We start from the raw sequence: 56502 nt of genomic DNA on the forward strand, positions 1-56502 counted from the left end.
GCTGCTCGCCGACCCCAAGGAGCGCAGCGAGCACATCATGCTCGTCGACCTGGCGCGCAACGATCTGAGCCGCGTGTGCGAACCCGAATCGGTCGAGGTCGTCTCACTGATGGACGTGCTGCGCTACAGTCACATCATGCACATCTGCTCGACCGTCACCGGCCGCGTGAGGCCCGACATGAGCGTCATGGACGTGTTCACGGCGGCGTTCCCGGCCGGCACGCTCTCCGGGGCGCCCAAGCCGAAGGCGGTCGAGCTGATCGACCGGATGGAGCCGGCCGACCGCGGCATCTACGGCGGCACCGTCGGATACTTCGACTTCTCCGGCAACATGGACATGGCGATTGCGATCCGCACCGCGTTCATCCGCGACCATCAGGCCTCGGTCCAGGCGGGGGCCGGCCTCGTGCTCGACTCGGTGCCCGAGAACGAGTGGATGGAGACGCGCAACAAGGCCGGCGCGAGCGTCGAGGCGATCAAGATCGCCGCGCAGCTGCGCCGCGTGTGATCCGCACCGCGACGGCGAAGGCCCCGGGACGCCGATGATACGGCGTCCCGGGGCCCTTTTGCCCATGCAGGCGTGAGTCCGGCCGGCCCTCAGTCGTCGAGCAGTGCATGCACGTGCTCGCGCAGCGCCGGGACCACCGTCTCGTCGAACCACGGATGCTCGGTGCGCCAGATGTCGGTGCGGCCGGAGGGGTGGACGATCGGGAAGTACTCCGGCAGGTACCGCGCGAAGTCCCTGACCGTGTCCTCGAGGCGTGCCTTCGGATCCTGGCCCAGATAGTAGCGCACCGCGTATGAGCCGGCGAGGATCGTCAGCCGCACATGCGGCAGCAGCTTCATGATCTCGGGATGGAAGGTCGGTGCCACCCACGGACGCGGGCCTTCGTCGCCCTTGCCGCCCGCTTTGTCGCCGAGGTAGTAGAAGTCCATCGGCACGAGCGCGAACTTGCCCGATTCGTAGAAGGTCTCCCTGTCCACGCCGAGCCATGCTCACAGCGTGTCGCCGCTGCGGTCGTCCCAGCACAGCCCGCTGCGCTGCGCGTCGAGGCTCGGCGACTGGCCAACGATCGTGATGACCGCGTCCGACTGCGCCGAGAACACCGGCCTCTCGCCGCGCGCGGTGAATGCGGCGTCGCGCGGGTCGTCGATGATCTGCCTGGTGATGGATTCGATGGTTGCTGCCATGGGTGCGCTCCTTATGTTCGTCCTTCCCACCGGCTTACCATGCGCCGCAGCGCAAGGCATGGCACGGCGGCCGCTTTTGCGCCGAAGGCGTCATGCGGCAGTCGCGCCATGGGGCGCATGCCGCCTCACAGGCCGTGCGCGTCGCGCCAGTCGGCGAGCCGTGCACGCATGCGCTCCTTGTCGGCGTCGTCGGCGAAGGACGCCTCGATCGAATTGGCCGCGAGCGCGGCGAGCGTGTCAGGCGGCATGCCGGCCCCGGCGAGCGCGGCGTAGTTGGCGGCGGCGTAGCCGCCGAAGTAGGCGGGATCGTCGGAGTTGATCGTGCAGACGAGCCCATCGCGCACCATGCGCGGCAGCGGATGGTCGTCGATCGAGCCGACGACCTGCAGGCGCAGGTTGGACAGCGGGCAGCAGGTGAGCGGTATCCGGTCGCGGATCAGCCGGGCTTCGAGCTCGTCGTCGTCGAGCACGTGGATGCCGTGGTCGATGCGTTCGGCGTGCAGCAGGTCGAGCGCCTGGCGGATGTAGTCGGCGGGCCCCTCCTCGCCGGCGTGCGCGACGGCGTGCCATCCGAAGGAGCGTGCGCGGGCGAACTGGTCGACGAACATCGACGGCGGATAGCCGACCTCGGCGGAGTCGAGGCCGATTCCGACGATCTCGTCTTTGCGCGCCTGTGCCATGTCGAGGATCCGGTCGGCCGTGGCGACGTCCATGTCGCGTACGAGGCTCAGGATCAGCGCGCCGGTGACGCCGTAGCGTTTCTCGCCGATCCGCAGGCCTTCGCGCAGACCGTCGAGGACGTCGTCGTAGGCGACGTGGTCGGTGAACGCGTGCACCTGCGGGTCGAAGAAGATCTCGGCGTGCATGACGCCGTCCGCGGCCGCCCGCCTGAGGTAGGCGAGCATGAGGTCGCGGAAGTCGTCGGCCGTGCGCAGCGTCCTCATCAGCGCGTAGTAGAGGTCGAGGAAGGACTGCAGGTTCTCGAAGCGGTACTGCGCCCGCAGCTCGTCGAGTGTGCCCCAGGGCAACGGCACGTCGTTGCGGCGGGCGAGTTCGAACGCGAGTTCGGGTTCGAGCGTGCCCTCGATATGCAGATGGAGCTCCGCCTTCGGCATCGTCGCCAGCGCGTCGCGCGCCGTCTTCTCGTCATCGTTGGTCGTGTCGTTCGTGTCGTTCATCGTCGTCCTTCCGATCGGTGGGCCGTGTGCGGCCCTGTCTCCCAGTGTAGGACGAGCCGCACGGCGTCCGATGCGGCGGATACGAGAAGGCGGGGCGCGATCGATGCGATCGCGCCCCGCCTTCTCGTCGTGGACCGGATGTGTCCGATCAGTCGTCGAGGTTGAGCTGGCGGCCGAAGCGGTCGTTGAGTTCGACCTGCTCCTCGGTGGCCTTGGCCTCTTCGGCGGCCGCCTTGCCTTCGGCCTTGTCCTTCTTGTCGTCGGCCTTGTCGGTGACCTTCTCGAGCTTGGCCTGCGGGTCGTCGGCGGCCTTGACGATCTTCTCGTCCTCCTTGGCGATCACCTTGGCGGCGTGCTCCTCGGCGCGCTCGGCGCGCTTCTCGTCGCGGTTCGCCTCATGCTCCTCGTGACGCTCCTCCATGCGGTCCTTGAAATCCTCGAAGTGTTCCTTGATGTCTGCCATGATCGGCTCCTTTCGCCATGTGGTATGGGCTACGTTCCATTAGACCACCGCCGGAGCCGCCGGCGGCCGCTTTTCCACTCTCAAGTGAAACTTTTTCGGTGCCGGCGATGTCGTGTTAGGCGTGTCGCGGCGGACGCGACCACCATTCAGACGCCGACATGCGCTCGTCATCCGCCATCCGTTAGAGTGGCCCATGGCGGGAAGGCCCCGTCTTCGCCATCGCATTCCCAAGGAGGAGCATGTCGGTTTTGGATGAACTGGTAGCGGGCGCGCTCGAGGATCAGCGCGACCGCGCACGTGTCACGTCGCTGGACGAGCTCAAGGCCATGGCGGCCTCGGCTCCGGCCCCGATGGACGCGAAGCGATGGCTCAGGCGCGACGACGGCGTACCGGTGATCGCCGAGATCAAACGCGCGTCCCCGTCCAAGGGCCATCTGACCGACATCGACGACCCCGGCTCGCTCGCCTGCGAATACGCGCGCGGCGGCGCCAGCGCAATCTCGGTGCTCACCGAAGGCCGGCGCTTCCTCGGTTCGCTCGACGATCTGGACGCCGTGCGCGCCGCCGTGGACATCCCCGTGCTGCGCAAGGACTTCATCGCGACCGACTACCAGATCTGGGAGGCGCGCGCGCACGGCGCGGACATCATCCTGCTCATCGTCGCCGCGCTCGACGACGACACGCTCGGCCGTCTGCTCGCCCTCACCCATGAGCTCGGCATGACGGCGCTCGTCGAGACGCACACCCGTCAGGAGATCGAACGGGCGATTGCCTCCGGCGCGCAGGTCATCGGCATCAACGCGCGCAACCTCAAGGATCTGCGCGTCGACGTCGGCCGGTACGCGGAGCTCGCCGACGACCTGCCCGACGACGTCATCAAGGTGGCGGAATCGGGCGTCTTCGGCGAAACGGAGGTCGAGGACTACGCGCGCGCCGGCGCGGACGCCGTGCTCGTCGGCGAAGGCGTGGCCACGGCCGACGACCATGAACTCGCAGTAGAACGTCTAGTGAAAGCAGGAGCCAAGGTGAAGGCCTCGGAAGCACAGCCACTCAGCACCCATCACGGTCCGTATTACGGACGCTTCGGTGGACGGTACGTCCCCGAGGCGCTCGTCACAGCGCTCGACGAGCTCGAACGGGTGTACGAGGACGCCAAGCGCGACCCGGAGTTCCACAAGGAGCTCGCACGCCTCAACAAGCAGTACGTGGGACGCCCGTCGCCGCTCACCGAAGCGCCGCGCTTCGCCGAACGCCTGCGCGAACGCACCGGCCTCGACGCGCGCGTCTTCCTCAAGCGCGAGGACCTCAACCACACCGGCGCGCACAAGATCAACAACGCGATCGGCCAGGCGCTGCTCGTCAAGCGCATGGGCAAGACGCGCGTCATCGCCGAGACCGGCGCCGGCCAGCACGGCGTCGCGACGGCCACCGTGTGCGCGATGCTCGGCCTCAAATGCCGCATCTACATGGGCCAGATCGACGCGCGCCGCCAGGCGCTCAACGTCGCGCGCATGCGCATGCTCGGCGCCGAGGTCGTCGAGGTCACGCTCGGCGACCGCATTCTCAAGGACGCGATCAACGAGGCGCTGCGCGACTGGGTGACCAACGTCAGGGACACGCACTACCTGCTCGGCACCGTCGCCGGCCCGCATCCGTTCCCGGAGATGGTGCGCGACTTCCAGAAGGTCATCGGCGAGGAGGCGAAGGAGCAGCTGCGTGACTGGTACGGCATCGACCATCCGGACGCGATCTGCGCATGCGTCGGCGGCGGCTCGAACGCGATCGGCATCATGAACGCCTTCCTCGACGACCCGCGCGTCAACCTCTACGGCTACGAGGCGGGCGGCGACGGCCCCGAATCGGGACGCCACGCTATCCGCTTCGCCCCGGGCACCGGAGAGCTCGGCATGTTCCAGGGCGCGAAGAGCTATCTGCTCGAGAACGACGAGGGCCAGACGCTCGACACCTATTCGATCTCGGCGGGCCTCGACTACGCGTCGGTCGGCCCCGAGCACGCCTGGCTCAAGGAGATCGGCCGCGTCAACTACTCGTGGGCGACCGACGGTGAGGCGATGAGCGCGTTCAAGGACCTGTGCGAGACCGAGGGCATCATCCCGGCGATCGAGTCCTCCCATGCGGTCGCCGGCGCCTACAAGGCGGCGGCCGACCTCAAGACGAGGGGCTACGAGCACCCGGTCATGATCATCAACATCTCCGGCCGCGGCGACAAGGACATGAACACCGCGGGCAAATGGTTCGGCTATCTGACCGACGAGCAGAGCAAGGCACTCGAAGCGAATGGAGCACAGGGTAACAATGCGTGAGACGATCGAAATCATCGACAACGGCGACGGCGAGGTCATCGCCGACATGACCGAGACGACGGCGGCCACGCCGTCGGGCCAGCCTCTGGGCATCGCGCACCGGCCGAGCCCGTGCCGCCGGCTGTTCGCCGACTACAAGGCGCAGGACAAGCCGGCCTTCATCGGCTATCTGCCCTTCGGCTTCCCCGACCCGGACCTGTCGCTCGAGGCGTTCCGCACGATGGTCGACAACGGCACCGACATCGTCGAGATCGGCCTGCCGTACTCCGACCCGGTCATGGACGGACCGGTCATCCAGGCGGCCAGCCAGATCGCGCTGCGCAACGGCGAGCGCATCGCCGACGTGTTCAGGGCCGTCGAGACGGTCGCGAACGCCGGCGGCGTCCCGCTCGTCATGAGCTACTGGAACCTGATCTTCCACTACGGCGTCGAACGGTTCGCGACCGACTTCGCGAACGCCGGCGGCGCCGGCCTGATCACGCCCGACCTGATCCCCGACGAAGCGGGGGAGTGGATCGAGGCGTCCGACCGCCATGGTCTCGACCGCATCTTCCTCGTCTCCCCGGACTCGACCGACGAACGCCTGCGCGTCGTCGCCGAGAACGCGCGCGGCTTCGTCTACGCGGCCGCCCGCATGGGCGTGACCGGCGAACGTTCGACGCTCAACGACTCCTCGCGCGAGCTCGTCGCACGCACGCGCGCCGCCGGCGCCGAGAACGTCTGCGTCGGCATCGGCGTCTCGACGCCCGCGCAGGGCGCCGCCGTCGGCCAGTACGCGGACGGCGTCATCGTCGGCTCGGCGCTCGTGCACACGCTGCTCGACGAGCAGGGCGACGTGCGCGACCCCGTCCAGGGCCTGAGCGCCCTGGCGAACACGACCGCCGCCCTGGCCGACGCGATCCACGGCTGCCGCCGGTGAGCCGCTGACGCCGATACCGCCGATCCTCGACGCGCCGCGGCCCCATGCACGGGGCCGCGGCGCGTCATGCGTCATGCGTCATGCGTCATGCGTCATGCGTCATGCGTCATGCGTCATGCGTCATGCGTCATGCGGCGGCACGGACGGACCTGTTGCTACGATCGGGAACCATGAACCTTGCCTACATCCCCTCACCGACGGTCTCGCAGTTCCACATCGGCTCGCTGACGATCCACATCTACGCGCTGACGATGCTGCTCGGCATCGTCGCCGCCGTATGGATCACGAGCGTGCGCTGGAAACGCTACGGCGGCACCTTCGACCAGATCCTCGACACGACGCTCGTGGCGGTGCCGTGCGGCATCGTCGGCGCGCGTCTCTACCACGTCATCACGACGCCCGAACGCTTCTTCGGGCCGAACGGCGACTGGGTGGAGATCTTCCGCATCTGGAACGGCGGCCTCGGCATCTGGGGCGCGATCGTGCTCGGCGCGCTCGGAGCCTGGGCCTGGGTGCGCCACCGGCACTATCCGATGGCGCTGCTCGCCGACGCGATCGCGCCGGCGCTGCTCGTCGCGCAGGCCATCGGCCGCCTCGGCAACTGGTTCAACCAGGAGCTCTACGGCAAGCCGACGACGCTGCCGTGGGGCCTCAAGCTCAACACCGAGGGCTCCGCGATGGGCAACGCCGAACAGTGCTACGACGGCGCGACCTGCCCGACCGGCACCCTGTTCCACCCGACCTTCCTGTACGAGATGATCTGGAACCTCATCGGCGCCGCCCTCATCGTCTGGATCGGCCGCAGGACCGTGCGCACGCTCAAGGCCGGGTCGCTGTTCGCGCTCTACGTCATCTGGTACACGGCGGGACGCACCTGGATCGAGATGCTGCGCATCGACTTCTCCCACGAGTTCCTCGGCCTGCGCGTCAACGTCTGGGTCTCGATCGTCGTCTTCATCCTCGGCGTCGTCGCCTTCATCGTCATCCAACGGACAAGCAAGCCCACGCCGCTGCTCGCCGAGAAGCTGCGCACCGTCACCGAACTCGAGGAACGAGGCCGCGGGAACCGGCCCTCCGCCCACGGCCACGACGCCCGGGCGGCGGCCGACGGGGCGCAGGGCGCCTGAGCGGGCGGCCGGCGTTCGTCGCTTGCCTTATTTAGAATGGCAGACATGGATATCAAAATCGCACCCAGCATCCTTTCCGCGGACTTCTGCAATCTCGAGCGCGACCTCGATCGCATCGCGAACGCCGACCTCGTCCACGTCGACGTCATGGACCACCACTTCGTCCCGAACCTCACGATCGGCGAACCCGTCGTCGAACGCATCTGCCAGGTCGCGAAGCTGCCGGTCGACGTCCATCTGATGATCGACGACCCGGATCGTTGGGCTCCGGGCTACGCCGAGCGCGGTGCGCATTCCGTCACCTTCCACATGGGCGCGACCCACGCGCCGGTGCGTCTGGCGCGCCAGCTGCACGACATGGGCTGCGAGGCGTGGTTCGCGGTGCGTCCGGCCGAGCCGGTCGAGCCGATCTTCGACATCCTTGAGGAGTTCGACACGATCCTCATCATGACCGTCGAGCCCGGATTCGGCGGCCAGAAGTTCCTCGCCAACCAGATGGGCAAGGTGCGCCGTCTGCGCGACGAGATCACGCGCCGCGGCCTGAAGACGAACATCCAGGTCGACGGCGGCGTCGGCGTCAAGACCGCGCCGATCGTCGCCGAGGCCGGCGCGAACATCCTCGTCGCCGGCTCCGCCGTCTACGGCGCCGACGATCCGGCGAAGGCGATCGACGAGATCCGCGACGCCGCACGCGCCGCCTACCGCGACTGAACGCGTCCCGCACGCAAACCCCGCCATCTCCCGGCCGCGCCGTGCATGAAGGCGCGGCCGGATCCACGACCATGACCATGCGCGCCGTCGCAGGCGCGCGCAGACACTGACAGGAACCACCATCATGAAGACGTTCGAATCGCTATTCGAGGAACTGAGCGCGAAGGCCGCCGCGAAGACGCCGGGCTCGCTCACCGTGCAGGAGCTCGAGAAGGGCACGCATTTCATCGGCAAGAAGATCATCGAGGAGGCCGGCGAGACCTGGATCGCCGCCGAATACGAGGGCGCCGGGCGCACCGCCGAGGAGATGAGCCAGCTCATCTACCATCTGCAGGTCATGATGATCGACCGCGGCATCACGCTCGACGACATCTACAAGAACCTGTGACCGGCACCGCACACATGGCCGACGGCCTGTGCGCATTATCATTTTTGGAGGAGCCCATGCTACGCATCGCCGTCCCCAACAAGGGGATGCTGTCCGAACCGGCCTGGAACATGCTCGAGGAGGCCGGATACCGCCTGCGGAGCAATCCGCGCCAGCTCGTCGTCGAGGACCCGGACAACGACGTGGAACTGTTCTATCTTCGCCCGCTGGACATCGCCGTCTATGTCGGACGCGGCACGATCGACGTCGGCATCACCGGCCATGACCTGCTGCTCAACTCGGGCACCGACGCGCAGGAGGTCATGGACCTCGGCTTCGGCGCGTCCACGTTCCGCTTCGCGGCGCCGCAGGATTCGGACATCCGCGAGCTGGCCGACATCGACGGCAAGCGCGTCGCGACGTCCTTCGACAAGCTCGTGCACGACTATCTGACCGAGCACGGCATCCAGGCCGAGACGATCCACCTCGACGGCGCCGTCGAATCGTCGGTGCAGCTCGGCGTGGCCGACCTCATCGCCGACGTCGTGTCCACCGGCACGACGCTGCGCAACGCCGGCCTGCGCATCTTCGGCGACCCGATCGTGCATTCCGAGGCCGTGCTCATCCGCTCGCCGCGCCTCGAGCCGGACGACGAGCGCCTCGAGCGCCTCGAGCGCCGCCTGCAGGGCGTGCTGACCGCCAAGCGCTACGTGCTGATGGACTTCGACATCCCGGTCGACCGCATCTCGGCCGCCGTCGACATCACGCCCGGATTCGAAAGCCCGACGATCTCGCCGCTGCACGACAAGCAGTGGTCGGCCGTGCGCGTCATGGTCCCCAAGGCGAAGGTCAACCAGCTCATGGACGAGCTCTATGCGGTCGGCGCCCGCGGCATCATCGTCACGGCGATCCAGGCCACCCGCATGTGATGGTGGGTGGCCATGGCCGCTGACGGAAAGTACAGTCCCGAACCGCGCGACGTGATCCTGACGATCCCGAACCTGATCAGCGCGCTGCGCATCATCTCGATCCCGGTGATCGCCTGGCTCATCGCGAGGCATGACATGGTGTGGGCGCTCGTCGTCCTCGCCATCTCGTCGGCGTCGGACGGGCTGGACGGCATCATCGCGAGGAACTTCAACCAGGTGAGCAAGCTCGGCCAGATCCTCGACCCGATCGCCGACCGGCTGCTCATTATCTGCAGCATTCTGGCGTTGGCGATCTGCGGCGTCGTGCCGTGGTGGATGCTCGTGCTCGTCGCGGCGCGCGACGTCGTGCTGGGCATCCTCACGCTCGTCCTCGCCCAGCACGACTACGGGCCGCTGCCGGTGCACTTCGTCGGCAAGACCGGCACCGCCGTGCTGCTCATCTCGATCATCGGGCTGATGGTGGCCGACATCCGCCGCTCGTTCCTGCCGCTCGAGATCCTGCACTACGGCGCGATCGCCTGCGCGATCTGGGGCATCGGTCTGTACTGGGTCGCCGGCGTGATTTATCTGCGCCAGGGCGTTTCGCTCATCCGCGCCGACCACCGGTCCGGCAGAGCCGGCACTGCCGAGCGCCGCCGCGACGTCGGCAGGTAGGTGCGCGTTGTCCGCCCCGTCTCCGATGCCGCCCGTCCAGCCGATCGAGCCCGGGCACGAACCGGTGCGCCGACGCGCCGTCTTCTCCCGCGGATGGGCGTCGATCGAATCGCATCATGCGGCGTCGCCGGACAAGCTGCGCGCCCGTCCGCGCCGCCGGCGCGGCGGCGACGACTCGCTCCAGCTGATCGACGACCTCATCAACCGGCCGATGGACCAGCTGTACAGCGATTCGCGGCTCGTCGCGAAACCCGATTCGAAGATCGTCTACTGGGGCACGCGCATCATCGTGTTCCTCATCTGCATCGTTGTCGGCTTCTTCGGCTGCCAGTTCGTCCGTCTGCTCAACACCGACCCGAGGAAACAGGTCCGCGAATCACTCGCGAATCAGCTTGTGGCGAACAACGCGCACGTCGACGCGCTCGACAAGGATATCGCCGATCTGCGCAGACAGGTGGACGAGCAATCGAAATCGGCGACGAAATCCCCGATCGAACAGGTCGTCGAGGAGAACGAGGCCGCGGCCGGCGCCACGCCGGTCGAAGGCGAGGGCATCGTCATGACGATCGCCGACCCGGTCGCCGCCTCGTCGGACGCGGCGCAGGGCTCGCTGCCGCGTGACGGCGCGAGCGACCGGCTGCGCGTCGTCACCGACGCCGACCTGCAGCTGCTCGTGTGCCTGCTGTGGCGCGCCGGGGCCGAGGCAATCTCGATCAACGGCAACCGTCTGGGCGTCGAGACGTCGATCCGCACGGCCGGCAACTCGATCCTCGTCGGCACGACGCCGATCGAAAGCCCATACCGCATCCAGGCGATCGGGGATCGCAACGCTTTGGCCGAGGCGATGGGCGAGAGGACGCTGCCGACGCTGTACAGTGATTTCCATAAGGCCGGCATGTATCCGCAGATCGACAAGACGGGCACGATGCGGCTCGAGGCCGCGAGCGTCGGCAAACTGACCTATGCGAGGAGGAGCTGAAGATGGCAGCCGTGCTTGGACTCATCATCGGAGTGGTCGTGGGACTGTTCGTCCGACCCGACATACCGGTGTTCCTGCAACCGTACCTGCCGATCATGGTCATCGCCGCGCTCGACGCGCTGCTCGGCGCCGCGCGCGCGTACTTCGAACGCAGCTTCTCGGACCGCGTGTTCGTCATCTCCTTCCTCGCGAACGTCATCACGGCGACGCTGCTCGTGCTGCTGGGCAACCAGCTCGGCGTCGGCTCCCAGCTGACGACCGCCGTCATCGTCGTCCTCGGCATCCGCATCTTCTCGAACGTCTCGGCGATCCGCCGCTACATCTTCCAGGGGTGAGCGATGGACGACGAGCACAGGCGGGCGGACATGCCCGGGGATGAGCATGACGGAGGCGTCGACGGCCTCGATCTTCATGACGGCGACGCGCGACGCGATGGAACGGGGGAGCCCGAGCCGCTGACGGCCGAGCATCCGCGCGTGGGCCGCGACGACGGCTCGCAGCCGGGCCTGCCCGGACGCATCGTCTCGCAGCACAGCCGCGACAAGGCCAACGACCGCACGAAGACGGGCGCGTTCCCGGTCGTGCGCAAACGCAAGCCGAAGGCGCTGTCGTCGAACGCGAGATCGCTCAAGGCGCGCTTCGGCACCGGACTGCTCATCGCCGTGCTGTGCGCGCTGCTCGCCTACGCCTATGTCATCCAGATCAACAATAAGGACATGACCTACGAGACGCTCACCGAAACGGAGCTGACGCGTCTGATCAGCGAGACGAGCACGCAGGTCGAACGTCTCGAACAGCGCAAGAGCGAACTGACGAACCAGCTGAAATCGTTGGAGGACGCCGCCGACAAGGAGGAGCAGGCGCAGCGCATCGCCCAGGAGAACGAGGAGACGAGCGGCATCCTGTCGGGAAGGCTCCCGGCGCAGGGCAAGGGCGTCGTCATCCGCATCTCTCGGCCGCAGAAGGCGCCGATTGACGCGGCCACGATGTTCAACCTCATCGAGGAGCTGCGCAACGGAGGCGCCGAGGTCATCCAGATCGACAACGTGCGCGTCGTCACCTCCACCTACGTCAGCGAGACGAGCAGCGGCCTCGTGTGCGACGGGCAGGCGTTGGCGACGCCGTACGTCATCAAGGCGATAGGCGATCCGAGCAACCTCGCGAACGCCGTGAACATAGCGGGCGGCGTAGGCTCGAGGCTCACCGTCAAATATGGTGCTAATGTGACGGTAGAGACTTCCGACGACGTCAAGATCACCGCGACGCAGCCGGTCATGAAATACAAGTACGCAACGATTGTAGAATAGGCAGTTATGACAGAACCGATTCCAGGCGCGGGCGAGACGACGATCATCGGTCTCCCGGCCATCCAGATCCCCATCACCACCTCCGGCGACCGTCCGCTCACGCAGGAGGACCTCGAGACGATCACGCGGCTCTCCGACAACACCGCGCTGCTCATCGCGACGCGCGGCGCGCTGTCGGGGTCACGCTATCTGCTCGATGAGGACGAGGTGACGGTCGGACGTGATCCGCGCGCCGACATCCTGCTCGACGATTCGACGGTGTCCCGTTCGCACGCCGTGTTCCGTCGCGTCGACGGCAAGTACGAGGTCGTGGACGCCGGCAGCCTCAACGGCACCTACGTCAACCGCCAGCGCGTCGACCGCGCGGTGCTCAAGGACGGCGACGAGATCATGATCGGCAAGTTCCGTCTCGTCTACTTCACGAATTCGGCGGTCCGTCAACGCTGACGGACCGAACGTAGGGACCCATGACCCGGCAACGAAGTCGCGGCGCGTCCGCGGGGCAGGCCACTGCGCCACGCTATGTGGATGTGCCGCTCATCGACGTGGACGACACGATGGTGCAGGGGGAGCTGTTCCCCGACGAGGGCTCCGACGTCACGATCCGCGGCTACCGCGGCACCGTCGCGTCGGAGGTGGCGGGCATCACCTACCGCCAGCTCGACTACTGGGCGCGCAAACGCATCGTCGTCCCGTCGATCACGCCATCGAACGGTTCGGGCACGCGCCGGCTGTACTCCTTCGACGACGTCGTCATCCTCGCCGTCTCGAAGAAGCTGCTCGACATCGGCGTGAACCTGCAGAACGCGACGTCGGCGATCGAGTTCCTCATCGCGCAGCCGCCCGAGCGTCTGCGGCACCTGACGATCCTGTGCGACGGGCAGCACGTCGAGGAATGCTCGGACGGCGGGCAGATCGCGCAGGCGCTTGAGGACGGCGACGCCGTGTTCTGCGTATCGGTCGAGGCGCTGTGGACGAGGGTCGAGGCGGCGGTCGAACACGCCGACTACACGGATGTGACAGGCGCCGTGCGCCGGCGCAACACGCGGCCGATCGACGACATCGCCGCGCAGTCGATGCGCGAGAGGCTCGAACGTCGCCGCATCGAACATGCGCGCTTCGTCGAGCGGTACGCGAACCAGACGCTCGAGGACGCGCTGCGACGGCAGGGCGCCGTGCAAGACGGCGACGACGGACAGGACACGAACGAGAACGAAGGGGGAGCGGCATGAACGCGATGCCGGCCATCATATGGATCATCGGCGTGGTCAGCGCATTGGCCGTGTGTGCGGTCACGATCGCACGCAGCCATTACCGTGACGGCGAGGGACTCAAAGTCCGGCCGGTCAGCTGGGCCGTCATCGGCGCGCATTTCGTCACGCTTGTCCTCGTCGCGTTGCCGTATCCGATCTATCTGCAGCACAGGGAGGAGATCGGCGCTCATGCGCATGCGCTGTACGAAAAGCTCGGATGGCCGTCGGCGATCGTCGCGATCGGCGTCATCATGCTCGAACTGTTCCTGATGTACATGCAGGCGCGGCGCGCGATGCTCGCGCAGGAGGCGAAGCGCACGGCGCGGCAGCAGGTCGAGGCCGCGGACGGCGATGCGACGGACGACGGCGTGCACTCCGCGGACGGCGACAGGGACACGGATACGGCGGATAAGGACGATGACGGCTGGTCGAGCACGTTGGTGTGAGCGCCCGTCGTCGTCCGATGTGCATGTGCGGATTCCGGTGGGAACCGCGTGTGATATAAGAAATATACGGGGAGAGCATAGAGAAATGTGGATGCAGATCGCGGCCGTCGCGGCGGGCGCCTTCGCCGGCGGCGTGCTGCGCGCATGGACGTCCGCGAAGCTCAACCGCTCCGACTGGCATATCCCGTACGGCACGCTGATGGTGAACCTCGTCGGGTCCTTCGTGATCGGCCTGATGATCGGCCTCACGGCACGCGCCCTCGTCCCGCCGGACGTCAGGGCTTTGGTCATGACCGGACTGTGCGGGGGACTGACGACCTTCTCGACCTTCACGTCGGAGACGGCCGCGCTGTTCGATGAGGGACGTGACGGGCATGCATGGCTCTACTGGGTCGGCAGCATGGCGCTCGGACTGCTGTGCGCATGGCTGGGCATGCTGCTTGCGCGCCAGGGGATGTGATGACGATGATCACGATCAGGGAACTGCTCGCCGTCGGATTCGGATGCGCGGCCGGAGCCGTCGTACGGATGCTGCTCGGCGTCTGGCTCGATGGCGCGATGATCGACGCATTGGCGATCTGCATCGTCAATCTGCTGGGCTGCCTGCTGATGGGCGTGCTCACGTCGCTCATCGAGGTACGTCAGCCGGACGTCGTCTGGGCGAAGGCGATGACGACCGGATTGTGCGGGGGACTGACGACCTTCTCGACCTTCTGCGGCGACGCCGTGCAGCTGTTCGCGACCTCGCCACTGCTGTCGCTCGGCATCATGTTCGTCTCGCTCGCCGGCGGCATGGCGCTCTACGTCGCCGGCCGCCATATGATCCGCACGCCGCGTCGCAAGGACGAATGACGCCGCGCAAACGCGGATGGCCGTCAGTGCGGATTCTTTTCCGGGAAGGAGGCCGGATGGGTATGGGCGACAGGCCAAGTATCGGCGATGAGATACGTGCGGACACGTTCGATGGGATCCGCATGATCTGCCAATCTGACATAACGTACATTATCGGATGTTTACGGACGGTCCCTCATCGGGACGTGCGTATGTATATCCGCGGATCGTCGTCCGTATGATCGCCGCATCGCCCGTGCCTCCCATCGCCACGCATCCGCGTTCATGCGCCGCATGCCAACCGGGCTATGTACGCTCGATGGATGTCGATATGACGGGCGTCGTTCGCATACGTTCCATTTGCGTATTATCCGCAGTCGGTTATCCGTATTATTTTCTCGGCTACACCGATCCACGTCATGTTCTGCGCTCATTAATTCACTGTCTTAGACAAATAAAAATGCCTTGTCGGCTTTGCTATGGTATTCAGCAAAGCCGACAAGCATTTTTATATGAATTATCGTCGAACGATGATCCAAGGATGGCCGGTGTCAGGCGTGGAAATACGCCTCGACGGCGTCGCTCAGCTCTCCGACGGTGTCGATGACGCGGTAGGCGCCGTGCTCGACGAGCTCGCCGGGCTCCGCATAGCCCCAGCCGCAGCCGAGACAGTCGATGCCGCATGCCTTCGCGCCGTCCACATCGGTCCACCGGTCCCCGACCATCAGCGCACGGTCGCCGGCGGCCGGATCATAGCCCATGTTCTCGAAGGCGTAGCGGATGACCTGATCCTTGTCGGTGCGTGAATTGTCCATGCTCGCGCCGTAGAGGGCGTCGACGAGCTCCATCAGATGGAAGTGCTCGCAGATCGGGATGGCCTGATACTCCGGCTTCGCCGTCGCGATCGCAAGGAAATAGCCGCGTTCGCGCAGCGCCCTGAGCTGCTCCGGGATGCCTGGATAGACGGTGTTGTAGAGCCGTCCGGGCACCTTGTTGCCCGGCTCGTTCGGATCGTCGAAGACCGCCTCTTCGCCGTAGTAGCGCCGGTAGACGTGGACGGCCTCGTCGAGCTTGTCCGCGGGGATGCCGTATTTGGACATCGATTCGAAGATCGCCGGCCCGATGAAGCGCTGCAGTTGCGCCGGCGTCGGCTCAGGGACGCCGACGGCCTGATAGGCCTTCTTCACGCAGGCGAGGATGCCCGGATCGGACTTCGTCAATGTGCCGTCCAGATCAAGCAGCACGGCCCGCAGCGGATGATGGGTGTTCGTCATCGGTCTCTCTCCCCGTTCGCGTTCGTTCGTATGCCGGTCACTCGTAGTCCGGAATCCAGCCTTCGCGGTGCATCTCGAGGCGCTTTTCGAGCAGCGCCTTGAGCTCGTCCTCGCTGCGGCGCTCGAGCAGCATGTCCCAGTGGGTACGCGTCGGCTTCGTGATCTCGTCGGCCTCGCCGGCCTTGTCGTCTTCGCGATGCGCGGTGGCTCCGCAGCGGCACTCCCATTCGTTCGGGAAATCGGCGCCCTCCGCGAACGGCAGGATCGTGCGATGGCCGCGCGGGCAGACATACGCCACCTCGGTGCGCGCGGCGAAATCGACGTTCGCATCCGACTCCAGCGATTTCGCGCCGATGCTCATGCCACGCAGACTGCGTTCAGCCATGTATTCCTCCCAAAAGACGTTTCTGTGGTTCCACGCTACAAAACAGTTCGGACGTGGGCTTTATTCCATCGGCCGCGCTCAGTCGACGCCCGAGTAGGCGACGATGCCGCGGTTGACGGCCTCGTAGGCCTCATGCGCGCGCGCCGCGAGCTCGACGTGCTCGACGCCCATGTACGGCTCGGCGGCGGCGATCTGCTGGAGCACGTCGGCGAGCCGCTTCGCGTTGCGCACGAAGTCGCCGGCGGTCAGCTCGGTGTGCTCGAGCACCTCGGAGAGGCTGTCGCCGCGCGCCCAGTCGTAGACGATGTCGACGATGCCGAAGTCGAGCGGCTGCAGGTAGTTCGTGACGCCGAGGTCCTCGCACAGCATGAGCATCTGGTCGTCGAGCTCGGCGAGCTCGTGCGCACGCTGCGCGACGAGGCCGTGGGGGCCGCCAGGATACCGTCGCGGCTCTCCCCCTTCGCCGCGGCGCGCCTCATACAGGATCGACGAGATGAGCGCGGCGAGCTGCGCGGCGTCGAGGCCGTCGAGCGTGCCCGCCGTGATAGCCTGGGCGAGCACGAGGTCGCGTTCCGAATACAGGCGGCGCAGCAGCTGGCCATGCTCGGTCAGCGTATAGTCGCGCACGCCGTCCTCGTCGGCGCGCTCCAGATAGCCGAGACGTTCGAGGATCGTGCAGATGCGGTCGAACTGGCGCGCCACCGAACCGGTGCGTGAATCGTAGCGGTCGCGCAGACGCGCGAGCTCGCGGGTCTCGCGGATCCAGCGGTTGCCCCACTTCATGTGCTGCGCGAAATCCGGGCACGCCTTGCACGGATGGTCGTGCTCGCGCTCCTTGAGCGCGGCGATCCTCACGTCCAGGCGGCGGAAGGCGCGCGACTTCTCCGCGTTGTCCCGGAAGACCTCGTGCTTGAGGCGGCGGCGTTCGTTCTTCTGCAGGTCGCTCAGCTGCATGCGGATGCGCAGCAGCTCGGTGAAGTCGCCGTACTCGCAGGCCATCGCGTCCTCGTAGCCGGCGATCGCCTTCTCGAGCGACTCGATGCGCGCCTCGATCTGCCAGGCGGAGGCGTTCGCCTCCCATTGCGCGAAGGAATGGTCGAGCGTGTCGCGCGCCGTCTCGTAGTCGCTGCTGTTGAGCAGGTTGACGGCCATGTTGAACGTGGGCTTGAAGCTCGAATGCAGCGGGTAGACGCGCTTGCTCGACAGCGCCACCGCCGTCTCGGGCTTGAACCTGCGGTGGTCGACGACGATCGCGTTGCCGATCGTGTCGATGCCGCGGCGGCCGGCGCGGCCGGTGAGCTGCGTGTACTCCCCCGGCGTCAGGCCGACGATGCCGGTGCCGTCGTACTTCTCGAGCTTCTCGATGATGACGCTGCGCGCCGGCATGTTGATGCCCAGCGCGAGCGTCTCGGTCGCGAAGACGACCTTGATCAGGCCCTCCTCGAAGAGCCGTTCGACGATCTGCTTGAACAGCGCGATCATGCCCGCGTGGTGCGCGGCGAAGCCCTCCTCGAGCGCATGGCGGAACTGCGCGAAGCGCAGCGTCTTCAGGTCGTCGTGCGTGAGCTGCCCCTCGATCATCTCGTCGACGATGACGTCGATGCGGCGCGCCTCCTCGTCGGTCGTCAGCCGCAGCCCCGCGTCGAGGCACTGCTCGACGGCCTCGTCGCAGCCGTTGCGCGAGAAGATGAAGTAGATCGCCGGCAGCATGCGCAGGAAGTTGAGCTCGTCGATGACGGCCCAGCGGCGCGGATGGTAGCGTTCGACGCGCCTGCGTCCTCCCCTGCCGTCCGGGCGTCCGTGGCGTCCTGTACCACGGTGCCGGTCATGGGAGTCGGCGCCCTTGCGCCGCATCTCGCGGCGGTCGAATTCGTCGAGCTTCGCCGTCAGCCGCGCGTTCGGCTTCGTCGTCGCCTCGCCGTGCTCGTCGCGCCGGTACAGGTCGAGCAGCTCCGGTTCGGTGCGCGGGTCGCGCTGCACGAGGACATACTGGTCAAGCGGCACCGGGCGGTGCTCGGAGATGACGAGCTTCGTCTCGCCGCGCACCGAGGCGATCCAGTCGGCGAAGTCCTCGACGTTCGAGACCGTCGCCGATAGGCCGACGATGTGCACCGAGGACGGCAGATGGATGATGACCTCCTCCCAGACCGGGCCGCGGAAACGGTCGGCGAGGTAGTGCACCTCGTCGAGCACGACGTAGCGCAGCGCCTCGAGCGTCGTCGAATGCTCGTAGAGCATGTTGCGCAGCACCTCGGTCGTCATGACGACGATGTCCGCCTCCGAGTTGATCGACGTGTCACCGGTGAGCAGGCCGACCTTGTCCGGCCCGTAGAGCGCGACGAGGTCATGGTACTTCTGGTTGCTCAGCGCCTTGATCGGCGTTGTGTAGAAGGCTTTCGCGTTCTGTTCCTGGGCGAGGTAGACGGCGAAGTCGGCGACGACGGTCTTGCCCGCGCCGGTTGGCGCCGCGACGAGCACGTTCGAGCCTGCCTCGAGCGCCTCGTTCGCATCCATCTGGAACCCGTCGAGCTCGAAGGGCAGCGAGTCGGCGAAGCGCTGCGCCACCGAGCGGCGCCTGCGACGCACCTCGGTGAAGCGCGCGTAGCGCTCCGAAGGGCTCAGCTCTCTGGGTTCGGCGTCCTCGTCGTGACGATGTGCGGCGTGCCTGTGATGTCGTGCCATTGCAAAACCTTCATCCGTTTGATGTCGATGGCCGCGGACGCCCCATGTCGGGACGCCCGCGGCCGGGTATGTGTATGTTGCGGCGATGGGATATCGCCGCGGTAGGGGGTCGGATCAGTCGTTGAACTGCTCCCAGCGCCGCCAGACGGCCGCGTGGCGTTCATGCCGGCGTTCCCTGCGCTCGACGACGGCGACCTGGGCGTCCGCGTAGCGGTCGGCGGCGACGGCGAGCGGCTCGGTGAAGATCGCGCGCCGCGGGGCGCCTCCCGCATCCTGCGGCGCGTTCATCTCGTCGATGCGCGCGCTGACGTCGGCGGCGACGGCGCCGATGACCTTCGACGCGCGCAGCGCGTGCACGGCCGCGTAGACGATGCCGGCGACGAGCATCGCGAGCATGAAGAGCGCGAGGATGAGCCAGATCCACCAGGGCATGGATGTCCTTTCTACTGTTCGCGTTCGGTCTCGATGACCTGATCGGAAAGACTGAGCTCGCGTTCGGCGCGGGCGATCATCATCGTGCGCAGCGTCTCCGGCGCGACGGCGACGATGTGCCTTGCATGGGCGATGCAGAAGGCGACGAACCAGGAGTCGGACTGCACGAACAGATGCACCTTCTCGCCTTCGCCGCATGGCTCGACATCCGCGTCGGCGAGCGTCTTGATGAAGTCGAGATGCGGCTGGTCGGTGATGAACACGGCCGGCGTGGCCGTGTCGATGATCCACTTGCGCAGGTCGGAGACGGAGACCTTCGGGATGTCGAGCGGCTTCGTTGGCCTGACGATGCTCGCCTCCTCGATGCGAGCAACGCGCAGCACCTGCCAGATGCGCGGCTCTCCGGTCTCCTTGTTGAGCGTCATGTCCTTGCGCACGAGCGGCTTGAGATCGTCCGGCGCGTACTGTTCGACGTCCGTCCACATCGCCGCGTAGTAGACGCCCTCGTCGACGTAGATCTTCGACGGGGCGACGAGGCGGCGCAGGACGCGGCCCGAACCGTCGCGGTACTCCATGTTGAGCAGCGCATGGTCCTTGATCGCGTTCTTGACCGCGTCGAAGCAGCGCGGCTCGAGTTCATAGCCGGTCAGGCTCAGCCAGGGCGTCTCCCCCGGCGCGACGTACTTGACGAGGCGCGAATACAGGTCGCGCGCCTGCTCGCGCTGCTCCTCGGGCAGCAGCTGCGCATGGGCCAGATAGTTGACCGAGGCGGTGAGCATGCTCATGTACTGCGGTGAGATGCCGGCGAGGCGTTCGAGGCCGAGCGAGTTCGTCGCCGAGACGATGCCCTCGGCATCGAGCAGCGACCAGTCGATGTCGAAGAACTGGCTGCCGGCCATCTCGCCGTCGTCGGAGACCGTCGTCAGCGTGTTGATGTCCTTGTGGATCGTGTTGACGTACTTCTTCATCTCGTCGTCGTTCTTCGGCTTGCCGATGAAGCGTTCGGCGAGTTCTGGCAGCGAGTACTCCTCCCCCAGATGCGCGGACAGGAACAGCATCAGGCGCAGACGGCGGTCGACTTCGCTGCCGGTCTGAAACGCGTTCTTCTTGTGCGTCTTCGCGTTCGCCGGTTCCTCGTCCTCCTCCGGGTCGCCCGATTCGATCGAATGGGCGCGGACCTTCGCGGTCATCGGGTTGGCCGAATCGTCGGCGAGCTGGAACTGCGTCGCCGCGTTGAGGCGGCGGTGGTAGGCCGCGACGGCCTCGGGCGGGCTGACGACCGACGAATTGGGATGTTCGAGGACGAACATGGCCAGATCGTCCGAATCGGTGTAGGCGACGTTGATGTGCTCGCCGTCGACGGCGACGGTCGCGGCGAAGCGGCGGGAGTCGACCTCCTTGACGAGGTTCTCTGGGATGTGCTGCGTGCCGAGTCCCGGCGCGATCGAATCGAGGCCGAGTCCCGGGATCGGCGTCTGTGGGACTCGCGGCGCGGTGCGTGAGGCGTGGGTCGGCTGCGTGTGCGCCGGCATCGAGGACATCGACATCGACCGTGCCAGATAGTTCGCCGCGGCGAGCACCGGCAGATCCTCGGGGCGGAAGCGCAGGCGGATGCGCGGCTCGTCGCCGAGCTGCAGACGGTAGGACGCGAAGTCCTGGCCTTCGGACTTGGATGAGTATTCGGGCTGGCGCGACTCGATCGCGATGCCCATCGCGGCGAGCTTGGCGCGGTCGCGCTGGAACTGCTTGGCGAACGCGGCCTTCGCCGCCTGGTCGGCCAGTTCGCCGTATGAATCGGCGTAGGCCTTCACGCGCTGTGCGATCTGCCGCGATGTCAGCCATTGCGGGAAGGCGGATGACAGTACTGCCAGAACATCGAGCTCGTGTTTGCCCCACTTGTCGGAGAAGCGGCGCCTACCGTTACTACCCTCAGCCATTAGTCCTCACGTATCGTTAAAGTTTTTCGTAGGTGCGGGCATCGGGGGTGCCGCGCATCCTCTCCTATGATATAGGCTTTTTCGGCCGGGATGTCCGATTTCTCGAAAAAACTCCGATTTTCTTGGTCTGCGAACAAACGCCGGTCACAGCCATTCGTCCGGTTCGACGCCTTGGGGACCGACGAACTCGCCGTTCGGCACGTAGCTGGGACGCCCGGAATCGGTGAGCCGCGCGTCGCCGAACAGGCTGACGTTGCGCCCGAAGGTCCAGTCGCCCTCGACGCGGAACGACGCGGCGGCGGCGATCGACGGCACACCGTAGGGGAAACGCTCCTCGAAGTCCTGGATGTTCTTGTAGTAGCGCTTGTCGAGCTCGACGTTCGGGAAATGGTAGTCGCCGTCCTCCATCTCGTAGGAATCGGTCAGATGGAAGCGGTCGGAGCGCATGATGAACAGGTCGTCGGTCGTCTTGACCGGCAGGAAGCGCATGCGGTCGACCTGCACGCAGATGGCGCCGTTGAACAGGTTGACGGCGGCGCCCATCGCCGTCTCGAGCTGCACGACCTTCGTCGATGCGGGGTCGGTGGGGGCGACGGTCTTGTAGTTGCGGATGACTGGCAGCGGCAGCACGCCGCCGTGCTCGTCGAGCATCCTGCGCAGCGCGTCGATGCGCACCCAGATGTTGTTCGTGTTGAAGAACGGATGCTTGTGGATGTCCATCGCGGCGCCGCGGTCGCGCGGGTCGACCTGCGTCATCTCGCGCAGCATCAGGCGTCCGGTGACGCGGTCGCGCACGATGTGGCCGCCCTTGCGGTCGGCCTCGGTGCGCCGCGCCACCTCGATCATGATCGGTGCGCCGGTGTTCTCGAAATGCTGCGCGAGCGTACGCGACGGGCGCGCGCCGAGGTTGTCCGAGTTGGAGATGAACAGGTAGCGGAAGCCGCGCTCCTCGAGGATGGCGAGCAGACCGGACTCGTAGAGCGTCGAATACAGGTCGCCGTGGCCCGGAGGGCACCATTCGAGGTCGGGGTTCGCCGGCCACTGCACCGGCTCGCCGGTCTCCAAGTCGATCTTCGGCTCGACGTGCTGGACGATCTCGACCGGCACGCCCTCCTGCGTGAAGTGGCGGTTCTTCGCAATCGCCTCCATCGTGTCCTTCGACGTGCGGAACGAGTTCATGAAGGTCAGCGGCAGTTCGACGCCCAGACGCGTGCGCGCCGTACCAACCTGACCGAGGATGATGTCGAGGAATCGCATCGGCCGCGCCTTGTGGCGGCGCACCGGCAGCAGCGACTTCGCATAGTCGAGGCCCATCGACGTGCCGAGTCCGCCGTTGAGCTTGAGGAACGCCGTCTTGGCGAAGGCATCGACGGCCTTGTCGTGGTTGATCGTCTCGTAGACGTCGTGGAAGTTCGGGATGTCGGTGATCGGCTCGACGTCGGCCTCGTGGATGTAGCTCGTGTCCTCCTCGTTCGCCCAGACGTCGTAGAGATGCTCGAACTGGGCTATCGCGGTGTCGCTCATGCCCTGTGACCGCATCTTGTGCGCGGAGCGCTCGAAAACGTCGACCATGGTGATGACCAATCCCTTTCTCCGGTTGCGCGCACGGTCGGTGTCGGCGCCGACGTGCGCAATGCCGTGTCCCAGTGTAGCGGCCCAACCTTCAATCTGTCTAATTGAGCAAGACACAAAGTGCATTATCTTCGTCCCGTTTGGGTTTTGTGCGCGGTTTCCGTGACGATAATACGGTGATTGTCCGCATTACGGGACGAAAACAACCGATTGTCCTGCGCGTCTGCCTGCCGCTTCGGTACCGGCCTCGCGGACTGGATTTGGCGTTGTCGCCATGGTTGTGCTACATTGGCTCTTCGGTGCACGACGCACCGTTCGGACCATAGCGCAGTTTGGTAGCGCACTTGACTGGGGGTCAAGGGGTCGCGGGTTCAAATCCCGCTGGTCCGACCGATCGATCCCCGGAGACGGCAGACGCCTCCGGGGATTTTCGCGTTTGCGGACCGTCCATGAGCGGGCCGCCCATGAGGATGTGGCCGTGTGGCGCTGCCCATGCATGGGAAATGCATGGGAAAAAGGGCGTCCGTACGGGATGTTCCCGTACGGACGCCCCTGCCGTGCGTACGGGATGTTCCCGTACGGACGCCCCTGCCGTGCGTCACGCCGTGTTATTTGCGGCGCTTCTTCTCGCGGATGTTGACGGAGATCTGGATCGGCGATCCCTCGAAACCGAACTCCTCGCGCAGCTGCCGTTCGAGGAAGCGGCGGTAGCCGTGCTCGAGGAAGCCGGTGGCGAAGATGACGAAGCGCGGCGGCCGGCTCGAGGCCTGCGTCGCGAACAGGATGCGCGGCTGCTTGCCTCCGCGCAGCGGATGCGGATGCGCGGCCTGAACCTTGCCGAGGAAGGCGTTGAGCTTGCCGGTCGGGATGCGCTTGTCCCAGGACTCGAGCGCCTGCGTCATCGCGCGCGACAGGCGGTTCGTATGCCAGCCGGTCTTCGCCGAGAGGTTGACGCGCTGCGCCCAGGTCACACGGTCGAACTCGGTCTTCCACAGGCGCTCCATGCGTTGGCGGTCGAACTCGTCCATGAGGTCCCATTTGTTGAACACGAGCACGATGGCGCGGCCCGCGTCCACGGCAGAGCTCATGACCTTGAGGTCCTGGTCCGAGATCGGCACCGACGCGTCGAAGAGCACGAGCGCGAGCTCGGCGCGTTCGATCGCGGCCTGCGTGCGCAGCGACGAATAGTATTCGGCGCCGGAGAGCTTGTGCTGCCTGCGCTTGATGCCGGCGGTGTCGATGAAGAGGTAGTCCTCGCCGTCGATCGTGACGATCTCGTCGACCGGGTCGCGCGTCGTGCCGGCCAGGTCGTTGACGACCGAGCGTTCCTCGTGCGCGAGCTGGTTGAGCAGCGACGACTTGCCGACGTTCGGCTTGCCGACGAGCGCGACGCGGCGCAGATGCGTCGGCGTCAGGAAGCCGGAGGTGCGTTCGGCGCCGCGCAGCGCCTCGAGCGCCGCGTCGAGCAGATCGCCCACTCCCCTGCCGTGCATCGCGGAAATCGGGTACGGCTCGCCCAGTCCGAGCTTCCAGAACTCGGCGGCCATGTATTCGCCGGCCTGGTCGTCGACCTTGTTGACGGCGACGACGACCGGCTTGCCCGCCGAGCGCAGCATCCTGACGATGCGCTCGTCGGTCTGCGTCAGGCCGGTCTGGCCGTCGACGACGAAGATGACGGCGTCGGCGAGCTCGACGGCGATCTGCGCCTGCGAGGCGATCGCCGAGTCGATGCCCTCGACGTCGGCCTCCCAGCCGCCGGTGTCGACGAGCTTGAAGTCCGTGCCGGCCCATTCGGCGTCGTAGCTGACGCGGTCGCGCGTGACGCCGGGCGTGTCCTCGACGACGGCGGCGCGGCGGCCGAGGATGCGGTTGACGAGCGTCGACTTGCCGACGTTCGGCCGTCCGATGACGGCCAGCACGCCGACCTCCTTGCGCTTCGCCGTATGTTCGCCCGACGTGAACGCGGAGCCGTCGATGAGCGCCTCGTCGCCCTCGTCGAGCTCGTAGCCCTCGAGGTTGCTCGCGTATTCGGCATACTCCTGCTCCTCGATGGCGTCGTCGACGAGCCCGATGAGCAGGTCGAGCGTCTGCTCGAAGTCGAGGTCGGAGTTGTCGATCGTCGTGACGCCGTCCTCGGCGACGGTGAAGTTCGTCACCTTGGAGTCGGCGGCGTCGCGCGCGGCAACGTTCTCGGCGCCGGCGTCGCCGTCGGCGGCCTGATGGGCGCGGCGCGCCTGGCGCACGGCCTCGCGGGCCGTGAGCAGCACGCGCACCTCGGCGTGCGGGGCGACGACGTCGGTGATGTCACGGCCCTCCGCGACGATGCCGCGTCCCTGCGAGAAGCCGTCCTCGACGCCTTCGGCGGCGATGTACGCGCGCTGCGCGGCGACGAGGATGTGGCGCACCGGGATGATCGACGAGACGCGCGAGACGTGCGCGCTGATCTCGCTCGAGCGGATCTGCTCGCTGATGTTGCGCCCGTCGCAGAACACGCGCGCGTCGTTCGGCGTGTCCGGATTGACGCTGATGTCGAAGTGGTCCTCGGTGAACAGCGCGGCGACCGTCTCGGTGACCTCGCGCTCGTCGAGGTGCTCGGCGTCGAGGTCGATGCCCTGTTCGAGCACCCACCATGCGGCGGCGCGGTACATCGCGCCGGTGTCGAGATAGGCGAAGCCGTAGTACTTCGCAAGCGCCTTGGACGTCGAGGACTTGCCGACGCCGGCCGGGCCGTCGATGGCGACGGTGATCACAGGCCCACCTCCTTGGAGAGCGAACGGACCTCGGCGGCCGACAGCACGCGGTACGAGCCGGGCTTGAGGTCGCCGAGCTTGATCGGGCCGATCTGCGTGCGCACGAGGCGCTTGACCGGGAAGCCGATCGCGCCGAAGATGCGGCGCACGATGCGGTTCTTGCCCGAATGGAGCGTGACCTTGACGATCGTCTGGTCGCGGCTCTGGTCGATGATCGAGCAGTGGTCGAGCTTGATCCATCCGTCGTCGAGCTGCACGCCGGTGCGCACGAGGCGGCGGCAGACGTTGCCGCTCATGCGTCCCTCGAGCGTGGCGATGTAGGTCTTCTCGACCTCGTACTTCGGATGCATGACGTGCTGGCTGAGCTCGCCGTCGTTCGTCATCAGGATTAGGCCCTCGGAATCGTAGTCGAGGCGCCCCATGTGGAAGATGCGCTCGTACTTGTCGCCGACGATGTCGCGCAGCGTGTAGCGGCCCTTCGGGTCCTCCATCGCGCTGAGCACCTTCCTCGGCTTGTTGAGCGCGAGCGTGACGTGCCTCGGGTTGAGGCGGATGCGCGAGCCGTCCACGCGCACCTGCTGCGTCTTGGGATCGACCCTCGTGCCGAGCTCGGTGACGAGTTCGCCGTCCACCTCGACGCGGCCGTCGACTATCATCTCCTCGCATTTGCGCCGCGAACCGAAGCCGGCCTGCGCGAGCAGCTTCTGCAGACGTATTCCGTCGTGTTCCTCGGTGTGTGATTTCCTTGCTTGACTGTATGCGTGTGGCATCGTTCTCCCAACGTGGCCGTTTGTGTTGATGGAGTCGTCCCGCACGTCCGGAGGCGACGGCAGGACCACTGTCTAGTATTGTACAGCGTGGCCGCCGAACAGCGACGGCCCAGCCATGGTCTTCACCATGGCTTCAAGTACCGCAAAGGAATATATCTATGACTGCTGTTGATAACGATTCCACGGTCGACGTCCGCGAGGACGCCGCCGTGCAGAACGACGGCCACAGCATTTGGGCCCGCCTCGGCGCCGAATTCGCCGGCAGCCTGCTCATCTGCTTCGCGATCTACATGGTGAGCTCGTTCGGCGTGGTGAGCTTCGGACTCAACCTCGCGTTCATCGTCGTCGCGACCGGCGTTGTCTACGGCGCGATGACGTCGATCTTCGCGCGCATCTCCGGCGCGCAGTTCAACCCGGCCGTCACCGTCGCGGCGATGCTCACGTCGAAGACGCGCGTGCGCGACGGCGTGTTCTACATCATCGCGCAGGTGCTCGGCGGCCTCGTCGCCGGCGCGCTCTTCGTCTTCCTCATCCCGAGCTCGGACACGGTGAACAAGTCGCAGTGGACGATGATGGCGATCAACGGCTACGACGTGAACAGCCTGACCTATGCGAGCATGAGCCAGTACGGTCTGACCTACGGCGTCACGATGGCGATCGTCGTCGAGCTGCTCGCGTCGATCATCGTCGTGGCCGCCGCGATGACGACGCTCAAGCGCAACGGACGCACGACGCGTTCCGCCGCCGTCACGATGGGCGTCGCCTATGCGGCCGCCGCCGCGATGGCCGCCCCGATCACCGGCGCGTCGATCAACCCGATGCGTGCCACCGGCGTCGCCGTCTTCGCGCAGCACGAGGAGGGCTCCCACACCGTCAATCCGCTCTCGCAGCTGTGGGTGTTCTGGGTGACCGCGATCCTCGCGGCCGCGATCGTCGCGCTCGTCATGATCGTCGCGCAGCTCGCGCATGCGCGCGAGAACAACGGCGCCGCGATGGACGTCGACGCGGCCGAGGCCGCGATGGCGCAGGGCGACGAGGCCGACCACGCCGAGCATGAGGCCGACGGGGCCGCGCCCGCCGTCGACGTCTATGAGGAGACCGAGTCCGTCGACGTGCAGACGCCCGAGGCGCCGGCGACGGCGGACGGCGCCGATTCAGCGGATGAAGCGGATGGCGAGGTACAGCAGCGCTAGCACGACGCCGAAGCCGATGCCGCACACGGCGTCGAAGGCGACCGACCTGACCTTCCAGGGACTGCGTTCCCGGCAGATCAGCCGCACCACACCGGAGCCGATGGAAGTCACGGACACGACCGCCGTGGCGACCATCGGCTCCCCCCATTGCCGCAAGCACCGTGGCCGCGACGACGAGGCCGGCGACGCACCATTCGAACCACGGCCTGCCCTCATGGTGCTCCGAGACATAGGGATGATGCGCGTTCATCATAAGGCTCCTTGGCGGTTCGGCGGTCGGGACACCGACCATCCTACTACCGGCGGCGATCCGCCGGACCGGAGGCCGTCGGCGAAGGCGCGAACGCGAAAGGGTCCGTGCCGCAGGGATTTCCCTGCGGCACGGACCCTTTCGCATGTCCGGTGACGTCGCCGGTGACGGATCAGTGGAAGAAGTGGCGCGTGCCGGTGACGTACATCGTCACGTTCGCGTTGCGCGCCGCCTCGAACACCTCCTCGTCACGGATCGAGCCGCCCGGCTGCACGATCGCCTTGCCGGCGTCGATGAGGATCTGCGCGCCGTCGGCGAAGGGGAAGAACGCGTCGGAGGCCGCGACGGCGCCCTTCGTGCGGTTGCGGCCGTCGTCGAGCGTGTTCGCGCGTTCGACGGCGAGGTTCGCCGAATCGACGCGGTTGACCTGGCCCATGCCGATGCCGACCGTCGCCATGTCGTCGGCGATGAGGATCGCGTTCGACTTGACGCAGCGCACGGCGCGCCATGCGAACTCGAGGTCCTTGAGCGTCGCGGCGTCGGCCGGCTCGCCGGCGACGAGCTTCCAGGCGTCCGGGGCGTCGCCCGGCGCGTCGATGAGGTCGGTGGACTGCACGAGCAGGCCGCCGTCGATCTGACGGAACTGCTGCTTCGCCTTCGGCGGCTCGGCGACCTTGAGGATGCGCAGGTTCTTCTTCTTCGCCTGCAGCAGCGCCAGCGCCTCCGGCTCGTAGTCGGGGGCGACGATGACCTCGGTGAAGATCGGGCGCACGCCTTCGGCCATCTCGAGCGTGACGGTCGCGTTCGTCGCGATGACGCCGCCGTAGGCGCTCATCGGATCGCAGCTGTGCGCCTTGCGGTGCGCTTCGGCGACGGTCGCGCCGACGGCCAGGCCGCAGGGATTGTTGTGCTTGACGACGGCGACGGCGATCTGCGGGGCGAAGTCCCACACGGCGCGCCACGCCGCGTCGGCGTCCACGTAGTTGTTATAGCTCATCGGCTTGCCGCCGAGCTGCTCGGCGTCGGCGAAGCCGCGCATGTTGAGCGGGTCGACGTAGAGCGCGGCATCCTGATGCGGGTTCTCGCCGTAGCGCAGCACGTGCGCGCGGTTCCAGGTGCGCGTGAAGGCGGCCGGGAACTTGGCGAGCCTGGCCTCCTCGACCGGGTCGGCGTCCGCCGGTGCGTCGTCGATCGACGCGGGCTTCGGCCAGTGGGCCGCCGTCCACTCGTTGATCGTGGCGTCGTAGGCGGCGGTGTGCGCGAAGGCCTTGCCGGCGAGCCAGCGGCGCTCCTCGAGCGAGAAGCCGGTGCCGTCCTCGATGCGTTCGGCGACGAGCGCGTAGTCGGCCGGATCGGTGACGATCGCGACGGTCGCGCTGTTCTTCGCGGCGCCGCGCACCATCGACGGGCCGCCGATGTCGATCTTCTCGATGACGTCGGTCTCGCTCGCGCCCGAGCGCACCGTGTCCGCGAACGGATAGAGGTTGACGATGACGAGGTCGAAGGGCTGGATGCCGAACTCCTCGAGCTGGCGGGCATGGTCCTCGTTCGTCATGTCGGCGAGGATGCCGGCGTGGATGTGCGGGTCGAGGGTCTTGACGCGGCCGTCGAGGCATTCCGGGAAACCGGTGACCTGGGACACCTCCGTGACGTCCACGCCGAGTTCGGCGAGCTTGCTCGCGGTGGAACCGGTGGACACCACCTGCGTGCCGGCGTCGATGAACGCCTTGGCGAGGACCTCGATGCCGTCCTTATGGAAGACCGATACCAATGCCCGTCGTAGCGGTCGGTTCGTTGTCGTCACCTTGCTTCTCCTTTGGTTGCTGGGTTGAGTTCACCACTCGTGCGGTGAACGGCTTCTTCTCTGTGGTTGCGTCCCCGCCGGCCTCCCGCTGCGAGGAGGCGCCCCGCGCCTTCGCGCAGCGGGAGGCGGACTCCGTGGCGCCGCGGCGCGCGATGAGCGTGCGGACGGCGAGGACGATGGCGGTCAGGAGCAGCATCGTGCCCCAGGCCAGGAACAGACCCAACACGCACGGACGCGCCGTGGCGTTGGTGGCATGGCGGACGTCGACGCCGACGGACGCGAGGTGCTTCGTGCCGAGCGCGCCGCCGGACAGCGCGTACAGCAGCGTACACAGCAGCGAGACGACGACGGATGTGATGCAGAACGCGCCCACCGGATAGGCGTAGGCGAACAGCAGGTCGCGCGGCTCGGCGCTCCTCGCCTGCGACGGACGCAGCCCGAAGCCGCGCCGGGCGACGAGCACGAGCAGGCCGAGCGCGAAGCCGATGGCGAGCGGGATGAGCGTCACGCACAGGCGGATCGTCGGGTCGGCGACCGGCTGCGGGAACAGACGGAAGATCGGCAGGGCCGGCAGATGCGCCGTCGAGCCTTCGGCGAGCGTGAACGTCGCGAGGTCGCCGACCGAGAACCCGGCGCCGAACAGCCACGAGACGGCCCACAGCATGAGGTTGGGCAGCCATGCGGCGGCCATGACGCAGATGAGGATGCGCGAGCCGGTCTGCACATGCATGACGTCGAATGAGGTGCCGACGGCATGGTGGTTGAGCACGATCCAGGCGATGACGGTGCCGAGGCCGCACAGCAGCACGATGGCGACGATGAGCACGCCGAGCCGCACTCCGACGGCGATGACGTGGCGGATCGGCGCGGACAGCTGCGCGCGCAGATAGCCGCGCAGCGGCTCGAGGCGGCCGCGGTCCTGGAGGAAGGCCCATGCGAAGCCGACCGTGAAGACGAGCGCGCCCTTGCACAGCACGAGGAAGGTCGAATCGTTGAGCGCGACGGTCAGGTTGTTCTCGAGCAGCCGGTCGAACACGAGCCATGCGGCCAGTCCGGTGACGTAGCCGCGCGGGTCGGTGCCCATGCGGCGGAAGACGGTGCGGATGAGCGCGACGAGCAGGAAGGTGAGCAGCAGCGGGACGATCGTGACGACGATCGAGGAGGTATGGAAGCCGACGCCCTGGGACAGCAATACGACGGCCTGCGTCAGCGGCACCGTGAACGACGACATCGTGTCGCCGCCCTCCTCCATCGCGGCGACGAGGAGGACGAGCGCCATCAGGAAGCCGAGCGGCACGGCGTAGATGAGCATCGCCACGCAGGATGCGGCGATGCCTCGCAACCAGGGGATCAGCTTCGTCCTGCTCATCCGATCTGCGCCAGCGCCTCACGCATGTACTGCGCGGCCTGGGACGGGGTCCTGCCCACGCGGATGCCGACGGCCTCGAGCGCCTCCTGCTTGTCCTGGGCGGTGCCCTTGCCGCCGGAGACGATGGCGCCGGCGTGGCCCATCTGCTTGCCTTCGGGGGCCGTGAAGCCGGCGATGTAGGCGACGACGGGCTTCGTCATGTGCTCGCTCGCCCAGTTCGCGGCGTCCTGCTCGGCGCTGCCGCCGATCTCGCCGATCATCATGACGGCCTTCGTGTCCGGATCGGCCTCGAAGGCCTCGAGCGCCTCCTGCAGCGTCGTGCCGACGATCGGGTCGCCGCCGGCGCCGAGGCAGGCGGTGAAGCCGATGTCGGACAGCTCGCCCATAAGCTGGTAGGTCAGTGTGCCCGACTTCGAGACGAGGCCGAGCGGGCCGCGGGCGACGATGCCGTCGGGGATGATGCCGAGGTTGACGCCGTGCGAGCCCTCGCCCGACGGCAGCGTCATCAGGCCCGGGCAGTTCGGCCCGACGATGCGCACGCCGCGCTGCAGCGCGAGTTCGACGAAGTAGGCGCTGTCGGCGACCGGGATGCCCTCGGTGATGACGACGACGACCTCGAAGCCGGCCTCGACCGCCTCGACGACGGCGTCCTTCGCGAACCTCGGCGGCACGAAGACGACGCTCGCGTTCGCACCGGTCGCGGCCTTCGCCTCGGCGCAGGTGGCGAACACCGGGATGTCGAGCGTTTCGCCGGCGGCGTCCTCGAACGCGATCGACGTGCCGGCCTTGCGTGGGTTGACGCCGCCGACGATGTTCGTGCCCGCCTTGAGCATGCGCGCGGTGTGCGTCATGCCCTGATGTCCGGTCATGCCCTGGACGATGACGGGTGCGTCATCCTCGATGAAGACGGTCATTTGGTCTCCTCCTTCGCCTGCGCGGCGAGTCGGGCCGCTTCGGAAGCGGCCGTCTCCATCGTGGCCGCCACATGGATGTTCGGGATGTCCGCGTCGGCGAGGATCGTCAGCCCCTCGGCCGCCGCGTTGCCGTCGAAGCGCACGACCATCGGCTTCGTGACGTTGAGCCGCTCGATGGCCTCGATGATGCCGAGCGCCACCTGCTCGCAGGAGGTGATGCCGCCGTAGACGTTGACGAGCACCGACTCGACCTGCGGGTCGGACAGGACGATCTCGAGACTCTGGCACATCGTCTCGGCCGACGCGCCGCCGCCGATGTCGAGGAAGTTCGCCGGCTGGATGCCGGTCCCCTGCTCCTGGCCGGCGAAGGACACGGCGTCGAGCGAGCTCATGACGAGGCCCGCGCCGTTGCCGATGACGCCGACCTGACCGTCGAGGTGCACGTAGTGCAGGCCGTGCTCGGCCGCCTTGCGCTCGTAGGGGTCGGCCGTGGCGGAATCGTCGAAGCGCGCCCAGCCGTCGTGGCGGAACGCGGCGTTGCCGTCGAGCGAGATCTTCGCGTCGAGCGCGCACAGGCGCTTCGTGGACTCGTCGTCCGGGTCGCCGACCTTGGCGAGCGGGTTGATTTCGACGAGCGTCGCGTCGTTGTCGTGGAAGCATTTCCACATCCTGAGCAGGATGTCGGCGGCCTGGTCGACGTCGGCGTGGTAGAAGCCGATGCTTTGCGCCATCGCGGTGGCCGCCCGCCGGTCGAAGTCCTCGAGCGCGCTGATGTGCAGACGCTTGACCGATTCGGGGTGCTCCTTGGCGATCTGTTCGACCTCGGTGCCGCCGTTGGCTGTCGCGAGCACGTCGAAGTCGCGCGAAGAGCGGTCCACGGAGATCGACACGTAGTATTCGTGCAATACGGACTCGGCCTCGGCGATGAGCACGCCGCGCACCTTGTGCCCGTGGATCGTCATCGGCAGGATCTGTTCGGCGGCGCGGACGGCCTCGTCGCGGTCGTGGGCGATCTTGACGCCGCCGGCCTGGCCGCGGTGGCCGATCTTGACCTGCGCCTTGACGACGACCGGGTATCCGATCGTCTCGGCCGCTTGCGGGACGTCCTCGATGCGCTGGACGAAGATCCCTCGCGGTGTGTCGATGCCTTGTTCGTCAAGCAGCTGGCGTGCTTGGTATTCGTATAGATCCATGGATTCCTCTTGCAATGGGCGGTGGTGCGGCGACGCTCAGGCGGGCATCGTCAGCAGGGAGCTCGCCGGGTAGTCGCCGAGCGCCTTGACGCCGTCGAGTCCCGAAAGCTCCATGATAAAACTAAATCCGGCGACGACGCCGCCGCATGAGATGACCAAATCGCGGGCAGCGGACGCGGATCCGCCGGTGGCGATCAGGTCGTCGACGATGAGGATGCGCTCGCCCTCCCGGATCGCGTCGCGTTCGATCTCGATCGAGGCCTCGCCGTATTCGAGCGCGTAGCTTTCACGGACCGTGGGCGGCGGCAGCTTGCCGGCCTTGCGCACGGCGATGAATCCCTTGCCGAGCCGTTCGGCGAGCGGGGGGCCGAAGAGGAATCCGCGCGCCTCGAGGCCGGCGATGGCGTCGAACTCGTCGTTCGCGATCGACAGGTTCGAAACGAGCGCGTCCATCAGGATGGACAGGCCGCGCGCGTCGGCGAAGACCGGCATGATGTCGCGGAACAGGATGCCCTCCTTGGGGAATCCCGGGATCGTGCGCATGAGCGCGATGAGGTAGTCGGCATCCGCCTTGTCCATCGATGTGGGATCGGTGAGCGTGATGTCCGTGGAAGTCATGGTCGGCAGTTCTCCCCTGTTGTCGGTGGTCGTTCGTCAGTCCTCGTCGTACGGGGATTTCGTGCTCTTCGTCTCCGTCTCCTCGACGTCGACCTCGTCGCCGTCGGCGTCGGTCGCGCTTTCGTCGACCTCGGTCGTGATTTCCTTGGGGCCGTCGGCGTCGTGCTCGCCGTCCTTGACGAGCGGGTTGCCGTTCTCGTCCACGTCGTCGTCGGAGACGTAGGCCGGGCGGATGTACTCGCGGCTGATGGCCTTCGACGAGAAGCGCAGGATGCTTCCTTCGGAGTCGATGACGATCTCGTCGTACTCCTCGTCGACCTCGACGACTTTGCCGATGACGCCGCCGATCGTGATCACCTCGGTGCCGGCGTCCAGGTTTTTCCAGAAGCTCTGGCGCTCCGCCTGCTGCTTCTTCGCCTTCCTCGTCTGGAACACCATCATCAGGATCATGGCGACGAGAAGAACGATGAGGAAGATGTAATCCATGCTCATGACAGGGCTCCTTGCAAGAGGGACGACCGTGGGAACGGTTGAAATGCGGTGTACGGAAGGTTCAGTCTAGAATAGCTTGCTGACATCGGCGGCGGCGCCCTCGGGCGGCTCGAGGCCCAGGTGCTCCCATGCCTTGGCCGTGGCGACGCGGCCCTTGGGGGTGCGCATCATGAAGCCCTCGCGCACAAGATACGGCTCGCAGACCGTCTCGACGGTCTCCGCCTCCTCGCCGACCATCGCCGACAGGTTGTTGAGGCCGACCGGCCCGCCGTTGAAGTTGCGGATGATCGCGTTGAGCACGGCGATGTCGAGGCGGTCGAGGCCCTCGGTGTCGATCTGGTAGAGCGCCAGCGCCTCCTTGACGTCGTCCGGTTCGACGATGTCAAGGTCGTGCACGATAGCCCAGTCGCGCACGCGGCGCAGCAGGCGGTTCGCGATGCGCGGCGTGCCGCGCGAACGGCGCGCGAGCTGGTGTGCGGAGCCCTCGTCGAGCTCGAGGCCGAGCACATTCGCCGAACGTTCGATGAGCTTCTCGAGCTCCTCGGTCGGGTAGAAGTCGAGATGCGCGGTGAAGCCGAAGCGCGCGCGCAGCGGCGACGGCAGCATGCCCTCGCGCGTCGTCGCGCCGATGACGGTGAAGCGCGGCAGCGTCAGCGGGATCGACGAGGCGCCCGGGCCCTTGCCGACCATGACGTCGACGCGGAAGTCCTCCATCGCGATGTACAGCAGCTCCTCGGCGGCGCGCGGCAGACGGTGGATCTCGTCGATGAACAGCACCTCGCCCGCGTCGAGCGAGCTGAGGATGGACGCGAGGTCGCCGGCATGCTGGATCGCCGGGCCCGAGGTGACGCGGATCGGCACGCCGAGCTCGTTCGCCACGATCATCGCCAGTGTCGTCTTGCCCAGTCCCGGAGGGCCCGCGAGCAGGATGTGGTCAGGCGGCACGTCGCGTTTGCGCGCCGCGTCGAGGAACAGCTGCAGCTGCGCCTTGAGCCGGGGCTGGCCGATGAAGCCCTCGAGGATGTGCGGACGCAGCTCCTCGTCGCTCACCGGTTCGTTGCCGACGGCGTTCGCGGACACCATGCGCAGCGACTCCTCGTTCGCGTTGCTGTTGTCCGCGCTGAAGACGTCGAAATCGTCGACTGCCATCCTTATGCCTCACCTTCCCCTGTCCATCGACGCCAATGCGAGCCTGAGCACGTCGGACACGGCCTCGTTGGCCAACGGCGTGGCGAATCCGTTGTCCTCGATGACGGCGTCGACGGCCTGCTGCGCCTCCTGCTGCTTCCATCCGAGGGACATGAGCCCCTCGACGACGCGGTCGACGCCGGCGTCCTGCGGCATGCGCCGCGTCGTGCCGTCGTCCTTCGCCGGCGTCGCGGACAGGTCGATCGACCCCTTGAGCTCGAGGATGATCTTCTGCGCGCCCTTCCTGCCCAGTCCCGGCGCCTTCGCGAGGGCCGCCGCGTCCTCGTCGCGGATCGCCTGGACGAGCTGGTCGCTCGGCAGCGTCGACAGCAGCGACAGCGCGACCTTCGGCCCGATGCCGCTGACCTTCTGCAGCTGCAGGAACATGCGTCGCTCCCCCGATGTGAGGAATCCGAACAACGTGATCGCGTCCTGCGCCACGCTCATCGACGTCTGCACGGTCGTCGTCGCGCCGACGCGCAGCGCGCCCAGGTCGGCGCTCGGCATCCGCACCTCGAATCCCACGCCGTGGACGTCGATGAGCGCCGTCGTCGCGTCGATCTGGGCGACGACGCCGTTGAGCATGCCGATCATGCGATGCCCGCCTTTCGTTGGTTTTCGAACAGATGTTCGGTAGTCTACATGCCTCTGCGGACGCCGCCGCGGCGCGAGGCGTGCTGGGCCGCCTGCGCCCATTGGCGCTGTGCCTTCGTCAGATGCTGCTCGCGTTCGCCGCCTTCGAGTGCGCCGGCCGGGCGCAGCGCATGGCAGATCGCGATCGCGAGGGCGTCGGCGGCGTCGGCCGGCGTCGGCGGCGCATTGAGGTTGAGCAGCCGGGCGACCATGCGCTCCATCTGCACCTTCTGCGCCTTGCCGTTGCCGGTGATGGCGAGCTTCGACTCGGTCGGCGTGTGCAGCGCGACCGGGATGCCGCGCTGCGCGGCCGCGAGCATCGCGACGCCGGCGGCCTGCGCGGTGCCGAGCACGGTGTTGCGGTTCTCCTGCGCGAACACACGCTCGATCGAGACGGTGTCCGGGATGAACTCGTCGAGCTTGGCGGCGATGCCGTTGTAGATCGTCAGCAGACGCAGGTCCTGCGACATGTGCGGGTCGGAGCGGACGACGTCGACGTGGATAAACGAAAGCCGGCGGGGTGCGCCGGCTTCGATCACGCCGACTCCGCACCGTGTCAGGCCGGGGTCGACTCCAAGGATGATCAACGGGGATTACTCCTCGTCAAGCTGTGCCATGACCTCGTCCGAGGCCGTCCAGTTGCTGTAGATGTTCTGCACGTCGTCGAGGTCGTCGAGGTTGTCGATCAGACGGGCGACCTTGCGGGCGTCGTCGAGCGAGAGCTCGATCTCGTTCTTCGGCATCATGACGAGGTCCGCGGAATTGTAGTCGATGCCGGCGTCCTGCAGCGCCTGGCGCACGGCGGTCAGGTCGGACGGGTCGGTGACGACGGTGTAGGTCTCGCCGTCGTTGGTGACGTCCTCGGCGCCCGCCTCGGCCGCCTTCTCGAACAGGTCGTCGAAGTCGACGCCCTCGGACGGGACGACGATCGCGCCCTTGCGCTCGAAGTTGAAGCTCACCGAGCCGGTCGTCGCGAGCGAGCCGCCGCCCTTGCCGAGCGTCGAACGCACTTCGGCGGCCGCGCGGTTGCGGTTGTCGGTGAGGCATTCGATGATCAGGCCCACACCCGCCGGGGCGTAGCCCTCGTAGACGATGTCCTCGTAGTTGGCGCCGCCGGCCTCCTCGCCGGAGCCGCGCTTGACGGCGCGCTTGATGTTGTCCGCCGGCATCGAGGCCTTCTTGGCCTTGTAGATGGCGTCATAGAGCGAGGGGTTGCCGTCGGGATCGCCGCCGCCCTGACGGGCGGCGATTTCGATGTTCTTGATGAGCTTGGCGAACAGCTTGCCGCGCTTGGCGTCGATGGCGGCCTTCTTGTGCTTGGTGGTCGCCCACTTGGAATGCCCTGACATAATGCTCCTAGACAGGTGATGGATATTACGAAACGTGTTGATTCTAATGCGCTTCTAAGACAAGGCGCCGTGCCGCTCGGACAGGGCGTCGCGGTAGACGGCGAGCACCTCGTCGACGACGGTCTCCCAGTCGAAGTCCCGGGAACGCTTGAGTCCGGCCCTCCCGATGCGCCTGCGGCGGGCCGGGTCGGCGAGCAGGTCGCATATGCGCTCGGCGCAATCGGCGGCGTCCCGGTTGGCGAACAGCACGGCGTCGCGCCCCTGTTCGGTCACGTCGACGAAGGCCGGCAGGTCGGAGGCCACGACCGGGCATCCCGCCGCCATCGCCTCGGCGAGGACGATGCCGAAGCTCTCGCCGCCGGTCTGCGGCGCCACATAGACGTCGAGGGACTTGTAGAAGCGCGCCTTGTCGTCGTCGTCGACGCGGCCGAGGAACTCGAAGCGCTCGAGCAGCGCCGCTCCCCCGTCTCGCGCGGCGATCGCCTTGGACGCCTCGTCGGCGCCGTCGCCGACGACGAGGAAGCGGGCGCCCGGATGGCGTTCGAGCACATGCGCGGCCGCGTCGACGAAGATCGGGAAACCCTTGCGATCCTCCTCGAGGCGTCCGAGGAAGCCGATCGTCGGATGCTCGGGGGTGCCTTTCCACCGTTCGTCGGGACGGGCGCGCAGATAGGAGGCGCGGTCGATGCCGTTGGGGATGACGTGGCGACTGATCGAGGAGGGCAGATAGTGGTCGGCGGTGCGCTGCGCGGCCGGCGAGACGAAGATCGCCTCGCTCAGCGGCTCCAGATACGAATGCAGATAGCGCTGGAACAGGTGCAGCGCCCGCGGATACGGCTCGATGCTGGCATGGAACGTGGCCACCATCGGCGGCGCTCCGCGCATGACGAGCGGCTTGTGGCTCACCGACGGCGCCTCCGGCTCATGCAGATGCACGATGTCGAACTGCCCCTGACGCACCCAGCGCCTCGTCTGCAGCCCGGCGGCGAGGAAATAGCTTAAGTGCGCCCACGAGCCGTTGTAGGGGATCGCGAACGACGAGCCGTTCGTCTGCACCCACAGCGGCATGTCCTTCGTGCGCCTGCCCGGCGCGAAGACCGATACGGAGTGCCCGCGGCGCATCAGCGCCTCGGAGAAGTCGCGGATATGGTTCTGCACGCCTCCCGGCGTCTCGAACGAATATGGGCAGATGATGCCGACGCGCAACGGGCGATCGGACGCCCGCACGCCGATGGATGCTGGTTCCTGCGAAGACATACAGAGCATTGTCGCCGACCGAATGGACTTCGCGCCCCTCAGCCGTCGGCACGCGCCGACGCAAACAGCGAGGCCGGCACGTCCTTGAGCCGCGACAGATCGAGGTCCTCGAGGAAGATCGGCTGCAGCATATGCCAGTCCTCGGGATGCGCGGCGATGCCCCGCGCCCAGACGTCGACCCACGCCTGGCTGATCGCCCGGATCGCCTCCTCGCGTCCGAGCCCGCGGTATTCGTCGATGTCCACAGGACCGCTGACCTCGCAGACATAGCCGTACGGCGTGCCGGCGGCGCGGCGGCGCTCGCCGGAGAGCCGCTCACGGTATGTGTTGACGACGTACAGCGGCAGGCCGGTGTCGTAGGCGAGCGTCGCCGGCCCCCTTGCGACGCGGATCGTCGAGCCGAAGGCCTCGACGAACTCGCCGTGCCGGCTCAGGTCGCGGTCGGCGAGCAGCGGCACGAGGACGTGGGGCTCGCCGAGCGCCTCCTCGAGCCGTTCGGTCAGATGCGGCGTGCCGGTCAGCAGGATGCGCATGCCGAGGCGCTCGCGGATCGACACGAAGACGTCGAGCATGTCCGGGTCGGCGAGCCTCTCGGCCACCGTCGTCACCGGCGCCACGTCGAACTGCGCCCAGAAGCCGTCGTAGTCCCAGTTGCCCTGATGGCCCATCGCGATCGGCGCCGACGAGGCTCCCCCGTCGGGCGACGTGAGCGCGACGAGCGAGTCGAGGCCGTCTCCGGATCCGCGGATGCGCGCCAGCAGACGGTCACGGTCGCTCGCGCCGACGGTGAGCGCCTCGGAGAAGTAGGTGAAGTAGGAACGCATGCCCCTGCGCGATAGCCTGCGTGCACGCCTGCGCAGCGTCCGGGCGTCGACGTCGTCGTCCGACGACCATGCGAGCACATGTTCGAGATTGCGTTCGAGCTGGCGCACCGAGCCGACGTGCGCCAGCCATGCGATGTCGGCGCCGGCGAGGAACGCGCCGCGCACGATGCGTTCGGGGATCGCATGCGGATGCCGCGCGACCCAGGCCATCGCATTGGCCATGTCAGTCCTTGTCCGCGTCGTCGAGCGTCGCTTCGATCGACGCGCGCGCCTCGTGGATGCGCTGGCCGACGGTGATCGTGCCGAGCAGAGCGAGGATGCACATCGTCGCCATCAGCCAGGCGTCCTGATGCGTCAGTCCGCTGATCGCCATGCCGACGAGGATGATCGTCAGGCGGTCGGAGCGCGTGGCGATGCCGCCCTTCGCCTCGGCGCCCACCGATTCGGCGCGTGCGCGGATGTATGAGGTGACGAAGGACGTCATGATCGCGTAGATCGCGGCGCCCATGCCGACGAGCGCGACGACGTCGTAGCGGCCGTCGGCGAGCAGCGCCGCGTTGCTGCGCATGAAGAAGTAGATGATGACGCCGAGCAGCACGGCCCAGTCGGCGACGCGGTCGAGCGTCGAGTCGAGGAAGGCGCCGAAGTGGGTGCCGCCGTTCGTCAGCTTCGCGACCGAGCCGTCGAGCGAATCGAAGATGACGAGCAGCCCCATCGCGAGGGCCCCCCAGAACAGCCAGCCGGTGACGCCGGTGGCGATGCCCACGACGATCGTGCCGACGGCGCCGATGACGGTGACGGCGTTGGCGGTCAGGCCGATCTTCACCATGCCCTTCGCGATGGGGTTGATGAGGCGCTTGAACCATGGTCGAAGCTTTTCCAGCATGATGTGTCGTTCCCGGTGTGCTCGTGGGCTCCACGTTGGAGCCTTTCCGTACAAGAAGAATAGAAAAGGACGAAGATAACGCGCGCGGGCGGGGCGATGTCCGCCCGCGCGCGGACGCAGGAAGGCCGGGGTACGACCGTTCGGCGTATCCCGGCCTTGGCTAGCGGATCATTCGGCGTCGGTGTCCGAGACGTCGAACTCGACGTCCTCGGACGGCTGGCCGGTCGCCTTGCGGAAGTCGTCGACGCTGTTGACCTGGACGCGCTTGGCGATGACCTCGAGGATCCACGCCTTCGCCTGGTCGACCGGCACGCCGTTGAGCTGGCTGCCGTCGCGGAAGCGGAAGCTCACCGCGTTGTTGTTCATATCCTCCTCGCCGGCGATGATGATGAACGGCACCTTCGACTTCGAGGCATTGCGGATCTTCTTGCCGAAGCGGTCGTCGGACAGGTCGGTCTCGACGCGCACCATGTCCTCCTCGAGGGAGTCCATGAAGTGCTGCAGATGAGGCGCGAATTCGTCGGCGACCGGTACGCCGAGCGCCTGCACCGGCGCGATCCACACCGGGAACGCACCCGCGTAGTGTTCGAGCAGGATCGCGAAGAAGCGTTCGATCGAGCCGAAGAGCGCGCGGTGGATCATCACCGGGCGCTGGTGCGTGCCATCCGGCGCGATGTACTCGAGCTGGAAGCGTTCCGGCAGGTTGAAGTCGAGCTGGATCGTCGAGACCTGCCAGGTGCGGCCGATCGCGTCGCGCGCCTGCACCGAGATCTTCGGGCCGTAGAACGCGGCGCCGCCCGGATCGGCGACGAGTTCGAGGCCGGATTCCTCGGCGACCTCGGCGAGCGTGTTCGTCGCTTCCTCCCAGATCTCGTCGGAGCCGACGAACTTATGCTCGTCCTTCGTGGACAGCTCGAGGTAGAAGTCGTTGAGGCCGTAGTCCTTGAGCAGGTCGAGCACGAAGGTCAGCAGGCTCTTGAGCTCGTCGCGCATCTGCTCGCGCGTGCAGTAGATGTGCGAATCGTCCTGGGTCAGGCCGCGCACGCGCGTCAGGCCATGCACGACGCCGGACTTCTCGTAGCGGTAGACGGTGCCGAACTCGAAGAGGCGCAGCGGCAGCTCGCGGTACGAACGCTGGCGCGACTTGAAGATGAGGTTGTGCATCGGGCAGTTCATCGGCTTGAGGTAGTAGTCGAAGCCCTGCTTGACGATATTGCCGTTCTCGTCCTTCTCCTCGTCGAGGTGCATCGGCGGATACATGCCGTCCTTGTACCACTGCAGGTGGCCGGAGGTCTCGTACAGGCCGCCCTTGGTGATGTGCGGGGTCTGCACGAAGCTGTAGTGGTGCTTGCGGTGCATCTCGCGCGAGTAGTCCTCCATCGCGTTGATGACGGCGGCGCCCTTCGGATGGAACACCGCCAGGCCCGGTCCGATCTCCTCCGGGAAGGAGAACAGGTCCATCTCCTGGCCGAGCTTGCGGTGGTCGCGCTTGGCGGCCTCCTCCATGCGCGTCTGGTAGGCCTTGAGCTCATCCTTCGTCGGGAACGCCACGCCGTAGATGCGCTGCAGCATCGGGTTCGCCTCGGAGCCCTTCCAGTATGCGGCGGCTGCGCGTTCAAGCTTGAACGCCTTGATGAAGCGCGTGTTCGGCAGGTGCGGTCCGCGGCACAGGTCGGTCCACACGACGTTGCCGTCGCGGTCGATGTTGTCGTACATGCTCAGCTCTTTGTCGCTGATCTCGACGGCCGCCTCGGTGTCGAGCGCGTCCTCCTTGTCCTTGATGAGCTCGAGCTTGTACGGCTGGTCGGCCTCCTCCTTCATCGCCTCCTGCTCGGTGACGACACGGCGGGAGAAGCGCTGCGCGGACTTGATGATGCGCTGCATGTGCTTCTCGATCGTCTTGAGGTCGTCGGGCGTGAACGGTTCGGCCACGTCGAAGTCGTAGTAGAAGCCGTTCTCGATGACCGGGCCGATGCCGAGCTTGGCGTCGGGACGGATCTCCTGCACCGCCTGCGCCATGACGTGCGTCGCCGAATGACGCATGATCGCGATGCCGTCCTCGGAGTCGAGGGCGATCGATTCGACGACGTCGCCGTCCTTGAGCGGCGTGTAGAGGTCGCGCGGTTCGCCGTTGAGGCGTACGGCGATGATGTTCTTGTCGTCGGCGAACAGTTCGACGCCCGTCTGGCTTGCATCCACCTCCTTCGCTTCGCCGTTGACCGTGATGGAGATGGTGTTCTGTGCCATGGGTGTCGTCCTTGTCTATCTGGGTCCGCGGTACGAGGTGCAGACCTGGACTGTTGATTACAGGTACACAACTTAGGGTTCAGCGCAGACAAAGCGCCGGAGGTTCCGTGACGTGGGCGGAACCGTTCCGCCCTCACCGATACGTGCCCCGTGAATGTGTGACGTCGATGCCTGCGACGCCGGCGGATGCGAGCAGCATCCGGATGTCCGGAACGCCCGCCGCGCAGCGCGGTCCGATGACGACGTGCCGCAGCGTCCGCCGCAGGTTGATGCCCAGGTCGAGCGTCGGCACCAGGCGGTCGGCGCGCGGCAGCACGAGGAACCGCGCATGGGTGACGACGCCGGCGAAGCGCTGCGGCAGGGCGGCGGCCAGCGCGTCCTGCAATTGTCCGAACCGTTCGATGTTCGCACTTGGCCCCCACACGGCGAGCCGCCATTCGCGTTCCTCGCGGAAGAAGCGTTTCTTACAGAACGCCGTGGACGCGATGAATTCGAGTGTGGCGTCGAGCAGCCGCGCCCGGATCGCGTCGCATCCGCCGTCGCCGGCGTCGCGCAGCCCGTGCACGTCGCGCGCGATGCGTGCGGCGAGCATATCGAAATACGCCGCGCTGCGCCCATGGCCGTAGATGATCGGCCGGTACATCGTCATCATATGGCTTTCCAACGGATGGTCGCCGTCGTCGACGATGGTGAACGACGGCGGCGACTTCGTGAAGTCGGACAGCTCGAAGCCGAGCGCCACTCCCCGTCCGTCGTCGCCGTAGGCGCGCCACTGGCTGAGCTGATCCGGCTTCTGGGAGAGGTATACAGCGTAGCACAGACGGTTCGGTGGCAGCAGATGCTCGCCGAGCGCCTCGCGCAGCAGCGTGCGGTAGTCGGGGCGCAGCATGTCGACCCAGTCGTCGGCGAAACGCAGCGCGGCGCCCGATCCCGCGACGAGGCCGGCGCGTCTGAGGCTGTCGGCGCCGCCGCGTATCCGTACGTGATCTCCGCGGAATCGTTGGATTTCGTGATGTCGCACAGCCGCAGCGACCCGTTCGAGATGATCGCGCAGGCGGTTTCGAGCGAACAGTAATGGTAGGTCAACGTCATCCGTACATCCTTTGCGTCGGTTTGCGCCATATGATACCGGCTGGCGCCTTGGGAGGCGAACGTCCCGCTCACTCGGCGGAACCGCAGGCCTCGTCGAGGAACCACCGCTCGTGGCTGACGACGACGAGCGCGCCGGGATAGCCGCGAAGGAAGCGCGCCAGCGCCTGCTTGGAGTGCAGGTCGAGATGGTTCGTCGGCTCGTCGAGCACGATGAGCTGCGGTCCGTCCAGCAGCCCGATGCACAGCGCGAGCTTCTGCAGCTGCCCCGGGCTCGGATCCCGCCCTCGCATCAGCCGGTCGGGGTCGTCGTTGAGCTGCGCGACCATCGACAGTACCCGCGCCTTGTCGGCGTCGTCGAGCCTGTGCAGCCGCGCGAGCAGCCGCGCATCGGCGCCGGCTTGCGGAAGCTGCCCGATGTACAACGTCGGCACCGTGTCGTCGACCGATCCGAGCAGCGCGCGCACGATCGTCGACTTGCCGGTGCCGTTGGCGCCGTCGACGCCGATGTGGTCGCGCGGGCCGACGCCCAGACGCGGTACGCGGATTCCCGGACAGCCTTGGGCCGCCCCGTCCGCATCGCCGACCTTCCGCGCATGCCAACGCATGCCGTCGACGGTCAGTTCGGATACGGCGACGCATCCGGCGCCGCCCGCCGCGTCGCCGAAACGCAGGATGCCGGCCGGCACATGCGCCAGCTCCCTGCGCGACGACGGCGTGATGTCCAGCAGGATCTCGCCGTCGTAGCGTTTCGCGTCCGTCTCGATCGAAGCGGCCTCGCGCCGCGCCGCCTCGAGACGGCTGCCGAGCGCGCGGTACGCGGCGGCGCTCGCCTTGTCCGCCTGCTTCTCGTTCCATTTGTGCGTGTTGCGCGCGTCATGGTCATGACGGTCGATCAGATGGCCGCCGTGCTTGCGTGCCGACGCGGCGTCCATCATCGCACGGCGGACGTCACGCGCACTCTCGAGCGCGCGCCGCCTGCCCTGCGCCGCCTTGAGTTCGCCGACGGCCTCGGCGCGGCGCAGCTCATGCGTCCGCCGCGCCTTCGTGTAGCCGCCGGCGTAACGTTCGAGCACGGTGCGGTTGCGGCCGCCCATGTGGCGACGCGTGAACATCAGGCATTGCGTGCAGGTGGCGTCGATGAGCTCGACGTCGTGCGAGACGAGCACGCCGATGCCGCGGTATGCGCGCATCGCCTCGGCGACCGCGCCGCGGGTGTCCGCGTCCACATGGTTCGTAGGTTCGTCGAGCACGAGCAGGTCCGGCGTGCCATGCAGCGCGCACGCCACCTGCAGGCGTTTGCGCTCGCCGCCGGAAAGCGTCGCGAAGCGGTAGGGCCAGTCATCGCCGATGCCGAGCGTGTCGCGCAGCGCGATCACCTCGGGCGACCAGTCGTCGCGCAGCGCGTCGAGATTCGCCGGCTCATGCGCGCACTCCTGTTCGCAGTAGGCGACGACGAGCGTGGAGGGTGATGGGTTGACGGCGCCGTGCGTCGGCGTCAATGCGCCGCAGACGATGCGGGCGAGCGTCGTCTTGCCGCAGCCGTTGTCGCCGAGCAGCGCCGTCCAACCTTGCGGCAGCGTCGCGTCGACGACGTCGAACAGCGCTTCGGGCGCGCCTTCATGGATATAGGAGATGTCATGCAGATCGAGTGTCGTGGCCATGCACGGTTCCTTTGCCGATATGGCGTGCTGCGAAAGATCGGGACGATCGGTGAATGAGACCGCGGTGCGTGCGCATGGGCGGCAAACGATACGGATGGATGGCTGGCGGACACAGGAGAACACGGCAGCACGCTGGACGTGGCTGGCCGACTGATTCATTCACCGCATTCAGATCCGCAAGTGTCCGTTGACCTCCGTGAGAACGCTCCCCTGGCATATCGGGGAACGTGAAGATGACTGACGAGAGCGGACAACGGGACTCGAACCCGCGGTCTCGACCTTGGCAAGGTCGCGCTTTACCAACTAAGCTATGTCCGCATGTGCGCGGTGCGACATGCATCGTCCGGGCACGAACCGTCACTTTACCGTATATCGCCGCCGTCGCCAAACCGGCGTGTCACATCATGGCGCCCCGTCGGCGACGCCCTCGTTCAGCCGGCGTCGAACGCCGCCCTCCTACACTGGAGGCAACGAAAGGAGCATTGATGACATGCCGATGATACAGATGGATCGCAGCGACGACGTCGACGTCATCAGGGCGCTGAGCGTCGACACCTTCGCGCAGACCTTCGCCGACACCAACACGAAGGAGGACCTGGACGAGTACTTCGCGAACAACCTCTCCCGCGACGAGCTGCAGCGCGAGATCGACGACCCGGACTCCGTCTTCCTCGTCGCCAGCGTCGACGGCGAGCCGGCCGGCTACATGAAGACGAACGTCGGCGCCGCCCAGACGGAGCCGATGGGCGACGACAGTCTGGAGATCCAGCGGCTGTACATCCTGCGCGACTACAAGCACCACGGTCTGGGCACCAATCTGATGCACACCGCCTTCGACATGGCGCGCGCCCAGGGCAAGACGCGTACATGGCTGGGCGTCTGGGAACACAACGACCCGGCGATCGCGTTCTACAAGCGTTTCGGGTTCACACGTTGCGGCTCCCACACCTTCGTCGTCGGCCACGACCGGCAGACCGACCTGCTGATGCAGACGCCGGTGCCGGCACGCGGCTGACGAGAACATGGCCGCCGCACGTCTCCGGTTCCATCGCATGGTTCGCGAAGGCGAACGTGCAGTGATGAGTACGCGATTGCCGATCGTGCATGATTCGTGGGGATCGCGTATGCATCCATGCGATTGCGCGGACCGTCGTTATACTGAGGCACAGCAAGCAGTTCCGTACGACAAGACGATTTGAGGATGCCGATGACCACACGATTGACGAAGAAGACGGCCGCGCTCGCCGTGGCGGCGATCATGACGGCCGCTCTCGCCGGCTGCGGCTCGTCCGCGTCGTCCTCCTCATGGGATGCCGAACGGATGGACGCCGTCTGGAGCGAGCACACCGCTGATATGGGCACACCATTGACGGCCAACGAATTCGAAACGACGACGTGGCGCGCCTCCAATGGCGATATGGTCATGTTCCATGACACGTCCGAAGCATGGCCGCATATGCCAATGCCGACGACGCGCGGCAAGGACGACCATCACACGACGCTCATCCCCGAACACGTCAAGGGGCAGAGCGAGCTCATGCAGTTCGAGTTCCTGCAGTACGCCGACGTCAAGCTCGACGGCGCCTACTACGCCGTCTCCACGTCCTTCCCCGCCAATCCGGCGGACCTGTCCGGACAGTGGCATGACGGCAAGGACGGCGACCTCTTCGTGCTCGCCGTCAATCAGGACGCCCACGAAGGCTACCGTGTGCGCGCCACGGCGAGCGGCCTCGACGCGCAATGCATGACTGACGGCGTCAAGGATGCCGGCTGCTATCAGGTGCTGTTCCGCGGCCTCGCCGACGACGCGAAGGCGAACGGCGGCGTGCTTGCACTCGAATCCGTGGACATGGGCACCGACGGCTCCGACGAGTCGGCGTCGCAGGAGTAGTCGGGTGCGGGTATCGCGCATGCGGCCGCATATATATAGATCACATATATAAAAGGTACGGGCGAATCGCAGGATCGGGCGGCCGCGTCGACAATGACGCGGCCGCGACTGCCGATGGCGGCACATGCGATCTGCGCGCCATGGTTCAAGGAGGAATTCAAGGGGTAACACGGAAGTGTGCACAACCACGCATCGCCGAGCACCTCCGTGCCCCCGTCGAAGATCAGCCGATCCGGCCCAGCAGCTCGCGCACCCGTACATCGATGCCATCGCGAATCTTGCGCACGACGTCCAGCGGCTGTCCCGAAGGATCGTCCACGTCCCAATCCTCGTAATGGGTTCCGGGGAATATCGGGCAGGATTCTCCACACCCCATCGTGATTACCCAGTCGGCCTCCCTGATCTTTGCGGGATCAAGCTTTTCCGGCGCGGACAGTGGGACGAGACCGATTTCGGACAGCACCTCGCGCACCTCGGGCTGCACCTCGTCGGCGGGTTGGGTGCCGGCGCTCATGACGGTGACGTCTGCGGCGGCAAGGTGCTCCGCGATCGCGGCCGCCATTTGGGAACGTCCTGCATTCTGGCGGCAGGCGAACAGGATGGTGGACTTCTTCGTTGCCATCCGGGGGGTGCACGCTTGGGGCATATGCTCGGAGATGACGTCAAGGAGCCTGACGTCGAAGTCCGGATCGATGGAATAGTAGGCCCACTTGCCCTGCTGCTCTCGTCTCAATATGCCAACGTCCACCAGACGGGTCAGATGATGCGAGACGGTGGAGCGGCTGATGCCGAAGACTTCGGGGAACGAACAGGCGCATACGGGATTCGGTGAGCAACGGTAGATGAAGACGGCGAGCCGCAGGCGCGTGACGTCGCTAAGCGCAGCGAGCACATGCGCCGCCTGCTGGCATCGGTCGCCGTCGGCGATCGGCGGCGAGGACGGGCAGCAATGAGGGGTGGAATTCTGTGTCATGCCAACAATTCTACCATACATTTTGACGTTCATCGAAACGTATAGTAGTATCAATAACAATTCGACGCTCATCGAAATGTAAGGAGCATGTCATGCGTCAGATTGATATATACGAACCGGCTTTGTGTTGTTCCTCCGGCGTCTGCGGTGGCGAGGTGAACCAGGCCCTCGTTGATTTCAACGCGGCTCTGCTCTCCTTGGACAAGGAGGGCATACGCGTCATCAGGCATAATCTGGCTTCCGAGCCTGCGGATTTTGCGGCATGTGAACCGGTGAAGGCCTATCTTGCGGTCGCAGGCGCGGATGGCTTGCCTGTGACTGTGGTCGACGGCACGATCGTGGGCACCGGTGTCTATCCGCAGCTCGATCAGCTGCGCCGATATGCCGGAGCGGACACTCAGGCAAACTCCTCCTCGCCGTCCGGCGAATCCGGTTGCTGCTGCAAGGGAGGATGCCGTTGACGTCCCTTCCGGAACTCACTGCGAAATTCACGTTCTTCACCGGCAAGGGCGGCGTCGGAAAGACCACCGTGGCCTGCTCGCTGGCCGCCCGCGCGGCCGCCCGCGGACGGCGCGTATTGCTGGTGTCGACCGACCCGGCTTCGAACATCGGACAGGTGTTCGGTCGCGAAATCGGAGCGGACGGAACGGCGCTGACCGATCTCATACCTGGAGCCGCCCGTTTCGACGCAATCGAGATCGATCCGGAGGCGGAGGCCGAGCGGTATCGTGAGTCCATCCTCGGGCCGGTTCGTGGACTGCTGCCGCCCGAAGTGCTGGCGACGACCGAGGAGACCCTTTCCGGCTCCTGTACGGTAGAAGTCGCGAGCTTCAACCGATTCGTCGACTACCTGACGAATGAGGACGTCACCTCCCGATATGATCACATCGTTTTCGACACGGCGCCGACCGGACATACCCTCAGACTGCTGTCATTGCCGGGAGACTGGTCCAATTTTATCGACAAGGGCGCCCTGCCTCGGACCGTTGTCGGGCCTGGAGAAGAACCGACAGACCTATCACGACGCGGTCGCCGTGCTGTCCAATCCGGAACGCACCTCGCTCGTATTGGTTGCAAGAGCCCAGATCTCGACGCTGCGTGAGGCGAATCGCTCCACGGGCGAACTGCTCGAAATGGGAATCAAGCCGTCGCTGCTGGTGATCAACGGGATCCTTCCCGCACGCGCCGCCACCGACGGACTGTCCGACTCAATCTACGCCAGCGAGCAGAGACTCATCGATGGACTGGGCTCCAATCCGGAGCTAAACGCCATCGGCGCTGTTCCCGCCGTGCGCATCGAACTGAACGTCCGACCCGTTATGGGAGTCGAGGATTTGCTGCGACTGGGAGTGGTCGACGATGATGAGGGCATGTCGGATGAGGCGCCCACGTCCAAGCCGCACCCGTCCGGCTCTGCCTCCGAACCGCAGGTGGGGCTATCGTCCTTGGTGGACGATCTTGCGGAGGGTGGCCCGAAGCTCATCCTTTGCATGGGCAAGGGAGGCGTCGGGAAAACCTCTCTGGCGCAGATGTTGGCCGTCGAGCTGGCCCGTCGTGGCAAACCCGTGCATCTGTCGACCACCGATCCTGCCAATCATCTTGATGAGTCGCTGCAGGATCGCATTGCGAACTTGACCGTGTCGTCGATTGACCCTGATGCCGTCACGGAGCGTTACCGGAAAGAGGTGCTCTCCACGAAGGGCGCCTCGTTGGACGCCGATGGGTATGCGCAGCTGGAGGAGGATCTGCGGTCGCCCTGCACCGAGGAGGTCGCGGTCTTCAAGGCGTTCTCCGAGGTTGTGGACACATCCCGGGACCAATGGGTCATCCTCGATACCGCACCCACCGGTCATACCCTGTTGCTGCTGGATGCGGCCGGATCCTATCATCGGGAGCTCATGCGCCAGTCCGGGCGCAATGATTCCGCCACCACTCTGCAGCGTCTGCAAGATACGGCAGTGACTCGACCGATTCTGGTGACCTTGCCGGAGACCACGCCGATGCTAGAGGCGCAATCCCTGGCGGCGGATCTGTCCCGAGCCGGCATCAGACCGTGGGCATGGGTGGTCAACCAGTCGTTACCGGCCATGGAGACGTCCTCGATATTCCTCCGGCATCGCGCGGAAGACCAGCAAGCCGTCATCGACGCAATCGTCGAGCAGGCGGATGCTCGAGTGGTTCAACTGCCGGTGATGACCGACAGAACCCTCTGACGGATAGAGCCGTCGACTTTCGGCATGCGCTCGCTCCGGGTTCCTTCTCCTCGACGAAAGAGGGAAGGAACCCGGAGCTTTTCGCCTTTGCGACAAAGCGAATGAGAAACCCGTACTCCGTCGACGTTCGCTTACATGCCTACAGCTGCGCCGCACGCAGCGCATGCCGCGACACCATGACGGAGACGGCGAGCACGGCCGCGCCCGCCGCGGCGCCGATGCCGTACACCGCCCATGCCGGCATCGAGACGATGATCGCGAGCAATCCGTCGGTGCCCATGTCGAGCGACACGGCGATCCCGACGAACGCGCACACGACCGCGAGGATGCACACGCGGGCGATCTGCGCGCGGTCGCGGAAGATGACATTCACCGGTATCTCGATCGAGGCGGTGATCACGGTGAGCAGCACCGCGCAGGCGACGACCATCGCCGACTGCGTGACGGGCTGCCGATGGACGGCGGCGCTGAGCGCCTGCAGCACGAGCGCGAGCAGGCAGGACGGGACGATCGAGACGAGGTACTTCTCCGTCACATACTCCCCTCGGTCGAACGGCATCGCGAACAACGTGCGGCGCACCGGCGCGCTCAGATCGTTGCGGATCATGTTCCCGCACACCGTGGCAAGCAGCATCGGCATGAGCAGCACGCCTGTGACATACATGTCCGACACGGTATAGAACAGGCACAGCATCAGCACGACGGCCAGGAACGCCCGGTTCTTGCCCATCGCGATCATATCCCTGGTCAGCAATCCCCTCATGACAGGCTCCTTTCCCTGGTCGCCTCGTCGATCTTCTGGGCCGTCGGCGCGTGTTCCGACTCCCCGGCCATCGTCATGACGGCGATGAGCCCGTCGATGTCGCCGCGTGCGATCTGGACGCCGGGCATGTTCTCCTCGTAGTACCGTCGTTCGTCGGTGAGCGCATGGACGGCGCCGTGCATGCGCACGTTCGCGAGGATGTGCGAGCGATCCAGCGACGCCGCCTGCGCGTCGGTGAGGATGAGCGTCGCATAGTCGTCGCGCAGCCGGTCGATCGTCTCGTGCAGGCGGATACGTCCGCGGTCGATGAGGTAGAAGTCGTCGCACAGCGATTCGATGTCCTTCGCGTTGTGCGAGCTGATGAGGATCGAATGCCCCGGCGTCTCCATGTAGGCGCGCAGCAAGTCGAGCAGCTCGCCGCGTGCGACGACGTCGAGTCCGGCCGTCGGCTCGTCGAGGATGAGGACCTCGGGCCGGTGCGCCATCGCGACGATCGTCCTGAACTTCGCGGCCATGCCGGTGGAGAAGTCGCCCATCGGCCTGTCCGTCGGCAGTCCGAAGCGTTCGAGCAGTCCGCGGCACAGCGTTGCGTCGAAGGCGGGATAGAAAACCGCCTGCTGCTTGATGATGTCCCCGCCGGTGAACACGGCGTCGAAGGACGCCTCGGCAAGCGCGGAGCCGACGCGTCGCTTGACGGCGTTCGGCAGTCGGGTGACGTCAGCGCCGAGCAGCGTTCCCGATCCGGTATCCGGTTCGGCGAGTCCGAGGATGATTCGGAACGTCGTAGTCTTGCCTGATCCGTTGACGCCCACCAGCGCGGTGATGCGGTCCTTCGGCACCCGCATCGTCACGTCGAGCGTGAAGTCCGCGTATCGTTTCGTCGCATGGTCCAGCGTGATCGCGTCGTCGCTCATCGCATCTCTCCTTCCGTATCCGTCGCCTCGCCGTCCGTCTCGTCGAGCAGCAGCGTGACGAGTTCCATGATCTCCTCGTCATCCAATCGCAGCCTGCGCGCCTTGGCTATCGCCTGTGCGAATTCCTCCTCCATCTGGTGGTTGAGTTCCTCGGCCACGATGTTCGGCGAGACCTCGGCGACGAAGGTACCCTTGCCCTGCACGGTGACGACGAGCCCCTCCTGTTCGAGCACGTCGTACGCCTTCTTCACGGTGAGCGCCGAGATTGCGCATTGCCGCGCGAGGGCGCGCACCGAGGGCAGCGCGTCGCCTGCCCTGAGGTCGCCTGTTTTGATGAGCGCGCGGATGCGGTCCACGATCTGCTCGTAGATCGGCGTCATCGAGGCGGCGTTGATGACGATGTCCATCATGCCTCCGTCCTCCCGTCGTCGTTGGCCGTGGCGTATGCCGCAACCGAATATATAACACTATATAACAGTACAGTACACTATATAACGATGGCGACGGCATGCGATGTGTCGACCTGAAGGGCGGGGCATCCATGCGCCGAGGTGCATGGGCCGGAGTCATATTGTCCATGTTTTGCTGCTCTGCGATCGCAGCACATACACTGCAGATTACGGGACATGTACCGTTAGTTATTTTCAGCGTCCCCGAGAAGGCCAAAGAACCCGCGCATGGCCTCATTCGTCATCCGGCTGATAGACGACACGTCGGGTCCGCTGCCGGCGTGGGCGGCTCGGCTTATGCCGGTTCAGTCGTTCTTATGCGTCGCCTTCCTCCGCGCGGCCAGCTTCGTCATAATCGATGACAGCACACGGGCCTTCGCCTGTCTTCGCAGGTTCCGCTGCGCCGTCCACATCGACCTCTGGCGGAGTTCCTCCAACCGGAGGAATCATCCAGTCCGGGGATCGTCATCATGCCCATCATGTTTTCGTGGTTCCATCGTAGTTCCTCACGGTGCCACTACTCCAAGAACCGTGTAACGATGACGCGCCGATTGCGATACGTCCTCAAGCCGACAGACGCCGTTGCAATCGGATGCCCTCATCGGCAGCAAGCCGCCAATCTCGGCACACCCACCGCCTGCCGAAAACGTGATGAACCGGCGGATAGGTCGGACCGATCAGGAACGGCGCTTGGATGGTGCGGCGACATCGAACACATCAGCCATGATGCTCTTCGCCCTTTCATGCCGTTACGGTTCCTGCGCCATTGAACGACTCCAATATCCCACGACATGCCACGGTGGCACAAATCCATATCTAGGGCGCGCCTCCGGCCATGGATGTAACATGCGGCCCGGCATACGCGGCTTACGGCTTCCGCTGAATGGTGAAGGGTGGTTCCGGTGTTGCCGGAACCACCCGGGAAGTCACCTCCACCGTCCGTTATTGAGGTCATCAGCGGGGGATATATCCGAGGTCGGGGGCGTCGCTGCAATCACCTTCATTGCATCCGTGTCCGCCGCTGATGGGGCCGCTGCCGCTTCCGGTGTTGGGTTTGCTGGGCGTCGTGGTCTGCGGGGCGCTCTGCTGCGGAGCGGCCGGTGCCGTGTACCGGGGCGCGCTTGGTGCCGTGTACGTCTGCTGGGGTGCGGTGTAGGCGGGCGTGTACGACTGTTGCGGCGCCGTGTACTGCTGCTGCGCCTGAGCGTTCGCCTGCGCCTGCGTCGCGGCTTGGGCTCCGGCTTCCTTGCGGGCCTTCTCTTCGGCCGACTTCCTATCCGCGTCCTGCTTGGCTTTGACGGAGGCGTCCACCTTGCCCATGAGCTCCTTGAGCTGCTTGGCCTGCGCGTCCATCGCCTTGGCATCCTTGCCGCTCTTGGTTGTGGCGGCCTTGCCGATCAGGGCCTTGAGGTCCTTGCGGGTCCTGTCGTCCTTGACCTTGCCGGCTGTGCCCTTGACCTTCTCCTGCGCGGCCGTCAGCTACTTGGACAGGGCGTCCTTGGCGTCCTTCAACGTCTTGGCGTCATGCGACTCGTTGACCGCGTCCACGGCCTTCGACAGGTCGGCGGTGTGCGTGTCGTACCATGCGGCGTTCTGCTCGATGCGGCCCATCACCTCGCGCAGTTGGTCCACACCGGACACGTTGCATGCGGCCAAGTCGGGTGTCTTCTCCTTGTAGGCGGCGGCCAGAACCGTGACCGTATCGCCGTCCGCGACCTGCTTGTCGGTGATCTTCACGGCCTCGGCCGCATCCTGGTCGTGCAGCGTGTCATACGTGTTGCGCGCCACGCGCAGCGTCTCGCTCGACCGGGCGCACGCCTCCCTCTCCTCCGCCAATTGCGCGGACGCGGAATGCCGGTACACGGCGACCGCGCCGCCGGCGGCCAGGACGGCGACCAGCAGCGCCGAAACGCCGATGATGATCCGACGTTTTCCGTGCGACGTGCGCTCCTGCGTCGAAGTCGATTCATTCATGATTTTGCTCCCCTCAATCAGCGCTTCCCTCTACGCTCATATTTAATTATCCGTGGCGTTGTATTTCAATCCGGATCGCCCCGCTCCGCGTGTCGAGACATGATGCCCGCCCGTCGCAACGACCACCCTCCGGGGAGGGCGGACGGCCGCCCCGACTCGGCGCTGCGGCGTTTCGGCGGCCTCGTCATTTGCACGGCGTAAGGTGGGACGCCATCACCACGTCCCGCGCGCACCGCACCCCGATCCGGCCCCGTATGGGCATACGCCGAGGCGGGCACGCACGACCATCCGAGGAAAGGAACGGCATCGATGAAGGAACTTGAGGAACGCATCGCGCGAGAGGGAACGGTCAAGCCGGGCAACGTGCTCAAGGTGGACGCGTTCCTCAACCACCAGTGCGACGTCGCGCTGTTCAACGCGATGGGCGCCGCATGGGCCGAGCATTTCGCCGGCAAGACGATCACGAAGATCCTGACGATCGAAGCGTCCGGCATCGGCATCGCCTGCATCGCCGCGCAGCATTTCGGCGACGTGCCGGTCGTGTTCGCGAAGAAGGCGCAGTCGATCAACCTCGACGGCGACCAGTACGTGACTCGTGTCTTCTCGTTCACCAAGCAGAAGGAGTTCCCGGTCATCGTCTCGAAGAAGTTCCTCAACGCGGGCGACCACATCCTCATCATCGACGACTTCCTCGCGAACGGACAGGCGCTCGCCGGCCTGATCGAGCTGTGCGAGGACGCCGGCGCGACCGTCGAGGGCATCGGCATCGCGATCGAGAAGGGTTTCCAGGGCGGCGGCGACGGCCTGCGCGCCGAGGGCTACGACCTCGATTCGCTCGCGATCATCGATTCGATGGATGCCGAGACCGGCACCGTGGCCTTCCGCGCATAGCACACCGCCCATCCCTCCCCTGCGGGCCGCCGCGCGAATACGAGGAAGAAGCCGATGGCCATCGCCTCCGGCTTCTTCCTCGTTTGCGGCTGTGCGACGTCCCAGCCTTATCCTTCCGTTTTTCATCGTCATCGTCATTGCGCGATTCCCCGTCGGCCGGCCCGCACCGCATGATCCGCGCCGGCCTTCCCATGCCACCATCATTTTCCCCCATCACTACCACTGGAGACGATATGACACCCACCGACGCCCCGAACACCACGGCACCGACGAGCGACCCCGATCCGTCGGGCGGGACCGGAACCCTCGAATCCACCGTCGTCACCGACGAGCTCAAGCGCGACGAGGCCGCAGCCACCCCCGCCGAGGAGCGCCGCGAGGCGAAACGCTCCGGCGTCTCCTTCGAGACGCTCTCGAGCCTCGACGCGCCGGTCTCCTTCTGGAAGGGCATACCCTTCGGCCTGCAGCATGTGCTCGCGATGTTCGTCGCCAACCTCGCGCCGATCTTCCTCGTGGCCGCCGCCGGCAACATGTCCGCGACCGACTCCGCGAAGATCATCCAGTCCGGCCTGCTCGTCGCCGGTCTCGGCACCTGCCTGCAGCTGTACGGGGTGTGGCGTTTCGGTTCGCGCCTGCCGATGGTCACCGGCATCTCCTTCACCTACGTCGCCGCCGCCATCGCGATCGTCTCCCATCAGGGCTACAGCGCCGTCGTCGGCGCCGTCATCGTCGGAGGCCTGCTCGAGGTCGTACTCGGCCTGACGGCGAAGTACTGGCAGCGCTTCGTGCCGCCGATCGTCTCGGCGATCGTCGTCACCGCGATCGGCTTCTCGCTGCTGTCGGTCGGCGCCGAAAGCTTCGGCGGCGGCGCCGGCGCGAAGGACTTCGGCAGCTGGCAGAACCTCACGCTCGGCCTGATCTCGCTCGTCGCCTGCCTCGTGTTCCAGCTGTGCATGAAGGGCACCGCCAAGCAGCTGTCGGTG

Annotated in this window: 57 protein-coding genes, 2 tRNA genes and 2 pseudogenes (2 of these 61 running past the window's edge); 25 read left to right on the plus strand and 36 right to left on the minus strand. The window is 66.3% G+C overall.

Annotation, left to right across the window (positions count from 1 at the left end; genetic code table 11):
• A protein-coding gene (locus tag BCHO_RS05315) for a chorismate-binding protein (RefSeq protein WP_024541303.1) crosses the window boundary here: on the plus strand, positions 1-508 show its 3' end. The gene continues 1049 nt to the left of window position 1, outside the view; 508 of the gene's 1557 nt are visible here — the last part of the coding sequence; its start codon lies off the left edge, out of view; the stop codon is at positions 506-508.
• 89 nt (positions 509-597) lie between these two features.
• Here the strand turns inward: BCHO_RS05315 and BCHO_RS05320 are convergent, their stop codons facing one another.
• From BCHO_RS05320 to BCHO_RS05330, 4 genes are all read right to left on the minus strand, one after another.
• Positions 598-984: a uracil-DNA glycosylase family protein gene (locus BCHO_RS05320; RefSeq protein WP_232513788.1), complete on the minus strand. Its 387-nt coding sequence runs from the start codon at positions 982-984 to the stop codon at positions 598-600.
• A gap of 12 nt (positions 985-996) precedes the next feature.
• Positions 997-1191 (minus strand): uracil-DNA glycosylase family protein, encoded by a 195-nt coding sequence (locus tag BCHO_RS09595; RefSeq protein ID WP_232513787.1) that lies wholly within the window; start codon positions 1189-1191, stop codon positions 997-999.
• A 125-nt stretch (positions 1192-1316) separates the two neighbouring features.
• Positions 1317-2369, minus strand: coding sequence for an adenosine deaminase (locus tag BCHO_RS05325; protein WP_051354911.1), 1053 nt, complete (start codon positions 2367-2369; stop codon positions 1317-1319).
• 148 nt (positions 2370-2517) lie between these two features.
• The gene (locus tag BCHO_RS05330; RefSeq protein WP_024541305.1) at positions 2518-2832 is read right to left on the minus strand and encodes a hypothetical protein; all 315 of its coding nucleotides are present in this window, start codon (positions 2830-2832) and stop codon (positions 2518-2520) included.
• A gap of 239 nt (positions 2833-3071) precedes the next feature.
• Between BCHO_RS05330 and BCHO_RS05335 the strand changes: the two genes are divergently transcribed.
• From BCHO_RS05335 to BCHO_RS05405, 15 genes and pseudogenes are all read left to right on the plus strand, one after another.
• Complete coding sequence (locus BCHO_RS05335) at positions 3072-5156, plus strand: bifunctional indole-3-glycerol phosphate synthase/tryptophan synthase subunit beta (RefSeq protein ID WP_024541306.1); 2085 nt, start codon at positions 3072-3074, stop codon at positions 5154-5156.
• A 46-nt stretch (positions 5157-5202) separates the two neighbouring features.
• Positions 5203-6075 carry a tryptophan synthase subunit alpha gene (gene trpA, locus BCHO_RS05340; protein ID WP_024541307.1) on the plus strand — a complete coding sequence of 291 codons (873 nt, stop codon included), beginning with the start codon at positions 5203-5205 and terminating at the stop codon, positions 6073-6075.
• Positions 6076-6245: 170 nt separating this feature from the next.
• Positions 6246-7202: a prolipoprotein diacylglyceryl transferase gene (lgt, locus tag BCHO_RS05345; RefSeq protein ID WP_024540424.1), complete on the plus strand. Its 957-nt coding sequence runs from the start codon at positions 6246-6248 to the stop codon at positions 7200-7202.
• Positions 7203-7247: 45 nt separating this feature from the next.
• Positions 7248-7913, plus strand: coding sequence for a ribulose-phosphate 3-epimerase (gene rpe, locus BCHO_RS05350; RefSeq protein WP_024540423.1), 666 nt, complete (start codon positions 7248-7250; stop codon positions 7911-7913).
• 124 nt (positions 7914-8037) lie between these two features.
• Positions 8038-8301, plus strand: coding sequence for a phosphoribosyl-ATP diphosphatase (locus tag BCHO_RS05355; RefSeq protein ID WP_024540422.1), 264 nt, complete (start codon positions 8038-8040; stop codon positions 8299-8301).
• A gap of 56 nt (positions 8302-8357) precedes the next feature.
• The gene (hisG, locus tag BCHO_RS05360; RefSeq protein WP_024540421.1) at positions 8358-9209 is read left to right on the plus strand and encodes an ATP phosphoribosyltransferase; all 852 of its coding nucleotides are present in this window, start codon (positions 8358-8360) and stop codon (positions 9207-9209) included.
• Positions 9210-9221: 12 nt separating this feature from the next.
• Positions 9222-9863 carry a CDP-alcohol phosphatidyltransferase family protein gene (locus tag BCHO_RS05365; protein WP_024540420.1) on the plus strand — a complete coding sequence of 214 codons (642 nt, stop codon included), beginning with the start codon at positions 9222-9224 and terminating at the stop codon, positions 9861-9863.
• 25 nt (positions 9864-9888) lie between these two features.
• Positions 9889-10842 carry a DUF881 domain-containing protein gene (locus BCHO_RS05370; RefSeq protein ID WP_029675298.1) on the plus strand — a complete coding sequence of 318 codons (954 nt, stop codon included), beginning with the start codon at positions 9889-9891 and terminating at the stop codon, positions 10840-10842.
• A 2-nt stretch (positions 10843-10844) separates the two neighbouring features.
• Positions 10845-11177, plus strand: a complete 333-nt coding sequence (locus tag BCHO_RS05375) for a small basic family protein (RefSeq protein ID WP_024540418.1) — start codon at positions 10845-10847, stop codon at positions 11175-11177.
• Between the two features lie 141 nt (positions 11178-11318).
• On the plus strand, positions 11319-12149 hold the full coding sequence (locus BCHO_RS05380) for a DUF881 domain-containing protein (protein WP_051354839.1): 831 nt from the start codon (positions 11319-11321) through the stop codon (positions 12147-12149).
• Between the two features lie 6 nt (positions 12150-12155).
• A complete protein-coding gene (locus BCHO_RS05385; RefSeq protein ID WP_024540416.1) occupies positions 12156-12596 on the plus strand; it encodes an FHA domain-containing protein in 441 nt (146 codons plus the stop codon).
• 110 nt (positions 12597-12706) lie between these two features.
• Positions 12707-13252 (plus strand): annotated as a pseudogene (locus BCHO_RS05390) (MerR family transcriptional regulator); the annotation flags it as partial.
• 125 nt (positions 13253-13377) lie between these two features.
• Positions 13378-13848, plus strand: a complete 471-nt coding sequence (locus BCHO_RS05395) for a hypothetical protein (protein ID WP_051354837.1) — start codon at positions 13378-13380, stop codon at positions 13846-13848.
• A 91-nt stretch (positions 13849-13939) separates the two neighbouring features.
• Positions 13940-14308 carry a fluoride efflux transporter CrcB gene (gene crcB / locus BCHO_RS05400; protein ID WP_081707902.1) on the plus strand — a complete coding sequence of 123 codons (369 nt, stop codon included), beginning with the start codon at positions 13940-13942 and terminating at the stop codon, positions 14306-14308.
• Positions 14308-14700: a fluoride efflux transporter FluC gene (locus tag BCHO_RS05405; RefSeq protein WP_024540412.1), complete on the plus strand. Its 393-nt coding sequence runs from the start codon at positions 14308-14310 to the stop codon at positions 14698-14700. The genes crcB and BCHO_RS05405 overlap by 1 nt, the downstream gene beginning before the upstream one ends.
• Positions 14701-15230: 530 nt before the next feature.
• Here BCHO_RS05405 and BCHO_RS05410 read toward each other — a convergent pair.
• The 6 genes from BCHO_RS05410 to BCHO_RS05435 all read right to left on the minus strand — a co-directional run bounded on the left by BCHO_RS05410 (position 15231) and on the right by BCHO_RS05435 (position 22961).
• Positions 15231-15953 (minus strand): HAD hydrolase-like protein, encoded by a 723-nt coding sequence (locus BCHO_RS05410; protein WP_024540411.1) that lies wholly within the window; start codon positions 15951-15953, stop codon positions 15231-15233.
• Positions 15954-15990: 37 nt separating this feature from the next.
• The gene (locus tag BCHO_RS05415) at positions 15991-16338 is read right to left on the minus strand and encodes an RNA polymerase-binding protein RbpA (RefSeq protein ID WP_024540410.1); all 348 of its coding nucleotides are present in this window, start codon (positions 16336-16338) and stop codon (positions 15991-15993) included.
• A gap of 78 nt (positions 16339-16416) precedes the next feature.
• On the minus strand, positions 16417-19020 hold the full coding sequence (locus BCHO_RS05420; protein ID WP_024540409.1) for a DEAD/DEAH box helicase: 2604 nt from the start codon (positions 19018-19020) through the stop codon (positions 16417-16419).
• A gap of 114 nt (positions 19021-19134) precedes the next feature.
• Entirely contained in the window at positions 19135-19452 is a 318-nt protein-coding gene (locus tag BCHO_RS05425) for a hypothetical protein (protein WP_024540408.1), read from the minus strand.
• Positions 19453-19463: 11 nt separating this feature from the next.
• Positions 19464-21389, minus strand: coding sequence for a helix-turn-helix transcriptional regulator (locus BCHO_RS05430; protein WP_024540407.1), 1926 nt, complete (start codon positions 21387-21389; stop codon positions 19464-19466).
• 144 nt (positions 21390-21533) lie between these two features.
• Positions 21534-22961, minus strand: coding sequence for a UTP--glucose-1-phosphate uridylyltransferase (locus BCHO_RS05435; RefSeq protein ID WP_024540406.1), 1428 nt, complete (start codon positions 22959-22961; stop codon positions 21534-21536).
• Between the two features lie 316 nt (positions 22962-23277).
• Here BCHO_RS05435 and BCHO_RS05440 point away from each other — a divergent pair.
• Positions 23278-23351, plus strand: a tRNA-Pro gene (locus BCHO_RS05440).
• A gap of 218 nt (positions 23352-23569) precedes the next feature.
• Here BCHO_RS05440 and der read toward each other — a convergent pair.
• Complete coding sequence (der, locus tag BCHO_RS05445; protein ID WP_024540405.1) at positions 23570-25711, minus strand: bifunctional cytidylate kinase/GTPase Der; 2142 nt, start codon at positions 25709-25711, stop codon at positions 23570-23572.
• Positions 25708-26481, minus strand: a complete 774-nt coding sequence (locus BCHO_RS05450) for a pseudouridine synthase (RefSeq protein ID WP_024540404.1) — start codon at positions 26479-26481, stop codon at positions 25708-25710. The genes der and BCHO_RS05450 overlap by 4 nt, the downstream gene beginning before the upstream one ends.
• A 158-nt stretch (positions 26482-26639) precedes the next feature.
• Here BCHO_RS05450 and BCHO_RS05455 point away from each other — a divergent pair, with 158 nt between their 5' ends.
• Positions 26640-27674 (plus strand): aquaporin, encoded by a 1035-nt coding sequence (locus BCHO_RS05455; RefSeq protein WP_024540403.1) that lies wholly within the window; start codon positions 26640-26642, stop codon positions 27672-27674.
• On the opposite strand, the pseudogene BCHO_RS05460 reads toward BCHO_RS05455, so the two are convergent.
• From BCHO_RS05460 to BCHO_RS05545, 18 genes and pseudogenes are all read right to left on the minus strand, one after another.
• Positions 27636-27924, minus strand: a pseudogene (locus BCHO_RS05460) (DUF3017 domain-containing protein). The gene BCHO_RS05455 and the pseudogene BCHO_RS05460 sit on opposite strands and share 39 nt — an antisense overlap.
• 172 nt (positions 27925-28096) lie before the next feature.
• A complete protein-coding gene (gene purH, locus BCHO_RS05465) occupies positions 28097-29728 on the minus strand; it encodes a bifunctional phosphoribosylaminoimidazolecarboxamide formyltransferase/IMP cyclohydrolase (RefSeq protein ID WP_034256301.1) in 1632 nt (543 codons plus the stop codon).
• Positions 29676-31097, minus strand: coding sequence for a cell division protein PerM (locus tag BCHO_RS05470; RefSeq protein WP_024540400.1), 1422 nt, complete (start codon positions 31095-31097; stop codon positions 29676-29678). The genes purH and BCHO_RS05470 overlap by 53 nt, the downstream gene beginning before the upstream one ends.
• Positions 31094-32011 (minus strand): succinate--CoA ligase subunit alpha, encoded by a 918-nt coding sequence (gene sucD, locus BCHO_RS05475; RefSeq protein WP_024540399.1) that lies wholly within the window; start codon positions 32009-32011, stop codon positions 31094-31096. The genes BCHO_RS05470 and sucD overlap by 4 nt, the downstream gene beginning before the upstream one ends.
• Positions 32008-33219, minus strand: a complete 1212-nt coding sequence (gene sucC, locus BCHO_RS05480; protein WP_272944784.1) for an ADP-forming succinate--CoA ligase subunit beta — start codon at positions 33217-33219, stop codon at positions 32008-32010. The genes sucD and sucC overlap by 4 nt, the downstream gene beginning before the upstream one ends.
• 21 nt (positions 33220-33240) lie before the next feature.
• A complete protein-coding gene (locus tag BCHO_RS05485; RefSeq protein WP_024540397.1) occupies positions 33241-33822 on the minus strand; it encodes an adenine phosphoribosyltransferase in 582 nt (193 codons plus the stop codon).
• A 36-nt stretch (positions 33823-33858) separates the two neighbouring features.
• Positions 33859-34308 carry a preprotein translocase subunit YajC gene (gene yajC / locus BCHO_RS05490; protein ID WP_024540396.1) on the minus strand — a complete coding sequence of 150 codons (450 nt, stop codon included), beginning with the start codon at positions 34306-34308 and terminating at the stop codon, positions 33859-33861.
• A 72-nt stretch (positions 34309-34380) separates the two neighbouring features.
• Positions 34381-35463: a Holliday junction branch migration DNA helicase RuvB gene (gene ruvB, locus BCHO_RS05495; RefSeq protein WP_024540395.1), complete on the minus strand. Its 1083-nt coding sequence runs from the start codon at positions 35461-35463 to the stop codon at positions 34381-34383.
• 9 nt (positions 35464-35472) lie between these two features.
• The gene (gene ruvA, locus BCHO_RS05500) at positions 35473-36096 is read right to left on the minus strand and encodes a Holliday junction branch migration protein RuvA (RefSeq protein WP_024540394.1); all 624 of its coding nucleotides are present in this window, start codon (positions 36094-36096) and stop codon (positions 35473-35475) included.
• Positions 36097-36140: 44 nt separating this feature from the next.
• Positions 36141-36722 carry a crossover junction endodeoxyribonuclease RuvC gene (gene ruvC, locus BCHO_RS05505; RefSeq protein ID WP_024540393.1) on the minus strand — a complete coding sequence of 194 codons (582 nt, stop codon included), beginning with the start codon at positions 36720-36722 and terminating at the stop codon, positions 36141-36143.
• 6 nt (positions 36723-36728) lie between these two features.
• Entirely contained in the window at positions 36729-37484 is a 756-nt protein-coding gene (locus BCHO_RS05510; protein ID WP_024540392.1) for a YebC/PmpR family DNA-binding transcriptional regulator, read from the minus strand.
• Positions 37485-37538: 54 nt separating this feature from the next.
• Positions 37539-38741 (minus strand): glycosyltransferase family 4 protein, encoded by a 1203-nt coding sequence (locus BCHO_RS05515; protein ID WP_237743042.1) that lies wholly within the window; start codon positions 38739-38741, stop codon positions 37539-37541.
• Between the two features lie 38 nt (positions 38742-38779).
• A complete protein-coding gene (locus BCHO_RS05520) occupies positions 38780-39787 on the minus strand; it encodes a phosphatidylinositol mannoside acyltransferase (protein WP_024540390.1) in 1008 nt (335 codons plus the stop codon).
• Position 39788: 1 nt separating this feature from the next.
• Entirely contained in the window at positions 39789-40451 is a 663-nt protein-coding gene (gene pgsA / locus BCHO_RS05525) for a phosphatidylinositol phosphate synthase (RefSeq protein WP_024540389.1), read from the minus strand.
• 168 nt (positions 40452-40619) lie between these two features.
• Positions 40620-42698, minus strand: a complete 2079-nt coding sequence (gene thrS, locus BCHO_RS05530) for a threonine--tRNA ligase (RefSeq protein WP_024540388.1) — start codon at positions 42696-42698, stop codon at positions 40620-40622.
• A 133-nt stretch (positions 42699-42831) separates the two neighbouring features.
• Positions 42832-43719 (minus strand): DUF2971 domain-containing protein, encoded by an 888-nt coding sequence (locus tag BCHO_RS05535; RefSeq protein ID WP_024540387.1) that lies wholly within the window; start codon positions 43717-43719, stop codon positions 42832-42834.
• A 139-nt stretch (positions 43720-43858) separates the two neighbouring features.
• Positions 43859-45451, minus strand: a complete 1593-nt coding sequence (locus BCHO_RS05540; RefSeq protein WP_024540386.1) for an ATP-binding cassette domain-containing protein — start codon at positions 45449-45451, stop codon at positions 43859-43861.
• Positions 45452-45696: 245 nt separating this feature from the next.
• A tRNA-Gly gene (locus tag BCHO_RS05545) sits at positions 45697-45769 on the minus strand.
• Between the two features lie 172 nt (positions 45770-45941).
• Here BCHO_RS05545 and BCHO_RS05550 point away from each other — a divergent pair.
• Both BCHO_RS05550 and BCHO_RS05555 read left to right on the plus strand, forming a co-directional pair.
• Positions 45942-46466, plus strand: coding sequence for a GNAT family N-acetyltransferase (locus BCHO_RS05550; protein ID WP_024540385.1), 525 nt, complete (start codon positions 45942-45944; stop codon positions 46464-46466).
• A 192-nt stretch (positions 46467-46658) separates the two neighbouring features.
• Entirely contained in the window at positions 46659-47342 is a 684-nt protein-coding gene (locus BCHO_RS05555; protein WP_152595883.1) for a hypothetical protein, read from the plus strand.
• 223 nt (positions 47343-47565) lie between these two features.
• Here BCHO_RS05555 and BCHO_RS09055 read toward each other — a convergent pair whose 3' ends face one another.
• A complete protein-coding gene (locus tag BCHO_RS09055) occupies positions 47566-48315 on the minus strand; it encodes a metalloregulator ArsR/SmtB family transcription factor (RefSeq protein ID WP_081707901.1) in 750 nt (249 codons plus the stop codon).
• 92 nt (positions 48316-48407) lie between these two features.
• Between BCHO_RS09055 and arsD the strand changes: the two genes are divergently transcribed.
• Genes arsD through BCHO_RS09685 form a run of 3 tightly spaced genes read left to right on the plus strand, consistent with a single transcriptional unit; the run spans position 48408 to position 50528 of the window.
• Complete coding sequence (arsD, locus tag BCHO_RS05565; RefSeq protein ID WP_024540382.1) at positions 48408-48776, plus strand: arsenite efflux transporter metallochaperone ArsD; 369 nt, start codon at positions 48408-48410, stop codon at positions 48774-48776.
• Positions 48767-49417, plus strand: coding sequence for a TRC40/GET3/ArsA family transport-energizing ATPase (locus tag BCHO_RS09600; RefSeq protein ID WP_272944785.1), 651 nt, complete (start codon positions 48767-48769; stop codon positions 49415-49417). The genes arsD and BCHO_RS09600 overlap by 10 nt, the downstream gene beginning before the upstream one ends.
• The gene (locus BCHO_RS09685) at positions 49350-50528 is read left to right on the plus strand and encodes an ArsA-related P-loop ATPase (protein WP_272944786.1); all 1179 of its coding nucleotides are present in this window, start codon (positions 49350-49352) and stop codon (positions 50526-50528) included. Before BCHO_RS09600 ends, BCHO_RS09685 begins: the two co-directional genes overlap by 68 nt.
• A gap of 139 nt (positions 50529-50667) precedes the next feature.
• Here BCHO_RS09685 and BCHO_RS05575 read toward each other — a convergent pair whose 3' ends face one another.
• From BCHO_RS05575 to BCHO_RS05595, 5 genes are all read right to left on the minus strand, one after another.
• Positions 50668-51291: an ABC-2 transporter permease gene (locus BCHO_RS05575; RefSeq protein WP_081707898.1), complete on the minus strand. Its 624-nt coding sequence runs from the start codon at positions 51289-51291 to the stop codon at positions 50668-50670.
• On the minus strand, positions 51288-52205 hold the full coding sequence (locus tag BCHO_RS05580; RefSeq protein ID WP_081707897.1) for an ABC transporter ATP-binding protein: 918 nt from the start codon (positions 52203-52205) through the stop codon (positions 51288-51290). Before BCHO_RS05580 ends, BCHO_RS05575 begins: the two co-directional genes overlap by 4 nt.
• Positions 52202-52615, minus strand: a complete 414-nt coding sequence (locus BCHO_RS05585) for a GntR family transcriptional regulator (RefSeq protein WP_237743043.1) — start codon at positions 52613-52615, stop codon at positions 52202-52204. The genes BCHO_RS05580 and BCHO_RS05585 overlap by 4 nt, the downstream gene beginning before the upstream one ends.
• Positions 52616-53608: 993 nt before the next feature.
• On the minus strand, positions 53609-54007 hold the full coding sequence (locus tag BCHO_RS05590) for a hypothetical protein (protein WP_024540378.1): 399 nt from the start codon (positions 54005-54007) through the stop codon (positions 53609-53611).
• A 126-nt stretch (positions 54008-54133) separates the two neighbouring features.
• Positions 54134-54628 (minus strand): hypothetical protein, encoded by a 495-nt coding sequence (locus BCHO_RS05595; RefSeq protein WP_034256303.1) that lies wholly within the window; start codon positions 54626-54628, stop codon positions 54134-54136.
• A gap of 309 nt (positions 54629-54937) precedes the next feature.
• Between BCHO_RS05595 and BCHO_RS05600 the strand changes: the two genes are divergently transcribed.
• Together BCHO_RS05600 and BCHO_RS05605 are read left to right on the plus strand one after the other, a co-directional pair.
• The gene (locus tag BCHO_RS05600; protein ID WP_024540447.1) at positions 54938-55519 is read left to right on the plus strand and encodes a xanthine phosphoribosyltransferase; all 582 of its coding nucleotides are present in this window, start codon (positions 54938-54940) and stop codon (positions 55517-55519) included.
• Between the two features lie 233 nt (positions 55520-55752).
• Positions 55753-56502, plus strand: the 5' portion of a protein-coding gene (locus BCHO_RS05605; protein WP_024540446.1) for a nucleobase:cation symporter-2 family protein. Its footprint extends 735 nt past the window's final position; 750 of the gene's 1485 nt are visible here — the first part of the coding sequence; it begins with the start codon at positions 55753-55755; the stop codon falls past the right edge of the window.

Source organism: Bifidobacterium choerinum (assembly GCF_000741135.1).
Taxonomy (GTDB): Bacteria; Actinomycetota; Actinomycetes; order Actinomycetales; family Bifidobacteriaceae; genus Bifidobacterium; species Bifidobacterium choerinum.

Coding starts and splice junctions, on each gene's coding strand:
- BCHO_RS05410 (WP_024540411.1), bottom strand. CDS start 15,953: ATGACGAACACCCATCATCCGCTGCGGGCCGTGCTGCTTGATCTGGAC.
- BCHO_RS05580 (WP_081707897.1), bottom strand. CDS start 52,205: ATGAGCGACGACGCGATCACGCTGGACCATGCGACGAAACGATACGCG.
- BCHO_RS09595 (WP_232513787.1), bottom strand. CDS start 1,191: ATGGCAGCAACCATCGAATCCATCACCAGGCAGATCATCGACGACCCG.
- ruvB (WP_024540395.1), bottom strand. CDS start 35,463: ATGGCAGTCGACGATTTCGACGTCTTCAGCGCGGACAACAGCAACGCG.
- BCHO_RS05450 (WP_024540404.1), bottom strand. CDS start 26,481: ATGCCACACGCATACAGTCAAGCAAGGAAATCACACACCGAGGAACAC.
- BCHO_RS05420 (WP_024540409.1), bottom strand. CDS start 19,020: ATGGCACGACATCACAGGCACGCCGCACATCGTCACGACGAGGACGCC.
- crcB (WP_081707902.1), top strand. CDS start 13,940: ATGCAGATCGCGGCCGTCGCGGCGGGCGCCTTCGCCGGCGGCGTGCTG.
- BCHO_RS09600 (WP_272944785.1), top strand. CDS start 48,767: ATGCCGTTGACGTCCCTTCCGGAACTCACTGCGAAATTCACGTTCTTC.
- rpe (WP_024540423.1), top strand. CDS start 7,248: ATGGATATCAAAATCGCACCCAGCATCCTTTCCGCGGACTTCTGCAAT.
- BCHO_RS05335 (WP_024541306.1), top strand. CDS start 3,072: ATGTCGGTTTTGGATGAACTGGTAGCGGGCGCGCTCGAGGATCAGCGC.
- BCHO_RS05600 (WP_024540447.1), top strand. CDS start 54,938: ATGAAGGAACTTGAGGAACGCATCGCGCGAGAGGGAACGGTCAAGCCG.
- hisG (WP_024540421.1), top strand. CDS start 8,358: ATGCTACGCATCGCCGTCCCCAACAAGGGGATGCTGTCCGAACCGGCC.
- BCHO_RS05325 (WP_051354911.1), bottom strand. CDS start 2,369: ATGAACGACACGAACGACACGACCAACGATGACGAGAAGACGGCGCGC.
- BCHO_RS05370 (WP_029675298.1), top strand. CDS start 9,889: ATGCCGCCCGTCCAGCCGATCGAGCCCGGGCACGAACCGGTGCGCCGA.
- BCHO_RS05405 (WP_024540412.1), top strand. CDS start 14,308: ATGACGATGATCACGATCAGGGAACTGCTCGCCGTCGGATTCGGATGC.
- BCHO_RS05425 (WP_024540408.1), bottom strand. CDS start 19,452: ATGCCCTGGTGGATCTGGCTCATCCTCGCGCTCTTCATGCTCGCGATG.
- BCHO_RS05375 (WP_024540418.1), top strand. CDS start 10,845: ATGGCAGCCGTGCTTGGACTCATCATCGGAGTGGTCGTGGGACTGTTC.
- BCHO_RS05385 (WP_024540416.1), top strand. CDS start 12,156: ATGACAGAACCGATTCCAGGCGCGGGCGAGACGACGATCATCGGTCTC.
- lgt (WP_024540424.1), top strand. CDS start 6,246: ATGAACCTTGCCTACATCCCCTCACCGACGGTCTCGCAGTTCCACATC.
- BCHO_RS05555 (WP_152595883.1), top strand. CDS start 46,659: ATGACCACACGATTGACGAAGAAGACGGCCGCGCTCGCCGTGGCGGCG.
- BCHO_RS05515 (WP_237743042.1), bottom strand. CDS start 38,741: ATGTCTTCGCAGGAACCAGCATCCATCGGCGTGCGGGCGTCCGATCGC.
- BCHO_RS05470 (WP_024540400.1), bottom strand. CDS start 31,097: ATGAGCAGGACGAAGCTGATCCCCTGGTTGCGAGGCATCGCCGCATCC.
- pgsA (WP_024540389.1), bottom strand. CDS start 40,451: ATGCTGGAAAAGCTTCGACCATGGTTCAAGCGCCTCATCAACCCCATC.
- BCHO_RS05520 (WP_024540390.1), bottom strand. CDS start 39,787: ATGGCCAATGCGATGGCCTGGGTCGCGCGGCATCCGCATGCGATCCCC.
- sucD (WP_024540399.1), bottom strand. CDS start 32,011: ATGACCGTCTTCATCGAGGATGACGCACCCGTCATCGTCCAGGGCATG.
- BCHO_RS05435 (WP_024540406.1), bottom strand. CDS start 22,961: ATGGTCGACGTTTTCGAGCGCTCCGCGCACAAGATGCGGTCACAGGGC.
- BCHO_RS05550 (WP_024540385.1), top strand. CDS start 45,942: ATGCCGATGATACAGATGGATCGCAGCGACGACGTCGACGTCATCAGG.
- BCHO_RS09055 (WP_081707901.1), bottom strand. CDS start 48,315: ATGACACAGAATTCCACCCCTCATTGCTGCCCGTCCTCGCCGCCGATC.
- BCHO_RS05510 (WP_024540392.1), bottom strand. CDS start 37,484: ATGTCAGGGCATTCCAAGTGGGCGACCACCAAGCACAAGAAGGCCGCC.
- BCHO_RS05365 (WP_024540420.1), top strand. CDS start 9,222: ATGGCCGCTGACGGAAAGTACAGTCCCGAACCGCGCGACGTGATCCTG.
- BCHO_RS05590 (WP_024540378.1), bottom strand. CDS start 54,007: ATGGACGCGCAGGCCAAGCAGCTCAAGGAGCTCATGGGCAAGGTGGAC.
- BCHO_RS05415 (WP_024540410.1), bottom strand. CDS start 16,338: ATGGCTGAACGCAGTCTGCGTGGCATGAGCATCGGCGCGAAATCGCTG.
- ruvA (WP_024540394.1), bottom strand. CDS start 36,096: ATGATCGGCATGCTCAACGGCGTCGTCGCCCAGATCGACGCGACGACG.
- BCHO_RS05355 (WP_024540422.1), top strand. CDS start 8,038: ATGAAGACGTTCGAATCGCTATTCGAGGAACTGAGCGCGAAGGCCGCC.
- BCHO_RS05485 (WP_024540397.1), bottom strand. CDS start 33,822: ATGACTTCCACGGACATCACGCTCACCGATCCCACATCGATGGACAAG.
- BCHO_RS05455 (WP_024540403.1), top strand. CDS start 26,640: ATGACTGCTGTTGATAACGATTCCACGGTCGACGTCCGCGAGGACGCC.
- BCHO_RS05540 (WP_024540386.1), bottom strand. CDS start 45,451: ATGGCCACGACACTCGATCTGCATGACATCTCCTATATCCATGAAGGC.
- BCHO_RS05585 (WP_237743043.1), bottom strand. CDS start 52,615: ATGATGGACATCGTCATCAACGCCGCCTCGATGACGCCGATCTACGAG.
- BCHO_RS05575 (WP_081707898.1), bottom strand. CDS start 51,291: ATGAGGGGATTGCTGACCAGGGATATGATCGCGATGGGCAAGAACCGG.
- yajC (WP_024540396.1), bottom strand. CDS start 34,308: ATGGATTACATCTTCCTCATCGTTCTTCTCGTCGCCATGATCCTGATG.
- thrS (WP_024540388.1), bottom strand. CDS start 42,698: ATGGCACAGAACACCATCTCCATCACGGTCAACGGCGAAGCGAAGGAG.
- BCHO_RS05595 (WP_034256303.1), bottom strand. CDS start 54,628: ATGAATGAATCGACTTCGACGCAGGAGCGCACGTCGCACGGAAAACGT.
- BCHO_RS05330 (WP_024541305.1), bottom strand. CDS start 2,832: ATGGCAGACATCAAGGAACACTTCGAGGATTTCAAGGACCGCATGGAG.
- trpA (WP_024541307.1), top strand. CDS start 5,203: ATGACCGAGACGACGGCGGCCACGCCGTCGGGCCAGCCTCTGGGCATC.
- BCHO_RS05395 (WP_051354837.1), top strand. CDS start 13,378: ATGAACGCGATGCCGGCCATCATATGGATCATCGGCGTGGTCAGCGCA.
- BCHO_RS05430 (WP_024540407.1), bottom strand. CDS start 21,389: ATGGCTGAGGGTAGTAACGGTAGGCGCCGCTTCTCCGACAAGTGGGGC.
- arsD (WP_024540382.1), top strand. CDS start 48,408: ATGCGTCAGATTGATATATACGAACCGGCTTTGTGTTGTTCCTCCGGC.